This window comes from Yinghuangia sp. YIM S10712 (assembly GCF_051388935.1).
Taxonomy (GTDB): Bacteria; Actinomycetota; Actinomycetes; order Streptomycetales; family Streptomycetaceae; genus Yinghuangia.
In genome coordinates, this window is sequence record NZ_JBPKBI010000020.1 from 38597 (window position 1) to 96267 (window position 57671).

At 69.6% G+C, this 57671-nt stretch carries 34 protein-coding genes and 2 pseudogenes (1 of these 36 cut by a window edge); 19 read left to right on the top strand and 17 right to left on the bottom strand.

The features are described from left to right. Nucleotides 1-522: 522 nt before the first annotated feature. On the bottom strand, nucleotides 523-1170 hold the full coding sequence (locus ACRX5W_RS28285; protein WP_436791184.1) for a GNAT family N-acetyltransferase: 648 nt from the start codon (nucleotides 1168-1170) through the stop codon (nucleotides 523-525). 195 nt (nucleotides 1171-1365) lie between these two features. Here ACRX5W_RS28285 and ACRX5W_RS28290 point away from each other — a divergent pair, with 195 nt between their 5' ends. From ACRX5W_RS28290 to ACRX5W_RS28320, 7 genes are all read left to right on the top strand, one after another. Then, nucleotides 1366-1749, top strand: coding sequence for a BlaI/MecI/CopY family transcriptional regulator (locus tag ACRX5W_RS28290; protein WP_436791185.1), 384 nt, complete (start codon nucleotides 1366-1368; stop codon nucleotides 1747-1749). Nucleotides 1750-2028: 279 nt separating this feature from the next. Continuing rightward, complete coding sequence (locus ACRX5W_RS28295) at nucleotides 2029-3216, top strand: RCC1 domain-containing protein (protein WP_436791186.1); 1188 nt, start codon at nucleotides 2029-2031, stop codon at nucleotides 3214-3216. Between the two features lie 446 nt (nucleotides 3217-3662). Next, complete coding sequence (locus tag ACRX5W_RS28300) at nucleotides 3663-4397, top strand: ribosome-inactivating family protein (protein WP_436791187.1); 735 nt, start codon at nucleotides 3663-3665, stop codon at nucleotides 4395-4397. A gap of 31 nt (nucleotides 4398-4428) precedes the next feature. Further along, the gene (locus ACRX5W_RS28305) at nucleotides 4429-8451 is read left to right on the top strand and encodes a DUF6603 domain-containing protein (RefSeq protein ID WP_436791188.1); all 4023 of its coding nucleotides are present in this window, start codon (nucleotides 4429-4431) and stop codon (nucleotides 8449-8451) included. Between the two features lie 14 nt (nucleotides 8452-8465). Next, the gene (locus ACRX5W_RS28310; protein WP_436791189.1) at nucleotides 8466-10838 is read left to right on the top strand and encodes a hypothetical protein; all 2373 of its coding nucleotides are present in this window, start codon (nucleotides 8466-8468) and stop codon (nucleotides 10836-10838) included. Further along, nucleotides 10835-14614 (top strand): hypothetical protein, encoded by a 3780-nt coding sequence (locus ACRX5W_RS28315; RefSeq protein ID WP_436791190.1) that lies wholly within the window; start codon nucleotides 10835-10837, stop codon nucleotides 14612-14614. The genes ACRX5W_RS28310 and ACRX5W_RS28315 overlap by 4 nt, the downstream gene beginning before the upstream one ends. Before the next feature lie 98 nt (nucleotides 14615-14712). Further along, nucleotides 14713-16107, top strand: a complete 1395-nt coding sequence (locus tag ACRX5W_RS28320; RefSeq protein ID WP_436791191.1) for a hypothetical protein — start codon at nucleotides 14713-14715, stop codon at nucleotides 16105-16107. A 115-nt stretch (nucleotides 16108-16222) separates the two neighbouring features. On the opposite strand, the pseudogene ACRX5W_RS28325 reads toward ACRX5W_RS28320, so the two are convergent. The 4 genes and pseudogenes from ACRX5W_RS28325 to ACRX5W_RS28340 form a co-directional block, all read right to left on the bottom strand. Then, nucleotides 16223-17439 (bottom strand): annotated as a pseudogene (locus ACRX5W_RS28325) (3'-5' exonuclease). Nucleotides 17440-17581: 142 nt separating this feature from the next. Beyond that, entirely contained in the window at nucleotides 17582-18046 is a 465-nt protein-coding gene (locus ACRX5W_RS28330) for an ATP-binding protein (protein WP_436791192.1), read from the bottom strand. A gap of 207 nt (nucleotides 18047-18253) precedes the next feature. Continuing rightward, nucleotides 18254-19189, bottom strand: coding sequence for a Gfo/Idh/MocA family protein (locus ACRX5W_RS28335; RefSeq protein WP_436791193.1), 936 nt, complete (start codon nucleotides 19187-19189; stop codon nucleotides 18254-18256). Next, a complete protein-coding gene (locus ACRX5W_RS28340) occupies nucleotides 19182-22115 on the bottom strand; it encodes a hypothetical protein (RefSeq protein ID WP_436791194.1) in 2934 nt (977 codons plus the stop codon). The genes ACRX5W_RS28335 and ACRX5W_RS28340 overlap by 8 nt, the downstream gene beginning before the upstream one ends. 234 nt (nucleotides 22116-22349) lie before the next feature. Here ACRX5W_RS28340 and ACRX5W_RS28345 point away from each other — a divergent pair, with 234 nt between their 5' ends. From ACRX5W_RS28345 to ACRX5W_RS28355, 3 genes are all read left to right on the top strand, one after another. Then, nucleotides 22350-23084 (top strand): hypothetical protein, encoded by a 735-nt coding sequence (locus ACRX5W_RS28345; RefSeq protein WP_436791195.1) that lies wholly within the window; start codon nucleotides 22350-22352, stop codon nucleotides 23082-23084. A 208-nt stretch (nucleotides 23085-23292) separates the two neighbouring features. Further along, nucleotides 23293-24180, top strand: a complete 888-nt coding sequence (locus tag ACRX5W_RS28350) for a helix-turn-helix domain-containing protein (protein ID WP_436791196.1) — start codon at nucleotides 23293-23295, stop codon at nucleotides 24178-24180. After that, complete coding sequence (locus ACRX5W_RS28355) at nucleotides 24177-24377, top strand: DUF397 domain-containing protein (RefSeq protein ID WP_436791197.1); 201 nt, start codon at nucleotides 24177-24179, stop codon at nucleotides 24375-24377. Before ACRX5W_RS28350 ends, ACRX5W_RS28355 begins: the two co-directional genes overlap by 4 nt. Before the next feature lie 451 nt (nucleotides 24378-24828). Here ACRX5W_RS28355 and ACRX5W_RS28360 read toward each other — a convergent pair whose 3' ends face one another. Further along, a complete protein-coding gene (locus ACRX5W_RS28360) occupies nucleotides 24829-25353 on the bottom strand; it encodes a CGNR zinc finger domain-containing protein (protein ID WP_436791198.1) in 525 nt (174 codons plus the stop codon). A gap of 26 nt (nucleotides 25354-25379) precedes the next feature. Between ACRX5W_RS28360 and ACRX5W_RS28365 the strand changes: the two genes are divergently transcribed. The 3 genes from ACRX5W_RS28365 to ACRX5W_RS28375 all read left to right on the top strand — a co-directional run bounded on the left by ACRX5W_RS28365 (nucleotide 25380) and on the right by ACRX5W_RS28375 (nucleotide 28604). Next, nucleotides 25380-26624, top strand: coding sequence for an MFS transporter (locus tag ACRX5W_RS28365; protein ID WP_436791199.1), 1245 nt, complete (start codon nucleotides 25380-25382; stop codon nucleotides 26622-26624). Between the two features lie 204 nt (nucleotides 26625-26828). Beyond that, nucleotides 26829-27284, top strand: a complete 456-nt coding sequence (locus ACRX5W_RS28370) for a tellurite resistance TerB family protein (RefSeq protein ID WP_436791228.1) — start codon at nucleotides 26829-26831, stop codon at nucleotides 27282-27284. Nucleotides 27285-27680: 396 nt separating this feature from the next. Then, a complete protein-coding gene (locus ACRX5W_RS28375) occupies nucleotides 27681-28604 on the top strand; it encodes an ATP-grasp domain-containing protein (protein ID WP_436791200.1) in 924 nt (307 codons plus the stop codon). Nucleotides 28605-28649: 45 nt separating this feature from the next. Here the strand turns inward: ACRX5W_RS28375 and ACRX5W_RS28380 are convergent, their stop codons facing one another. Together ACRX5W_RS28380 and ACRX5W_RS28385 are read right to left on the bottom strand one after the other, a co-directional pair. Beyond that, nucleotides 28650-29642, bottom strand: coding sequence for an Acg family FMN-binding oxidoreductase (locus tag ACRX5W_RS28380; protein WP_436791201.1), 993 nt, complete (start codon nucleotides 29640-29642; stop codon nucleotides 28650-28652). 601 nt (nucleotides 29643-30243) lie between these two features. Continuing rightward, nucleotides 30244-32718 carry a SpoIIE family protein phosphatase gene (locus ACRX5W_RS28385; protein WP_436791202.1) on the bottom strand — a complete coding sequence of 825 codons (2475 nt, stop codon included), beginning with the start codon at nucleotides 32716-32718 and terminating at the stop codon, nucleotides 30244-30246. Nucleotides 32719-33066: 348 nt separating this feature from the next. On the opposite strand from ACRX5W_RS28385, the gene ACRX5W_RS28390 reads away from it, so the two are divergent. Next, on the top strand, nucleotides 33067-33273 hold the full coding sequence (locus ACRX5W_RS28390; RefSeq protein WP_436791203.1) for a hypothetical protein: 207 nt from the start codon (nucleotides 33067-33069) through the stop codon (nucleotides 33271-33273). A 38-nt stretch (nucleotides 33274-33311) separates the two neighbouring features. Here the strand turns inward: ACRX5W_RS28390 and ACRX5W_RS28395 are convergent, their stop codons facing one another. Further along, entirely contained in the window at nucleotides 33312-34424 is a 1113-nt protein-coding gene (locus ACRX5W_RS28395; protein WP_436791204.1) for a hypothetical protein, read from the bottom strand. Nucleotides 34425-34438: 14 nt separating this feature from the next. Next, nucleotides 34439-34648 carry a hypothetical protein gene (locus tag ACRX5W_RS28400; RefSeq protein WP_436791205.1) on the bottom strand — a complete coding sequence of 70 codons (210 nt, stop codon included), beginning with the start codon at nucleotides 34646-34648 and terminating at the stop codon, nucleotides 34439-34441. A 689-nt stretch (nucleotides 34649-35337) separates the two neighbouring features. Here ACRX5W_RS28400 and ACRX5W_RS28405 point away from each other — a divergent pair. Continuing rightward, the gene (locus ACRX5W_RS28405) at nucleotides 35338-35517 is read left to right on the top strand and encodes a hypothetical protein (protein WP_436791206.1); all 180 of its coding nucleotides are present in this window, start codon (nucleotides 35338-35340) and stop codon (nucleotides 35515-35517) included. A 420-nt stretch (nucleotides 35518-35937) separates the two neighbouring features. On the opposite strand, the gene ACRX5W_RS28410 is transcribed toward ACRX5W_RS28405, so the two are convergent. The 6 genes from ACRX5W_RS28410 to ACRX5W_RS28435 form a co-directional block, all read right to left on the bottom strand. Next, a complete protein-coding gene (locus tag ACRX5W_RS28410; protein WP_436791207.1) occupies nucleotides 35938-43899 on the bottom strand; it encodes a SpvB/TcaC N-terminal domain-containing protein in 7962 nt (2653 codons plus the stop codon). A 1791-nt stretch (nucleotides 43900-45690) separates the two neighbouring features. Continuing rightward, nucleotides 45691-46887: a bifunctional polysaccharide deacetylase/glycosyltransferase family 2 protein gene (locus ACRX5W_RS28415; RefSeq protein WP_436791229.1), complete on the bottom strand. Its 1197-nt coding sequence runs from the start codon at nucleotides 46885-46887 to the stop codon at nucleotides 45691-45693. 457 nt (nucleotides 46888-47344) lie between these two features. Beyond that, on the bottom strand, nucleotides 47345-47875 hold the full coding sequence (locus tag ACRX5W_RS28420; RefSeq protein WP_436791208.1) for a hypothetical protein: 531 nt from the start codon (nucleotides 47873-47875) through the stop codon (nucleotides 47345-47347). A gap of 87 nt (nucleotides 47876-47962) precedes the next feature. Continuing rightward, nucleotides 47963-49489, bottom strand: a complete 1527-nt coding sequence (locus tag ACRX5W_RS28425) for a family 43 glycosylhydrolase (protein ID WP_436791209.1) — start codon at nucleotides 49487-49489, stop codon at nucleotides 47963-47965. 559 nt (nucleotides 49490-50048) lie between these two features. Further along, the gene (locus ACRX5W_RS28430) at nucleotides 50049-51401 is read right to left on the bottom strand and encodes an MFS transporter (protein ID WP_436791210.1); all 1353 of its coding nucleotides are present in this window, start codon (nucleotides 51399-51401) and stop codon (nucleotides 50049-50051) included. Nucleotides 51402-51509: 108 nt separating this feature from the next. Further along, nucleotides 51510-51866, bottom strand: a complete 357-nt coding sequence (locus ACRX5W_RS28435; protein WP_436791211.1) for an ArsR/SmtB family transcription factor — start codon at nucleotides 51864-51866, stop codon at nucleotides 51510-51512. Nucleotides 51867-51956: 90 nt separating this feature from the next. On the opposite strand from ACRX5W_RS28435, the pseudogene ACRX5W_RS28440 reads away from it, so the two are divergent. From ACRX5W_RS28440 to ACRX5W_RS28455, 4 genes and pseudogenes are all read left to right on the top strand, one after another. Then, nucleotides 51957-52343, top strand: a pseudogene (locus tag ACRX5W_RS28440) (RNA-guided endonuclease InsQ/TnpB family protein); the annotation flags it as partial. A gap of 283 nt (nucleotides 52344-52626) precedes the next feature. Continuing rightward, the gene (locus ACRX5W_RS28445) at nucleotides 52627-53994 is read left to right on the top strand and encodes an erythromycin esterase family protein (RefSeq protein WP_436791212.1); all 1368 of its coding nucleotides are present in this window, start codon (nucleotides 52627-52629) and stop codon (nucleotides 53992-53994) included. A 199-nt stretch (nucleotides 53995-54193) separates the two neighbouring features. Then, the gene (locus tag ACRX5W_RS28450; protein WP_436791213.1) at nucleotides 54194-55357 is read left to right on the top strand and encodes a serine hydrolase domain-containing protein; all 1164 of its coding nucleotides are present in this window, start codon (nucleotides 54194-54196) and stop codon (nucleotides 55355-55357) included. A 580-nt stretch (nucleotides 55358-55937) separates the two neighbouring features. Continuing rightward, on the top strand, nucleotides 55938-56309 hold the full coding sequence (locus ACRX5W_RS28455) for a hypothetical protein (RefSeq protein WP_436791214.1): 372 nt from the start codon (nucleotides 55938-55940) through the stop codon (nucleotides 56307-56309). A gap of 131 nt (nucleotides 56310-56440) precedes the next feature. Here ACRX5W_RS28455 and ACRX5W_RS28460 read toward each other — a convergent pair whose 3' ends face one another. Next, a protein-coding gene (locus ACRX5W_RS28460) for a BTAD domain-containing putative transcriptional regulator (protein ID WP_436791215.1) crosses the window boundary here: on the bottom strand, nucleotides 56441-57671 show its 3' end. Its footprint extends 2363 nt past the window's final position; only the last 1231 of its 3594 coding nucleotides appear in the window; its start codon lies off the right edge, out of view; it ends in the stop codon at nucleotides 56441-56443.

The following is a 57671-nucleotide window of genomic DNA, read 5'->3' on the forward strand; positions in this document are numbered from 1 at the left end:
CCGCGGCCGCGGCCACCGAGCGGAAGCCGGACCCCGCCTCCTGACGTACGACACCGTCCACGACAGGCGTTCCACGGGACGGCATTGGGACTCGGATCAACGGTGTCCAAACTGCCTCGACCCACGGCAACACAACCAGGACTGCCGTTCCGCGGCCCGGCCCGCACCGCGTCCGCCGATACTTCGACGCCGCCGGCGACCATCTCCGTCGCGCATACGCGGAACCGGTCTCGGCGGCGGTGTCGAGGAGTCCGGGCCTGGACAGCCGCGCGGCCAGTGCGCTCGGTGACACCTTGAAGTGAGCGACAAGCGCGCTGAGTTCGGCATCGTCCGACAGCGCGTTTGCGGACCATGCGGACGGCGACGAATCGGGGGCAGCCGTACGTGGCCGAAACAGCGCGGACCAGGGGGCGGTTCCCGGCCGTGCCCCGGACGTTCAGATCCTCGAACTGTCAGCCTCTCAACGCGGCGGGAAACACCTCACGATCGAGAGCACCGTCAGGACTCGTGACGCGGATGGCTTCAACCCTTGTCCAGGGGGCGCAACTGCACGGCGCAGTCGTACGTCAGGAGGCGACGCCCGTCGGGAGTGCGGCTCTCGCCTCGCAACTGCCAGCCGCGTTGCTCGTAGTACGCGCCGACGCCGTCCGGCCCGGCGGCAGTCACCAGGGAAACCCGTGTGCAGCCGGCGAGACCTGCGAACTGGTTGAAGCGCTCGATCAAGGCGGCGGCGACGCCGCGGGAGCGAGCGTTCTCGGAGACGGCGACGTGGCTCAGAAACGCGACGCGGCCGACAGGCGGCACGAGTTGCTTGTCCCGCGCCGTGCTGCGGGCGGACTCCAGCTTGCGGTAGTAACGGCCCAGCCGAGTCCGCACGAAGTGCACGCCCAGTCCGGGGCGAACCGCGAGAGCCGCCGCGCCCCGGACGACGAGCCGCCCTCCTTCCCAGCGCAACAGGTGCCGGCGGTGCAGTGCCGGGTCCAGCACACCCACCAGGTAGCCGAGTGGAGCTCCGTCCGCGCCTTCGGCCACGAGCGCTGTGGCGTGCGGGCTGGTCAGGTACGTCCGGGTGTAGGTCGTCAGGAATCTCGGCCCCAACCGCGTGAACAGCCCGTCGGGGAAAAGCCGGCGGTGCTCGGCCACCACGTACCGGAGGTGGCCGGTGTCCATCACGCGCACCGTGAAGTCCGCGCACCGGTCGGCATCGGCTTCAGGGCCGGGCTCGGGCTGGGCCGGAGAGCGGGCAGCGTTCAGCGGCTCAGAAGCGCGGGGGTCGGCGTCCACAACCCCCAAACTACTACGCTGTGTAGAAACAATCAGTGATGCAGACCTGAGCCCGGCATTGCGGCGGGGACCGGAGGGCACATGACCGTGAAGACGTTCGGGGAGTTGGAGGCGGCGATCATGCGGGTGGTGTGGAATGCCCCGAAGCCGGTCTCCATACAAGTGGTCCTCGATTCGCTGGCGCGAGAACGTCCGCCGGCCTACACCACCGTGATGACCGTCACCGAGCGGTTGCGCGAAAAAGGCTGGCTGACGCGGGTGCGACACGGCCGCTCCTACCGCTACTCGGCCACCCGGTCGGCCGACGACTACACCGCACAACTCATGGGCCAGGCCCTGGATGCGTCGGTCGACCGCGCCCGAGCCCTGGCGCGTTTCGCGCGGCAGCTAGGTCCTGCCGAGGCCGAAGCACTGCGCACCGCCCTGGGCCGGCGTACCGACGACGCCGCTCCGGGCGAGGGCTGACAGTGCCGACGACAGGCTTCACCACTCCCCCTGTCCGGACGCCCGAGTTACCACGGCGTCGTCGCCGCGGTCAGTCTTTCGCCGCAATACGGCCCCGGCGCCGGTGTCGCACCCGCCCTGACGCCACTCGCTGAACAAGGATCGTGACTCCACGTGATAGCCCGCCAACATGGCGCGCGCCCCCGCACTCCGAGGTGACACATGCACACGGTCCCGACAATGCAGCCGGTCCAAGCAAGACGCCGCATCCCCAGGCCCTCCCTGTCGAAGGGACTGGTCGTGCTGCTGGCCTCCCTGGCGGCTTGCGCGGTGCCCGCCGCGCCGCAGGCCGCCGCGCAGGCGCAACGCGTCGAGTCCTGGGGCGCCAACGACTTCGGAGAGCTCGGCGACGGCACCACCGATGAGCGGCACACCCCGGTCACTGCGGCCGGCCTGACCGCCGCCGGCGTCACGCGCCTCGCCGCAGGCGGGAACCACGGCCTGGCCGTGCTGTCCAACGGCACCGTAAAGGCCTGGGGCGCCAACGACTTCGGCCAACTCGGTGACGGCACCACCTCCAGTTTGAGCGACCCCGACCACCTCACCCCCGGCACCGTCCGCGAGCTGAGCGGCGTGACCGCGGTCGCCGCCGGCTGCACGTTCAGCCTCGCTCTGCTGTCCGACGGCACGGTCAAAGCCTGGGGCAACAACTTCTCCGGGCAGCTGGGCAACGGCACCAGCGGCTCCATCAGCAACAACACACCCGTCACAGTCATCGACCCCGCCAACCCCAGTGCCCCCCTCAGGGGCGTGACCGCGATCGCAGCCGGCTGCGACCATTCCCTCGCCCTCCTGTCCAACGGCACCGTCAAGGCCTGGGGTGCCAACGACCACGGGCAGCTCGGCAACGGCACCGTCGGCGGCGACACCGGCACACCCGTCACCGTCGTCGACCCCGGCAATCCGGGTGCCCCGCTCACCGGCGTACGCGACATCGACGGGGGGCTCTCGCACAGCCTTGCCCTGCGTTTCGACGGCACTGTCAGGGCCTGGGGTGACAACAGCGACGGACAGGTCGGCAACGGCAGCATCGGCGGCGACACCGGCACCCCGGTCACCGTCGTCAACCTCACCGGCATCGTGGACGTCGACGCGGGAGACTCGCACAGCCTCGCGCGGCGTCTCGACGGCATCGTCCGCGCGTGGGGCGACAACAGCGACGGACAGCTCGGCAACGGCAGCATCGGCGGTGCGAGCGGCACCCCCGCCAACGTCGTCAACCTCACCGGCGTCCGGGACATCTCCGCAGGCGGCGTCCACAACCTGGCGCGCCGGTCCGACGGCAGTCTGCGAGCCTGGGGCGGCAACGACTCCGGGCAGTTGGGCAACGGCAGCACCGCCGACAGCGGTGCCCCGGTCACCGTGCGCACGGGCATCGGCACCATCACCCGCATCGCCGCGGGCGGTAACAGCAGCCTGGCGGCCTGAGCCCCACACGCACACCAGACGCGCAGTAACCCGGCGTACCGCTCGACGAATTGCGGCATGCAGATAGGGGCCGGGGCAGCCGACTGAGAGCGAGCAACAGACCTGGCTCTCAGTCGGCCTGGCGCGAGCGCTCCGTGAGTGCGTACACCTCGGATCGTCGCGGGGCGCCACAATCGGTCGGATCATCGGTGTCCGATTTCGCGTTCCCACGGCCCTGACCGTCCGCGGCGGTCGTTCCTCTCGGCAATGCGCGTCCAAGCGCGCCCGTCGGACCGGGTGCCCGACGCGATGACGTGCAGCACGCCGGTGGCGATATTCGCCCCATGTCGCAGATCGCCTGGCTGTCCGAAAACTCCCGCCTGCCCGAGTAGTGGGCTTGTCTTCTCCGCCGGACGACTGCAAGCCTGTGAACCACAGCGGCGGTGATCCAAGGGGGAGATTGCATAGTGGCTGTTGTGCCGGACGGGGACGGGTGCGTCTACGACGACCTGGCAGACGGGACAGTCGACGAGGATTTCCGGGTGATGACGGGATTCCTGCGCAATCGATACCGGAATCCGGCTTCCGGTGGGCCGTTCTTCTGGGTGGATTTCACGATGGACGACCTGCTGATTCGGATCTATTTCCGGAAGAGCGATCTTTATCTCATAGGCTGGGCGATTCGCTCCGAAGGTACGTTTCCGTACTTCGCCGTCGCCAGAGGGCAGGGGACGACCCCTCCGGATACGCAATTGACCGGGACGGCGCACACCATGTCGCTCTCCTACAAGCCGAGTACCGAGCGGGCCGGCTTGGGACATCGTCGGCTGGTCGAGGACCTGAGGACCCTCCACGGTTATCTGAACAAGTGGGTGAGGGCGGGCCGGGGCCAGGGCAAGCTCCCGACCGAAGACGATCGGGAGAAAGCCGAGCAGGCGTACCACCTTGTCATCAGAACGACGTCGGAAATGGCTCGGCTCGATGGATTTTGCGAGAGCTTTCTGGCCGGCTGGAACGGCGAGTGGTCCCAGTCGACCGTCATAGGGGGCTTGCCCTTCAATGAAGCGGTCAAAGACTGGGCGAATCTGTCGAAGCTGGCTCGCGGAGAGAATGCCACCGTCAGATATCGCGGGTACGTCCTGACTCAGGCGGATGCCAACCAGATCATCAGGAACGGCGCTCAGTACGAGCCTCGCACATAGGCAGGGCACCACCCGACGGGGGAAAACTGCGATGGATCTCGACGCCCTGAAAGCGCACCTGACAAGTCTCGGTGCCCCGCCCACGCTGCGCACCACCGACACCGCGCTGCCACCCCTGCTCCTCGACCTGCTCACCACCTTCCCGGACGGCACCTGTCAGGGCACGGCCGGCTCGGGGGCGCCGCAGATCGACAGCGGCAACACCCACCTCACGCTCGCGCTCACCTGCGCCTCCACCACGTGGCCGGTCGGCGGCAAGGTGACGCTGGCGGTGACCGGGGTGACCCTGACGGTGTCGGCGGAGGGCTCCGTCAGCCTCGTACTCAGCGGCGTGTTCGACTCGGTCGAGGTTGTGTGCACCCTGACCGAGGGCGACGACGGACGGCTGACCGCCGCAGTACGGCCCCGGCAGGCCGGCGCGTTCGCGGACGCCCTCGACCGGCTCGGCGGACGGCTCGCCGACGCGGACGTGTGGCGAACCGCGGTCGAGGGCCTGCACGCGCTCGACTTCGCGGCCCGCGACGTCGCCGGATTCGACTACCGGCTCACCCGCAAGGAATCCGCTGCACCGGCCGTCTACGAGGTCACGTCCATGGCGGTCGTCGCCGCACTGGACCTGGGGGCGCTGCAACTGGACATCGCGGTGTGGCTGCCCGATCTGCGGGTCACGGGAGAACTCCGCGGCGGCACGCCCGTCAACGCCCGGTCCCTGCTCGCGTCGTTCGGGCTGCCCTCGGACGAGTTGCCCGCATCACTGGCCGTCACCGAAGTGGCCTTCGGGGCCCGGCTCGGCAAGGCGTACCTGGCCCGGATGACGGTCACCGGAGACTGGGACGTCGGCTTCGTGACGCTCACCTCCTTGTCCATCGCCCTGTACTACGACCCTGTACGGAAGTTCACGGTCCACGTCGCGGGCACGGTTGCCCTCAGCCGGAAGATCAGCATCGACGTCAGCGCGGTGCAGAACGGCGGCGCACAGGGCGGCTGGACGTTCAGCGGCGGGCTCGCGGCGGGTGAGATCGGCGTCGGTGACGTCATCGAGGCCCTGTGTCTGCCCGCGCCACCCCAGCCGCTCGCCTCGCTGGAGTTGACCGGCCTGTGGCTGTCCCACACCACCGGGACCGAGATCTTCACGTTCCTGTGCCAGGGCGAGATGACCATCGCCGACGGGGTCACCGCCGCGCTGGAGCTGACCGTCACCCGGGACGGCTCCGCGACCCACTACGGCGGCACCCTGTCCGTGGACGGCTTCGGCTTCGAGGTCGCCCTCGACGCGGAGAAGTCCGGCGCCGATGTGCTGGCCGCCACTTACCACGCACCCGAGGACGGGGCGCAGATCACGCTGCGGGATTGGGTGGCCCACTTCTCCGAGCAGTTGGCGGCCGACATCCCCGACAGTCTGCGGATCGGCCTGAAGGACGCCAAGTTCGTGCGCGTCAAACCGCGGAGCGGTCCGGCGGTGTTCGCCCTCGGGGTCGATCTGTCGGCGGGGATCGATCTGGCGCAACTCCCGCTCGTCGGCGGCTTCCTGTCGAGCGCGGGCACCCTCGGCGTGGACGATCTGCAAGTCCTCTACTCCTCCGGGGTGTTCGACGCCGACGCCGCCGCATCGGCCAACGCGTTGCTCGGACAGGCCGGGGTGGTGGCGCTTCCGGCGGGCGGGCTCAAGGCGGGACCTGCGGCGCTGGCCGCGCTGCGGATCGGGCCGGAGAGTGTGCCGGTGGCCCTGGGGCTGCCCGCCGCGGCCGGAAGCGCAGGGTCCGACACCCCGGCCCCTTCACCCGCGCCCTCCCCCGCGCCCTCCCCCGCGCCCGCGCCTGCGACCGCCCCTGCCAAGAGCGGCGGTTCCCCCTCCTCCGCCGGTGTCTGGATCACCGTCCAGAAGCAGCTCGGCGTGGTGCAGATCAACCGAATAGGGGTCGTCTACCAGAACAACGCGCTGCTGTTCGGGTTGGACGCCGGGGTGCAACTGGGGCCGCTGGCCCTGTCCCTGGACGGTCTGGCGGTCGGCTCGGCACTGGACAAATTCGCGCCCGCCTTCCAACTCGACGGCGTCGGCGTGGGATACGTGGCTCCCCCGGTGGAGATCGCCGGGGCGCTGCTGCGCATCCCGCCGAGCCAACTCGACCAGGGGGTGCTCTTCCAGTTCGACGGTACGGCGACCATCGCCGTGCCCGACTTCTCCCTGGCCGCGATCGGCTCGTACGCCCAACTTGCGGACGGACGGCCGTCGTTGTTCCTGTTCGGCCAGCTTGAGGCGCCGCTCGGAGGGCCGCCGCCGCTCCTGGTGACGGGGCTGATGGCCGGGTTCGGCTTCAACCGGGAGCTGACCCTGCCGACCGCCCGGGAGGTGACCGGGTTCCCGCTGTTGACCCTGAACAAGCAGGGGCCCGACGCCGCGAAACGGCCCTCCGATGTGCTGGACGTCCTGGAAGGGCGCGAACCCGCCGTGCCGGGCGGGACGTCGCGCAAGTGGATCGCCCCGAAGGAAGGGTCCTATTGGCTGGCCCTGGGGATCGAGTTCACGGTCGCCGAAGTGGTGAACTCCAAGGTGCTGCTGGCCGCCGAGTTCGGTCGGGAACTGGCGCTGGCCGTCCTCGGCATCGCCACCCTCCAGCTGCCGATGCCGGCCGAGTCGGCGACCCGTACGTACGTGTACGCCGAGCTGGGCCTGGAGGCGGAAGTCCGGCCGCTCGCCGGGAGTTTCGAGCTGGCCGCGCAGCTCGCGCCCGTGTCGTACGTGCTGACCCCGGACTGCCATCTCACCGGCGGGTTCGCCGCCGCCATGTGGTTCGGGCCGCACCCGAGCGCCGGCCAGTTCGTGGTCACCCTCGGCGGCTACCACCCCTCTTTCCAGCGGCCCTCCTCCTACCCCGACGTGCCGCGGCTCGGCATCGACTGGGCGGTCAGCGGCAACCTGACGATCACCGCGCAGGCGTACCTCGCGGTGACCCCGTCCTGCGCGATGGCCGGCGGCAGGCTGAGCATCACCTTCCACGCGGGCGACTTCCGGGCGTGGTTCACCGCCCAGGCCGATCTGCTGCTGTCGTGGCGGCCGTTCTTCTTCGACGCCCGGATCTCGGTGAGCATCGGCGCGTCCTACACGGTCAACATCGGGATCATCCACAAGACGATCAGCGCGTCCGTGGGCGCCGATCTGGAGCTGTGGGGGCCGCCCACGGGCGGCTCGGTCACCGCGCACTTCATCGGCTTCTCCAAGACCATCAGCTTCGGCCCCGGCCGATCCGGCACCGACGCCAAGGCGCTGGGCTGGAGCGAGTTCGCCGACCTGCTGCCGAAACCGGCCGACGTCGTCACCATCGGGCCCGTCAACGGCATCGACAAGGCCGCCCGGGACACCGCCGCCCAGGACCGGGGCAACAGCGGCAAGAGGTGGTACGCCCGCGCCCGTGACCTGCGCTTCTTCACCCAATCCGCAGTGCCCGCCAGCCACTTGCGAATCGGTGGGGACCCGCTGTCCGCGCCCCGCGCCGAAGACGGCCCCGGCGTCGACGTACGGCCCATGAACCGCTCCGGGCTGGTCGGTGAGCACCGGCTGACGCTGTACTACAACGACGCGCCCGCCCCGATGGACGGCTGGACGACGACCTCCCGCACCCACCACTTGCCCGCCTCGCTTTGGGGCACCCCGCCGACGCCCTTCAGCCACACCCCGGGCGCCCCCAGCGCCGAGGTCCTCGCGGACCGCCCGGTCGGTTACGACGTGCGGGCCCCCCGGCCCGAACTGGCCGACTCACGCGGGGTGTTCCCGCTCAGCGAGTACTCCGCCGACGAGATCCCGCCCGGCCTCGCCCCGCTGCCGTCCGTGCCCGTCGCCGACCGCGACTACGTCTTCGTCCCCGACGACACGTCCGTGCAGCGAATCGGACAGACCGACCGGGGTACGGCACGGACCGGGCGCGACCAGGTGTGCGCGGCGCTGGTCGACGCGGGGCTGCTCGACGGCCCGTCCGACGCACTGACCGCGCTGGCGGCCGGGGCGGGCCATTTCTACAGCCAGGCGCCGATGGTGCAGAACCCAGACCGGATGTGAGGGAGCAGGACCACGTGAGTGCGAGCCCGCCGCACCCCGCCCGCGACACCATCCCCATCGGGGACATCGAACTGCACGACCACTATCTGCCCGCCCTGCCCGCCGGCGACTACCGGATCGAGGCCACCCACACCCTGCGCACCGGGACGGACCAGGGCGCGGGAACCGTCGGCGGGCCGTTCCGGGCCGTCCAGCGGTTCACCGTGCGCGCACCGCAGGTGGCGATCGACGCCTCGACCGCGGTGGTCGCCAAGCAGCCGCCGGACACCTCCGGCGGGCAGTTCGCCGAAGTGCTGCCGCATGTGGTGCTCGGTGACCCGCTGCTGCCGTGGGAGCGGCCGTTGCGCGGCGCGGGGCGGAACACCCCGTGGCTGGCGCTGCTGGTCCTGACCGACGATCAGCTCGTCGGCGGAGACACCTCCCCGAACCGGACCGAGACGACCACGGTGGGCGGCTTCCTCGCCACCGACCCCGCCGTGCTCAAGCCCGCGCTGCGCCTGGAGTCCGACATCGGGCCGAACGATCCGTGCGACATCATCCGCGTCCCCGCGTCCGCGTTCCCGGCGGTGGCACCCCGCCTGGCGGAGCTGCCGTATCTCGCGCACTGCCGGGGAGCCAACACCGGGGACCGGCCCGTTCTGGGTCTCCAGGAGGACGGGCTGTTCTCCGTCGTCGTCGCCAACCGTTTCCCTGCCGCCGCCCCGCCCGGCTCACCGCCGGACGCCCGCACCAAGAACATCGTCCACCTGGTGTCCCTGGAGGGCCACGAGCAACTCCTCGGCCCCGACCCGGACTTCCAGGGCCGCACGTCCGTCGCCCTGCTGTCGCTGTGCAGTTGGTCGTTCTGGGCTCACCCGGACGGCAAGGCGCACTTCCGTGATCTCGCCGAAGGGCTCACCCGCACACCGGACGGCTCGCGGGCCGCGACCCGTGAGGAGATGTGGCTGCGGCTGCCCTCCCCGTACCAGGACGCCGACGGCACCCCGCCCGCCCGGCGGGAGGTGGCCCGGCGGATCGGCGACGGCCACGTGCCGCTGCCGTACCTGACCCGCTCCGGCGAGCGCGCCTTCGGCTGGTACCGGGGCCCGCTCACCCCCGTACCACCCCAGCCCGTCGACCGGGTGGCGACCGCCACCGGCGCGGACGCCCTGCTCGGCTACGACCCCGCCTGGGGCAGCTTCGACGTGTCCCTGGCCACCGCGTTCGAGACCGGGCGCGCGCTCGCACTGGCCGATTCGGCGTACGTACAGCAACTGACCGCCTTCAAACGCGCCACCCACGAGCTGGCGGACACCCTGTATCACCAAAAGACCAGCACGCACCTTCCGGAGGATGACAAAGGAGCGGCACGCACCGCTCGGGCGGCCTTCGCGGCGCTGCTGGACGGGCCGTTGCTCACCGCCGTGGGCGCGACCCCGGCGCGACCGGGTGACCCCTGGTCGCCGCCCGCACCCGCGCCCGCGCCGAGCGACCCCAGCGCCGACCTGGACGCCTTCCTGCGCTCCGACGCCGCCCGCGCGGCCGTCACCGAGGCACTGGAAACGGACGACGGCCTCCAAGCACACCTCGCGCCGGTCGTGGACTGGCTGGGCCGGCTGCTGCTGCTCACACCGGTGCCGTTCACCCATCTCGTGCCGGACGCGCGGATGCTGCCGCCGGAGTCGCTGCGCTTCTTCCACACCGACCCGAACTGGCTGGACGCGCTGATCGGCGGGGCGCTGGGGATCGGCGCGCAGTCGAGCCGGGACACGCTCCAGGACGCGGTGGTGGCCGCCGCCGTAAGAGCCGAGGCCGCCAAGGCCGCGGCCCGGCACCGCGACCGGCAGCGCGACGCCGAGCCCGGCGATCCGGACGCCTCCCTCGGCAGGGTCTGCGGGCTGCTGCTGCGCTCCGCGCTGGTCTCCGGCTGGCCCCACCTCGCCGTACGAGCCGTCGACGCGGCCGGGGCGGCGCTGCCGGTGCTGCGGATGGACCATCTCTCCCCGACCGTGCTGCTGTGCCTGTTCAACGGTGTGCCCGCCACCGTCGAACTCGCCGAACCCCAGGAAGGGTTCCGCTTCGGCGTCGAGGACGACGGGCTGATACCGCTGCGCAGCCTGGTGCCGGACGCCGGCCCACGGCTGCCGCTGGGCGAACAGCTCGGCGCGGACGTCACGTTCGACGTCCTGCGCCATCTCCGCCCGTGCGCCGACCCCGCCGTACGCGTCCTGGACCTCACCTCGCTCGTACCCGCACTGGCCGCCGCCCTGGACACCGCGCACGGGACGAGCGTCGGCGCGATCGGTCCCGCCGATCTCGCGCTGCAACTGGTCAAAGTGCCGGAGGCGATTCGTTTCGACGGTCCGGATGGGGACCGCTTCCCGGCGACCGGAGGAACCCGACGATGAGTACGCGCCCCGCCCTCGTCGTGCCGGTCGCGCTCGACGCGCTCGTGGTGAACCGGGCCCTGCTGGGCAGGGACGGCTTCCGGACCTGGCGGCAGAACTACCTGGCCCTGGACAACTTCATCAGCCCCGAACCCGAGGAGGGGGACCGGGAGACCGACGACCCCCAGTTCCGGCAGACCGGGGTCCATCTGCACTGGACACTCCCCCGGGGACTGCGCCACGGCGTACAGGACCCGGCGACCGAGGAGGTCGACTACCCGCTGGTGCCCAACCGCTGGCTCGTCACCCGGTTCAGCGGCACCGGCACCCGGCGGATCAGGGCGTGGGTGATCGAGAGCGACTGCCCGCACACGCCCTACGCCCTGGAGCAGGGCCACCCCCTGGAAAACTCCAGCCCCTACATGGTCGCCAAGGACACGCTGAACGCCTGGCAGGCCAGCCCGGACCCCTACCGCAGCGCCCTCACCGACCCGGCCCCCCAGGTCCTGCTCGGGCTCGCCTTCCCCGTCACCGACGGCACGCCCTGGACGGAACGGGCCGCGAGGGACCCGCTGTTCCTCACCGCCATGGACACCGGCGACCCGCACTTCACCACGTACGTCCCACACAACACCAACGTCTTCTCCTTCATCGACGACCTGTCCGACGTCACCGCGACGGACACGCTGGGATACCAGGTCATCGGCTGGTACTCCGACCCGGCCGCCGACGTCCTCGCCACGCTCCCGCCCGGCACCTCCTACGCCGACCTGCTCACCCGGCTGGACTGGCGGGACCCGAGGCTCACCGGCAATCCCGTCCTGGACGGCGCCGTCACCCCCGCCGTACGCAGCCTCTACCAGGGCCTGGCCCTGACCGTGCCCTGGGACCCGGCCGACAACGCCGCCGCCCCCTCTCCCGACCCGCTGCACACCGTGCAGGACAACGGAACCCTCAACGTCGCCATCGGCACCACCACCGAAGACGCCTTCACCGCGCTCGCCGGACACGCCCTCCAGGCGACCGGGGCCCGGCCCGCCGCCGCGGACATGCAGCTGCTCCGGGCGTTCCTGCACGACCTGCTCTCCGTCGCCGACGAGAAAGGCGGGGACGAACGGGTGCGGCGCGAAGTGCACGCGGCCTCGTTCGCGCCGTCATCGGGCGGATACCGGTGGACGGTGACACCACCGCCGGCCGACCCGGCGCCGGACGGCACACCCGCGGCGCCCTTCACCCCGCCCGCCTGGCTCACCACCCTCAACGACGACCAGGACCGGCTGGACGCGCTGCTCGGCGAGGTGCACGCGCTCCAGTGGCGGCTCAACTCCCTGTGGTTGAAGAACGGCATCCTGGAGTTCATCCCTCCGCCGCCGCCCGGAGATGCCCCGGACCAGGACGACATCCAGGCCGAGCTGGACCCCGCCCGGCAGGGTTCCCTCGCGCACACCCTGCGCGAAAAGACCGCCCGGGCACGCGCGTTGGCGGTCCTGGTGCCCCAGCCCGACTGGTCCGGCCCATGTGCCACCGCCCAAGAGGCGCTCCAAGCCGGGATCAGCGCCTTCGCGCGGGCCAAGGGGCTGACCGGCGGCGCCACGCTCAAGGCCGTGCCCCGGCCCGCCTATTGGCGCAGCGCCAACCCTGTGGTGAGCGTCTCGGGCATCCAGCCCCCGGCCGACGCCGTGGTCTCCGACGAGCCTGTGCCCGTCCGTCCGTTCGCCGACGACACCCCGACCCCGCCGGTCAGCGCCGTCTCGGTCGGCGGCCGGGCCGTCACGGTGACGCCGGGACAGGGCGGGCTGCCCACACTGCCGGGGCTCGGCGCGCTGCCGGGCGAGGTCGCCACCCTGCTCACGGAGTACTACCTGCTGGACCCGGGCAACGCGCACGCCCTCGCCGCCGCCACCGGCGTGGCCGAGTCCGACCTCACCGCCACGCTCACCGCACACCGCCCGTCCGACTACACCGGCACCCTGCCCGCGCTGGGCCTGGAACCCTGGAGCCAGCCCTGGGAGCCGCTGTTCATGGAGTGGAACGTCTCCTACCGGCACATCCCGCACTCCGTGGACGGCCGGAGCTGCTGGGCCTTCGACGGCACCGACTACCAATACACCCCGGGCGCCCGCCTCGACGAGGACCCGGTCGCCGTCACGGGCATCTCCGCCCTCGGCCCGCACCCCCGCAGCCTGTTCGCCTCCCGGCTGAACGAGTTCGTCTCGCGGCACGGCTCCACCGCCCAGCGCGACCAACTCGCCGCCTGGCTCGGGGCGGTCGGCGACTGGGGCATCCTCGCCCAGGAGCTGACCGGTTTCAACGACCGCCTCGCCGCCCGCGACACCCGCGCCTTCCGCCGCCCCACCACCGGGGACGACAGCTTCCCGCAGATCGCGGGCCTGGTCGGCTACCCCGACGCCGAGACCCAGGACGCGCTGCCGGCCCGCTACCGGGGCCGGGTCACCAGCGTCCCCTACCTCCCCGGCGGCGAGAGCGCGGACTTCCACGAGACCCGCCAAGGCCAGATCCATGTGCAAGAACTCTTCCTCTACGACAAGTTCGGCCGCGTCCTCGACGTCGTCAGCCCGAACCTCCAGCAGGGCGGTCTGCACGAGTTCCGCAGCTTCCCCCTGGTCGTCGACACAGCCCTGACCACGCAGTCCTCGCTCACCCCGACGGTCGCCGCCGTCGCCCAGCTGCCCCCGCGCCCGCTCCAGCCCGCCCGGCTCGACTTCGAACTGCTGGACGCGGCCACCGGCACCCGAGTGGTGGCGACAGCCGCCGACCCAAGTCCCGTCACCGGCTGGCTGCTGCCCAACCACCTCGACCGCAGCCTGCTGCTGTACGACCCGGCGGGCCGTTTCCTGGGCACCTACCGGCTGCTCACCGACAACTCCGGCACCCGCACCGGCCAGTGGGAGCCCCCACCCGACGGCACGGTCACCACCCTCGCCCAGGTCGAGGCACTCGCCCCCACCGTCGCCGGTCTGCTGCGCTCCCGGGGCCTGGCCGCCGAGGCCAACCTCAGCGCGTTCCTGGACGTCATCGACTCGACGCTGTGGACCACCGACCCGCTCGGGCGCCGCGCCGACCAGACACTGTCCGCCCTCGTCGGACGACCCCTGGCCCTGGTCCAGGCCCGGCTGCGGCTGGCCCTGGACGGGCCGCCCCTGACCGACACCGGCTGGGCGGCCACCCTCGATCCGCCGGCTCCCGCCTTCACCTCCGACCCGTTCGCCGTCCGGCTGGGCGACCAGCCCGCCCGCGACGACGGACTCATCGGCTTCTTCCGGACCGCGCCCGGCGGCGGGTACGACTACGAGCGATTCGACAGCGTCACCGCCCCCGACGACGGCCAGAGCCTCATCGTCCCGATCGGCCCGCCCGGCACCCTCGCAGACCCGCCGCCCAACTACCTGACTCTGACCTTCGGCGATCCCACGCCTACCCGGCTGCTCCTGCTCGTCGACCCACGCGCGAGTGTCCACGCCGTCACCGGCATCACCCCCACGACGGCCGTGACCATCCAACCACCGCATGTCGACGGGGCGTTGCGCCACCTCCAGGCCCAGTTCCGGTTCGGGCCCGTCATGGGTGGCGGCCAGGACGGGACAATCCCGTTCCCCCGACCCTCCACCCGGCACGGCACCTGGTCCTGGATGCGTCCGGAGCAGCCGGGCGGCCCCTGGACGTCGTACGACCTGGCCCCGGCACCGGCGAACGCGCAGTTCCCGGACCATCCTCCGACGCTCGAAGACGGCCTGCTCCAACTCCGCACCGAGCCCGAGCCCGAGCCCGAGTCCTAGCCCGAGTCCTAGCCCGGTCCCAGCCCGAGTCGCAGCCCGAGCCCGAGTCGCAGCCCGGCTCCGGGCAGTCACCCGCATACGCACCAGGAGGCCTCGCCATGCCCGACAAGCCCCCGCTGCTCACCTACCGCCCCTCCACCAGCCCGGCCCCGCTCCAGGCGAGCACGCCCGGGACCGCGACCGAGGGCCGGGTCAACCTGGCCGTCAGCGCCGGCCAGGCCACCGTGTACTGCGACCAGATCCTGCTGAGCGTCCCGAAGAACGCGGAGAGCGGCGGCGCGTACTTCGCCACGAAGCCGCACATCTCCACCAGTAGCGACCGCTGGAACGTGGCGTCACTGGTCGAGGTGACCGCGCAGGAGATCGGCGCGAAGGGCAGCGCCGAGTACTGGCGGGCCACCCTCAAGTCCGCGGGCGAGGCGTACGACAAGGTCGAAGGCACCCTGGACTTCGGCATCACCGGCGAGCTCAGCGTCAGCGCAGGCACGATGGACTGCTACATCACGGAGTACTCCGCCACCACGCCCGGCCGCACGAACTACACCCACGAAACCTTCATCCTGCCCCTGCCCGTCACGGGCCCCGTCTTCTACCTGCACACCTTCCTCGCCCGCGGCAGCGCCAGTGCCACCGCCCCGAAGACGAAGTTCACGGCGAACGAGTCCGTGTACCTCTCCTGGGAGAGCAACGGCGCCTACTTCCGGGTGTACGACGGCGACGGCAGCCTCGTCTACGAGGGCCCCGACACCTTCTGCTCGCTCAGCGGCGGCCACCTCACCATGGACACCACCTTCACGCTGGAGGCGTCGATGTCGTCGACGACCGAGGGCGACTCCTTCAAGCCGGTCTACCAATACGCCACGCTCGCCCTCAGCGTGAAGGACCCGACCCTGGCCGCACTGACCGTCCAAGGGGAGATCTCGGGCCAGTCCGGTCTTGACGTGGCCGGGAGCACGTCGGTGGGGAACTACCTCACGGTGCATGGCTCGGCCAGCGTCGACAGCAGCCTGTTGGTCGGCGGCAGCGCAACCGTGCAGAGCAGCCTCAGCGTGAACGGCTCCCTGAGTGTCGAGAGCACCGTGTATGCCGAGAGCGACCTGCGTGTCAACGGCACCCTGGACGCCAACGGCGACCTCAACGCCAACAGCGACCTGAACGCGAACAGCACCTTGAACGCCAACGGCCAAGTCAACGCGATCAGCGACGACCACTACGTCCGGATCCGCGAACTGCGCGGCCCGATCTACGAGAAGCTCTCCATCAACAGCAATACCGAGCTGATCGAGGGATGCAATCTGAACGTGACCGGGGACAGCACGATCAAGGGCTACGGGGTGCTCTCCGACGGAGACAATATCGGCCTGCACAACACGTACTACGGCGGCTATCTCTACGCCAGCACCTACGAAAACGGCAGCGACCGCCGAATCCCCTACGTGTGGACGCCGGGCGACCGGGTCCTGGAGTCGCACTGGCGCATCTCCCGCGACTGACACCGCCCGAGGGCCGCACTCCGGCAGATCGGAGATGCGGCCCTCAGGGTGCCCGAGGTCGGACAAGGCAGTACGCCCCACAATGTCCCAGTCCCTCCAGAGTCTTCTCCCCGCCTCATGGTCGTGACGGCAGAAACGGGCTCGGCGTACCGCTCCAGGAAACGTGCAGCGCTTCCCGTGCCCGGGTGCAGGCGACGAACAAGACACACCGCTCACGCAGCATGTCGCTCTCGTGCTGGAGACGGTCCGCCTCAACCGGCGTGATCTCACGCGCGAACGGCAACGCGCTCGCGTTCACGCCCAGCACCGCGACGCAGCGGAACTCCAAGCCCTTCATCGCGTGCATCGTGGCCAGTCGTACGCCGTCCGTGCCGGGGCGAGGGTTGTCCTTGACCCGGACGACCGGCACATCGGCCGCCATCAACCGGTCGTAGACCTTGTCCAGCAGCACATTGAACCGGGCGCAGACGGCGATCTCACTCGGACGCACCCCCTGCCGCAGCCACTCCTCGACGCGCTCCACCAGCGCGGCGGCCTCCGCGCTCTCGGAGGCGTAGCCGCCGGTGAACGGGCGCTTGCCGCGCAACAGCGAGCGGTATCCGACGAGCGTGTCGTACCCGTCCCCGCCGAGGTCGTCGACGCCGACGCCGTTCATGATCCCGGTCGACCACACCAGGATCTCCTCGGTGCTGCGGTAGTTGATGCGCAGTCGCCGTGTGCGCCCGGCGACCGAGATGCCGAGCGAACTGAGCGTGACCTTGGAGTCATAGATCCGCTGGTGCGGGTCGCCGGTGACGAACAGGTCGTCGGGGCCGGGCGCGACCACCGCGCGCAGCACACGCCATTGATCGTGCGTACGGCGCGCAGGACTTGGGCGTCGATGCCGAGGTCGCGAAGGACCGTGTCGGAGTGCTTGGCGAAAAGCAGTTCGGGCGCCGCGGCGGCGGCCTCCGCCATCGCGGGCGCCAGTTGCTCGATCGCGTCCACGTTTCGCACTTCCAGGCCACCGGTCACGGAGTTGACCGTGTAGAGCCGACGCGCCGCCCAGGTGTACGCGTCGTCGTGCGGCACGACATTCAGCAGCAGGAAGGTGTCCGAGCCATCGTCGGGCGCGAGCACCACGCCACGCCAGAAGTCGTTGATCCGGATCGTGCGCATGCGGTGGTCGCGGGCGTTCTCCACCGACTCCAGGTGCAGCCCCTTGTCGGCGTGCAGCTCGGCGACGGACAGTTGCTGGAACTTGGCCATCGCCTTCTTGACCCCGGCCTTGACCGGCTTCTCCAGCGCGTCATATCCCTGCCAGAAGGTACTGGCGAACGCGAGCTGCGGCACGAGCGATCCCCCCGGTGATCTGCGAGCGACCCGAGTGTCGACGATATCCGTACCACCGCTCCCGGACGAGGGGCGCGCTCCGAGGTGGTCGGTCGGGTGGGCTGTGAGGCGTCGGCCGGCGGCAAGTCAGCGGTCCTGACGATCAGTTCGCGTCGGTGCCAAGGGCAAGCTCAGCCCAGACGGTCTTCGAGGAGTGGTCGCGACTCACGGCCCAGCCCCAGCGGTCCGATAACGCGGCGACGAGAAGAAGCCCTCGGCCGGAAACCGCGTCAGGAACGTGCGGCGTCGGTTGGGGCACGCACGCGCCGCACGCATCGGTGACCTCGATGCGGAGCCTCCGGTGCTCCGACACGCCCGGCAGCACGGCGAGACACAGACGGAACCCGTTGCGGTCGCTGCTCCCGTGGATGACGGCGTTCGCGGTCAGCTCGGCAACGATCAGGGCTGCTGTCCGGGAGACCTCGGAGTCGAGCGGCCACCCCCAGTCGGCGAGTTCGCGCAAAGCCGCGTGGCGTGCCCGGCGCGCGGCCTGCGGGGTCGATTCCAGGACACCGACGAAGCGGAGGATGGGCAGGGAAGTCGGCGGAGGAGATACCGGAGCGTTCATGTGCCCAGCGTCGCGGCGCGGAGCGGCTGCCTGCCAGCCAGGCATTCGGTACGGCGCGTATCCGTACTGTCGCGGTCAGTGCCGACGCGGTTCTGTACCGGACGGCGCTTCGTCAGCCACGGGAATGGCGGGAAACGCACGCCCTGTCCGCTCAGGACTTCGGATTGCGGAGCGTCCTCGACTGATGTCCGCCGGCGGAACGTCTTACTACAGCACCCCGCGATGTAGTCGTGTCAGGTGTTCCGCGGCGTCGAACCTCAAGAGCCGGTGGGGGTGGTCGGACAACAAGCTGTCGTACAGCCGCTCGTAGTGCGCGACTTTGCGCGGTGTGCGGCCGTCGTTTCCGTACGTGGCGAGCAATTCGGTTCCCTGCGCCGCGAATCCCGTCATCGCCGTGTGGTCGATCCACAGTTCGACGCCCGATTCGTCAAAAACGGCCACGGTTTCCTTGCTGCTCGCCCCCGTCCGCCAACTTGTCCGCAATCGGGCTGTTCCCGTACGCCCACGCGAGGTGAACGCGAACGTGCACCACGCGCTCGCACCGTCGTCCAGTTCCGTTCCCGCCGTCATACGGATCGGCTCCACCAGTCGGGCGACAACGCTGAGTTGGTTGATCCCCGAGTCCGTCCAACTCGACCCGTACGACGTGAACGCCTGTCGCCCGCGCAGGACATACGGGTCGTGGAACGCGGCCGTCACTTCGGTGACCGGCCCCCACTCCTCGTGTTCCCCGACCATCAGCGCCGCCCATTCCACCTCCGGCGAGAACGCGAAGTGATGGGCGGTGAAGACGCGTCCGCGCACATCGGCCATCGCGCAGAGCCGGTCCAGCGACGCGACGTCATGCACGAGCGGCTTTTCGACCAATACACGCGCCGTACTGCGCGTCAACGCCTCCGCAACGAGGTCCATGTGCGAGTCCGTGGGGGTCGCGATCACGATCAGCTCGGGTTGATGCTTGGTGAGGGCGTCTTTCAGGGAGTGATAGTGCGGCGCCCGCGCCTCGCGGAAGAGCGGTGCGTCGGCCACGTTCGGGTCGACGGTGAAGTCCAACGCCACCCGCTTGTCGGCCGCGAGCACTTGGAGATGTGTCTGCGCGATATGTCCGAGTCCCAACAACCCGACACGTACGACCTCATCCATGTGCACCCGCCGCTGCCTCGGGCTCGTCGTCACTGTCCGCCGTCCCGTGCCGCGCGGCGCCACAAAGGCCCTCCCAACGACGCAGCGCCGCGTCCGCCCCGTCGATCCAATCCACAGCCGGTCGGCAGTCCGCCGCTGCTTCCGTGCCGTCGATCCAGGTCGTCACCACCGGCACCCAGTATGTGTTGCCCCCTGAAGCGGCCGTTCGGGCGTCGAGTTCGGTCCGCGTACGACGGGCCGACTCCCGGTCCCCTGTCCGCACGCTCACCAGGATCTCGGCAACATCGGCGAGATTGTGGCCTCCTCGGTAACCGATTCCGTCGGTCAGGCTCCGGGTGTCCGCGACCGCGATCCGTGCTGCCGTGGCGTCGCCCGCCATGGCCGCCGCCACTGCTTCCGCCGACCTCACTTTGACCAACTCGACCGGGTTCGGGACAAGGTCAAGCAACTCGCGGGCGCGAGTGGCTGCCAGTGAGACCGCCTCGGTATCGCCCGACCAGCACAATGTCTGTGCGAGATTCGCCAACGCCTTGGCTTCGGCGGCGGCCAATCCCGAATCCCTCGCCAAAGAGATCGCTGCTTCGTACGCCTCGACCGCCTCGGCAAACCGCGCATTGACCCGCCAGATGTGGCCGACCAGCCGCAGCCGCTCGCCCTCCTCGGCGTCGTCGCCGCCTCTCTGCGCCCGCAAGATGTCCATCGCCGACGAGAAGCGACCGTTCAAATAGTCGTAGTCACACAGCCAATACCGCGCCGCGGCGTCGAATTCGCCGCCCAGCAGCTCGCCATAGATGGCGGCGGCACGGTTGTAGTCGCCGGCATTCCGGAGCGCGTGAGCCAGATGCAGACGGACCAGCCGCCCGGCCAACCCGGCCGAGGCCACATCGATGGCGTCGAGAACGGCAACCGCTTCGGGCGCTCGGCCGGTACGCCGCAACCGGATGCCCTCGATGGCGCCCTGCACCGCGCGCAATTCGCTGCCGGACGGCTCACGTGGCGCCTCGTCACTGTTGTCGACACCGATTGCCATCCACTGCCCGGCCTCGACCAGGCGTTGCGCGGCGCGCACCATCCAGTCGTCGAAGACACCGCATGTGGCAGACAGCCGCAGCCCCGATTCAAGAGCCTGAGCGACGGCCGCGCGGCCGACGGACATGTCCGTGCGACTGCCCAGCCAACTCAGCAGCCGCTCTGCGACATCTCTGCGATCTTGATCCGACCAGCCGTCCGGCAGTCCCCGGTCCGCCTCGCGGACCGCGTGGCGCAAGGCGGCGTGCAGGGCGTAAGGCCGTTGGTAGGTGTCGTCGTGGGTGAGGAACGGCCGACGCAGGAAGCGCGCGACACGGCCGTCGGAAAGCATCGGCTGCCCGGCACGCAGCAGTGCGGCGTCGAACCTGTCGACCAAGGCCGCCGTACGGACCAAGTCGCGTTCCGCTTGGGAGAGATCCCGTAGCGACCGTGTCGCAACCGCGGTGAACGAGCCGCCGAAATGGTCCACGGTGGGTTCCGTGCCCCGCGCGAGCAGTTCCACGAAATGTGAGACCGAGAGGTCCAGGTAAAGCGGCAGCCCGCGGCCGCCGGAGACGATGCGCTCACGAACCGTGCTGGGCATCGCGGGTTCACCGTTGCGTACCAGCGCTTCGCGCAGGAAATGGTCGGCGTCGGAGTCCGAGAGATAGCCGACCAGATGCTGGCGCGGCTCGTCGTTCTCGTTGCCGAAATGCAGACCAGGCCAGAAGTGCGGGCCGGCGAAGTCCATTTCGCCGTTCGCGTCGCCATCAGCCCAGTCGAGTCGGTTGCGCCCGGTGATCACGAACAGGACATTCGGCATCAAGTAGACAGATCGTTGAACGAAGCGCTCCGCCGTCCGATCCGCGCGCCCTCCGAGCGCCTCGAACGTGTCCAGAAAGACGCATACGTGCGGTCGCGGGCTGCTTCGGCTGATCCGGTCCAAATCCCAGGCCAACAGGTAGGGAAAGTACGACAGGGTGTCGTAGTCCGCTTCGGCTTCGACGAGTTCGGCGAACAACTCGCAATCGGCGAGGAGTCGGCCCTCCCGAACGCGATCACGGATCGCCCGGTACACGCCGAAGGCGGCGCGCTGAGCAAGACCGGTGAGTCCTCCGAGGGCTCCCGGCAGAACCTCCCCGACGTTCGCGGCGATCTGCTCCCCCAGATTGGCGCCGCGAGAGGCGCGACGCATGCCTGGGGAGGAGTCCAGAAACTCCTGCAAGGGCTCGCCGGGATGCGCCCGTGCCCAATATGACGTCAGCGCCAGGTCGAACGCACTCCAGCGGTTGCCCAGTTGACCCAACCCGGCGCGCAGCCGCAACACGAGGCTTTCGATGTCTGCGGCACCCTCCTCCGAAACGTCGACGCGTACGGACACCGCGTCAGTCCGCCCGTCCGCTTCCGCGTCGGCGTGAAACACTCGCTCCAGTTCATGGGAGAGCGTCGTTTTCCCGATGCCGCCGACCCCGTAGAAGGCAAGGACATTTCGGCGCCCTTGCGCCCGGTCGGCGACGGGGGAGATCTCCGCCGTGTCAAGCCGCCGGTGCAGTTCGGTAAGCGATCTGCGGAACGCGGCGACCTCGTTCACCCGGTCCGTGAACACTTGCTGGGCGGCGACGTTGGAGGACACACCGCTCATGAACGCGGCGCGTAAGTTCAACCGTGCCATCGGACCCCCTCGTAGACGCTGCGGCCAACTCGACCGTAGCGTGGATCGGACGTGAGTACACCGGGACTCCGGCTCTTCGGCTGGTGCGCCGACAATCCGACCGTCAGAACCGGCCGGTCGGCTGTCTCTTGTCGGATCTCGCTCCGAGAGCCTATGCGGAACGACATCAACTACCCCGGCCGGGCGGGGACTTCTTCCTCTTGCCGGAGCTCCAGGGGATGAGCCGACGTCGGCGATCGATGTCATCGGCGGTTACGGTCGGGCGCGGGCCGCCGGAGGCTCTCGGGGAGTTCCGGCGAAACGCACTCTGCGGGAGGGGGACGCGGCTGCGACGTCGGACCAGCCGATCGCGGCGACGATCCTCAACCTGGTGGGAGGGTCGTTCGTCTCCGCGTCGGTTGTGACGCTCATCCTCGGCGCGATGACCGCGAGGAGGCGAGCGCGCAGGTCGACAGCGCGGTTTTGCGCGGGTTGCAAGACGTGCTGACGCCGATTCGGGATCCGTTGTACGGCAGCGCGCTCGCGGCGTATCGGTATGACTGTCACTTGTTGTGCCCGCCTGCGGGCGATCCCGAGCCGGACTACTTGTACCAGTGCATTCGAATTTCGTACCGGGTCGAGGAACTGCCCGCCGTGTTGCGGGTCGTGTGTGCGGCGTCGCGTGACGATCGGGCGCTGGAGGGGTTGGAGGCCGAGGACTACGTCCTGCGGTGGATGGTCGATGACAACCTCGATGTGGCGGATCACCGGATCTTCTCTTTCGGCGGGATCCGGATCGACGGCGTCGAAATCGCTGCGGGCAACGTGGAGTTCCAACCGATCGCGGGAGGGCGGGCGAGGATCGAGCGCTTCCCGGTTCCTCGCGGGCTGCGCGGCACGGTCGGCCACAAGCTGGAATTCTCTTTCATCGCGCGGAAGTACATCGGGAACGACAGGCGTATCCGGATCCAGGCGCAGTTGTTCCGGCACGTGACCGATGCGGAGTACCGGCTCACGGTCGATCCGGCGCTGCGGTTGTCCCGGTTGTACGTGAGCGCGTCGGAGGTCAGTGCGCTCGGGGTCGCGCAGGGGGCGAGTGTACGGGCGCTGTACCCGGAGCCGTTCGACCGCTTCGCAGCCATCGCGCAGTTGCCGTTCCCGTTGCAGCCCGGAAGTACGATCGCGTTTCAGTTGGACCGCGACACCATCCCGGCGCAGGCGACCGCGACGCCGTAGCGAGGGTGGACGCGCGGTACACAGTCCGGCGGCTGTCGGGGGCAATGAGGGAATTCAAGCCAACGAGTTCGGACGATCGGGTGTGCGAGGGCGGCGGAGGGACGTACGCTTGCCACAGATCGGGCACCCTTCGTGTTCATGTGCTTGCTTGGCGTGAACATGGTTGCTCGGCTTGGGGCTTGGTTCGGGACGTGGGGCGGTGGTACGAGTGGCGGAAATCGTACGGCGGGATGGTGGGGATGAGGAACGCTCGGCCTTGTTGCTGCCGGAAGACACCGACGGCGCACAGGAGTTGTTCCGGACGCTGGGCAGGCAGGTCAGGATCCTGAGGGAGCGGGCCGGGCTGTCGCGGAAGGAGCTGGGGCAGAGGCTGGGGTACAGCGAGGAGACGATCTCGTCGCTGGAGCGAGGGCGCAGGACGCCGCAGCCGGAATTCCTCGAAGCGGTGGACGAGGTGCTGGACGCGGGCGGGTTGTTGGCCACGGCCGGCGAGGATGTGAAGCGGGCGAAAACCAAGGCGCGGGTGAAGCATCCGGCGTGGTTCCGCGACTACGCGCGACTTGAAAGCGAGGCGGTTGAACTCCACTTCTACGCCACGCTGACCATTCCCGGGCTGTTTCAGACCGAGGGCTACGCACGAGCGATCTTCACGGCCCACCAGCCGCTCCTGGACGAAGCAGCGATCGAGGAACGGATCGCCTCACGGCTGGGCCGACAGGAGATCTTTGAACGTTGGCCTCCCCCGATGGTGAGCCTGGTCATCGAGGAAACCGTCTTGCGACGCTGCATCGGTGGCCGGGCGGTTCAGCAAGAGCAGCTTCAGCACCTCCTGCAGCTCGGCCGTATGCGGAACATTAACGTGCAGGTCCTGCCGCTGGATTGCCAAGGACATGCGGGGATGGAAGGCCCGTTCATCCTGCTCACCCCGAAGGGCCGCCCACCCGTCGGCTACATGGAAGTACAGGACGAGAGCAGGCTGGTGACCGACCAGGAGGAAGTTCGTATCCTGGCAGCGCGTTTCGGGACCATCCGTGCGCAGGCCCTCACTCCCGTCGAGTCTTTGACGCTGATCGAGAAGGTGTTGAGAGAACTATGAGCACCGAACGGCTGACCACCCGAGCGGTCAACCTTGACTGGCGCAAGAGCAGCTACAGCGGCGGAAACGGAGGCGAGTGCGTAGAGGTCGCACCCGCTCCTGCGGCCGTGTTCATCCGAGACTCCAAGAACCCGAGCGGGACTCGGTTGAACGTGACGACGAGCGTGTGGAGCACGTTCGTGCAACAGACGAAGTAGATATGCACGTCTCGTGCGCCCGGCCGCGATCGCGGCCGGGCGTACAGACATGTACGGAGATCTTCAGCTCGCTTCCAGCCGCTCAGGATGGCGCGACCCCTGCCCAGGCGGCGGGCTGAGCGTGGATGTGTAGTTCACACCGTCGACCAGCGGGCTATCGAGACTCAGGCCAGCAGCTGCCATCCGGTCGTACTCGGCAAGGATCAGTTCCTTGGTTTGATGCGCGCCACAAATATTCTCTTCTTGGCGCTTGATGATTGAGAATTTAACTAAAACGTAACTGACTTCGTCTCGCGACAGCCCGTAAAGATGGAAGAGAAGCGTATCCAGTTCAACGCGTATCTGCGACCGCCGAGAATCATCCCATCAAGAGGGGGTTCCCGAGCAGCCGAAATCCTCGGAAAAAGATCGCAAATCATGAGATGTGTAAGTGAGCTCCAGACGGGACTGCTCACGTGAGCGCGGCTCGCGCCCGGTGTCTGCGGACGGCGTCGCGGTTGGCGCAGCGCTGGGAGCAGTAGCGCTGTCGTCCGGTGCGCGAGGTGTCGGCGAAAGCGGTGTCGCATTCAGTCGTCTCGCAGCGCCGCAGCCGATGCATGCCCCGACCCGCCAGATGCAATGCGGTACCGACCGCGAAAAGCGTGAACAGCACGGAGCCGAGCGGCTGTTCCGCATCCCGGTAGTGCAGATGCCAGCCGGTACCGGGGTGAGAGGTCAGCCGCGGATAGGCGGCGGCCTCGGCCAGCATCCGGTTCAGCAGGTCGGCGCGCTCCTGGTCCCCGGCGGCGTCGACAACCCTCTCCCAGGCGTCGATTGCCGCCTGGGCGCGGCGGAAATCGTCCGCTGTCACCGGGCACTCCAGCACGAGCCCCGCAGCGCGGCAGCGGTCTGCCAGCTCATCCAAGCTCTCAGGTCGGCGGTTGGCCAGATCCGCGGCCAGGTTCACCGCATCCTCGCCGTAAGGGTTGAGAAGCATAAGACCATTACAACAGTGTGGTCGACATGACACAACAGACCGCCGGACACGCCGGATCCCGGGCCCGCGACCCGTGGCGCCATCGCTGGATCGTGCTGGGCATTGCCACCTTCACCCAGGCCGCATCCGGCTTCTTCGTAGGCGGCATCGGAGCGCTCGGCGTCCACCTTCAGAGCGCCCTGGACCTGAGCACGGCGCAGCTGGGTCTGCTGGTCTCGGCGGCCCAGCTCGTGCCATTGGCCGGGCTGCTGGTGGCCGGCGAGCTACTGGACCGCTACGGCGAGCGCTGGGTGGTCGGGATCGGGGCCGGCGTAGTCGGGCTGGCTCTGGGCGCGGGGAGCCTGGCCCCGGGATACACGGCCCTGCTGGTCGCCATGTTGGTGGTCGGCATGGGATACAGCACCGTGCAGCCAGGTGGGAGCAAGTCGGTGGCATCCTGGTTCGGCGCGTCACAGCGCGGCCTCGCCATGGGAATCCGGCAGGCCGGGTTGCCACTGGGGGCGGCGCTCGCCTCAGCCGTACTCCCCCTCGTGGCTGAGGAGTTCGGCTGGCGGGCGACGCTGCTGACCGGTGGCTTCGTCGCGCTGCTCGGAGCCGGCCTCTTCATGGGCTGCTACCGTCCGCCACCCATACCGCCCGCCCCGCAGAACAATGAACCGTCGGACCCGCTCACGGCGCAGCTCCGCGCCCGGCTGCGCATGCTCCGTGAACCGTCCACCGTGAAAATCATGCTGTCGGGAACCAGTTTGATCTCGGTGCAGTACGGCGTGGGCATCCTGACAGTGCTCCACCTCCACCAGGCGTCATCGGTCGGCGCCGGGAAGGCGGCCCTGGTCCTGGTGGCTTCCCAGGGGGCGGGCGTTGCGGGCCGGATCTGCCTGGCTGCATGGAGCGACCGGAACAGGTCCGGGCGCTATGCCATCGTGCTGGTCTGCATGGTCGCCGTGATCGCCGGGCTGGCAGTGCTGATGACACCGGCCGGGAGGGCACCGGTCGTCGCTTCCGGCGTCTTCGTCTGGCTCGGCTTTTTCGGCTTCGGCTGGTACGGCCCGTGGGTCGCCTACGTCACCGAAGCGGCCCCACCGGGCAAGACCGGCTTCGCCCTGGGGCTGGCCATGTCCGTCAACCAGATCGCCATCGTCACCATTCCGCCCATGCTCGGCCTGCTCGTCGACCTCACCGACAGCTTCACCCCGGCCTGGGCACTGCTGTCCCTGCTGACCGTCGTCGCCCTGGCGGTTACGGCCAAGGCAGAACTCCGCATCCGCTGACGCGTCGGGGACCATTGACCTGTCACCTCACGCTCAGCCCCGAGGCGCGGGACGACTGCTTCGCCCGCTTCGAGCCCCGGGCTCCGGCTTCCGGCTCCCAGTCGGCCTGCGCCGGATCGGCACTTTGCTCGTCCGTGTTTCGTTGCACCGGATACGCCTGGGCGGTGACGCGCGGGGTCGGCGGCGCGGGAACCGTGAGAGGACATCGACGTGTGGGACAAGTTCAAGCAGACCGTGGAGCAGATGCAGGCACAGCTGACCGCGAAGAAGAACGTGCTGAACAGTGCCGCGTTCCGGGACGCGAGCATGGCCATGTGCGCGCTGGTCGCGGCTGCCGACGGCACCGTCGACCCGTCGGAGACCCGGAGGGTCGCGGAGCTCATCGCCGACAACGAGGCCCTGCGCGACCTCGACAAGAACGACCTGCAGCGCCGCTTCCACGACTACATCGACGTGCTGCGGACCGGGGGGCATGTCGGGAAGGCGACCGTCCTGAGCGACATCGCCAAGGTGCGAGGCAACGAGGACGAGGCACGCGCAGTTGTCCGGATCGGCGTGGTCATCGGCGGCGCGGACGGCCGATTCGACCCGACGGAACGTACGGCCGTCCGCGAGGTGTGCAGGATGCTGGGCCTTGCCCGCGCCGACTTCGGCCTTTGAGTGACCGTCGGAACGTAGCCCGGTCAAGCAAAGTCAACCTGAACCAACCAGGGCGTTCTTGGCCTGACGAGCAGGGACAGTGACGTGGAGCGGAGCGCCCAGCCCGTTTTTGCCGCTCACCGGCTGAACCGATTGCCCGGCGCACATGCGGGTACGGTCGGGGCCGCGATGTCCGGGCCGTTCTCACTCCTCCGGGGCGGGAGCACCCGTGGCGAAGCCGTCACGGGCGACTTCGGCAAGCTGACGACTCAGCTCATCGGCCTTGCGCGTTTCTTCCTCGAAGGCGGACAGGGCACGGAACGCGGAACCCGGGGGTAGTTGCCTTTTGACGGTGCGGCGCGGGAGTGGGCGCGGTTTTCGGATATCGCGGCGACGTAGGGTCGTAGGGTGCGGCCCATGCCCGGACAGCAAACTGCGTCGGCCCGCGTTGCGTTCGCCACCTGCGCGGCGCTTCCCGATCTCGACGACGACGAAGCCGCGCCGATCGCGCCGCTGGCCGTGCGTGGTGTCAGGGCCGAGCCTGCGGTCTGGAATGAACCGGGCGTCGACTGGGGCGCGTTCGACTTGGTGGTCATCCGGGCGACGTGGGATTTCGTCGATCACCGCCCGGAGTTCGTGGCCTGGGCACAGTCAGTGCCCCGGCTCGCCAACTCCGCAGACATCGTGCGGTGGGGCACCGACAAGACCTACCTGCGGGACGTCGCGGCTGCGGGTGTACCGGTGGCGGACACGACCTGGCTGACCCCCGGGACCAGGCCGATGCTGCCGGCCGACGGGGTGTACGTCGTCAAACCGTCCGTCGGTTGCGGTTCCCGGGACACCGGCCGCTACGACCTCCGGGACGCCGCGCACCGCCGCCTCGCGGTCGACCTCGTCGACCGCCTGCTGGCCGCCGAACGCACGGTCATGGTCCAGCCCTACCTCCACGCCGTCGACACCGTCGGCGAAACCGGGCTGGTGTTCATCGGCGGACGCTTCAGCCACGCGATCCGCAAAGGAGCGATGCTCGACGGACCGGCGGCCGACATCGTCGGCCTGTACAAACCCGAGAAGATCACGCGTCGTGTCCCCAGCGACGCCGAACTGCGCACCGCACGCAGGGTGCTCGCGGCCGTGCCCGGCGGCCCGGAAGCCCTCCTGTACGCGCGCGTCGACCTCATACCCGACGCCGACGGCACGCCCACACTGCTCGAACTCGAAGCGGTCGACCCCACACTCTTCCTGTCCCACGACGACGGCGCAGCCGAACGATTCGCCGACGCAATCGTCGCCCACGCATCGCGGACGTACAGCGGACGGCGCGCAGGCGGTACCCGGTGAGCGTGGACAGGGCGCGGTCGCGCTGGTGCGCGGCGATGGGATTGCTCACATCGGCGGTGGCCCCAGGACGTCGGTGAGCGGGCGGCGCGCAGTGGGCGGCACTTCGGTGCGACACAAGCCGAGCCGCAGGATCATCTGCGCGGACCCGTAGTGCGCGTAATCGGACGGCCCGGCAAAGCGGCTCGCTTCGAAACGAAGGTCGGAGTCTTCCAGGGGCTGGTTCGCGAACGACGCGGCGACCCCGCGCCGGGTGGCGGTCACCAGAATGTACTGGAGCGCTTGCCCTGCGGCGAGCCAGTCGTAGCGGGTGTCCGTGCACGTCGCGAGGACCGCGATCGTCGGCTGTTGTTCGAAAGCCGCGTGGTCCCGGCCGGGGATGTCGCGCCCGACTGCGAGGTCTCGGACCGATCCCGTGGGCTGTTCGGGCAGCGGGCCGAGGCTTTCGGCCGCAATCCCTTCGTGGCGGTGTTCGGCGCCGGGGGCGTCGACCCAGGCGGCCCGTTCGTCGCGCAGTTCGTCCTCTTCAAGTCCGGTGGCCTCGCGGATCAGGGTGAGCAAGCGCTCGTAGAAGGGCTCCCAGGTGACGATGTGCAGCCGGGTCTCCTCGGCGCGCGCAGCCGCTCGCAGCTCGTCGACGACCTGGGGCGGGATCGGCGTGTCGCGGAAAGGCGCGCGGTTGGTGCGGCGCCGAGGCAGGTACGGGTGCAGCAGCGCGAAGCGCGGATCCGGGGCGTCCGAAACGACTCGGACGCGCGCCGCGAACAGCGGGTCGACCTGCTCCGGGAGACGCTCGACCGTGGTGCCTATGTCGAACGCGCCGTAGCCGAGCCGTGCCGAGAACGCCGCCGCGCCGCAGGCGATGTGCGCTTCGCGGCCGGTCGGGTCGCTGTGTGGCAGCGAGCGTGTCCGGTCGATGTGGACTTCGAGGTCGTCCTCGTCCCAGCGGAACCACCATGGCTGGGTGTTGTACTTGGACGGGGCCGAGGTCGCCGCACGCAGGATGGTTTCCCGCTGCTTCGGGGTGAGTGTCGTGGTCATGGCGCGGTATCTCCTGTCCGGTGTGTCGGCGCGATCCGCCGACCCGCCACATGGCCAGTGGGAATACGCGTCCACACCGGCCGGTCGCCGCCGCCCCGACGCGGCGTCGGAACTACTCCTCATGTCGACGATTCCCGCCCCGGCGATCTCCAGACCAAGCAGCCCGGACCCTGCACGGGGTCGGAACGGCCCTGGGCGACTCTCGCATCGCATGTCGGGTTTGGAGGCACGACCGGTACCTGAAGGAGGCGGCGGTGTTGGTTCTTGTCGCCTACGCGACATGCCACGGCTCGACCAGGTCCATCGCCGAGCGTGTCGCCGCTCTGCTTGGCACCGCCCAATCCCCCCGCATGCGTATCGGCGCCTGCCCGTGGCCGGGAACCCGCCACGCGGCGCCAAGAGGCGGCGTACGACGAAAGGAAGACCCGGTCGGAGCGTCGAAACGCCGTCCGGATGGGAAAGGGCCCCGGCGCTGCTGGTTGTCGAGTTCGGCGGCGGAGACCTCACCGTCGCGTTGCTCGGCATGGCCACCGCGCGCTTCCCCATCGCGCCGGAACAGCCCGCTTACGCGCAGCGCCGCCATGGCGCAATGAGACGCCCCTCAGCGATCGAACAGGTCGAGGGTGTCGTCGAAGGGGTGGCCCGCGGCTGGAGAGCGGTCCGCAGGGGCGAGGGATTGCTCGGTCCAGATGGTTTTGCCGGTGTGGCGGTAGCGGCTGCCCCACCGGGTGGTGAGCTGGGCGACCAGGAAGAGGCCGCGTCCGCCCTCGTCGGTACTGTGCGCGCGGCGCATCCGGGGCTGCGTGTTGCTGGGGTCCGAGACTTCGCACACCAGCATGCGGTCGCGGATCAGGCGTAGTGCGATCGGGCCTCCGGCGTACCGGATCGCGTTGGTGACCAGTTCGCTGACCACGAGTTCGGTGCTGAACGCCAGGCTCTCCAAGCCCCACGCGGCGAGTTGCCGCGTGGCCGTGTCCCGCGCTGCCGCCACGGCTGCGGGGTCCGCGGGGAATTCCCAGGTGACCACGTCACGTGGGGAGACATGCCGGACCCGGGCGAGGAGGACGGCGATGTCGTCGGTGGCGGGCGGGGACTCCGGGCTGCCGGAGACCAGACGGGCGACTGAGTCCTGGACTGCGGCGCCGGGCCGAATGGCCATGGCGAGGCGCCTGCGCAGGCGTGCCATCCCGCGCCCGAGGTCGTCGCCCTCGCCGGCGACGAGCCCGTCCGTGTAGAGCGCGAGGACGCTGCCTTCCGGCAGGTCCAGCTCGGTCACCTCGAACGGCATCGCGCCCACACCCAGCGGCGGGCCGGGCTCGATGTCGACGAACTCGACGGATCCGTCGGGCCACACCACGGCAGGCGGCGGATGCCCGGCGCTGGCCAGGGTGCAGCGCCGCGTCACCGGGTCGTACACCGCGTACAGGCAGGTCGCACCGATTCCGTCCCCGTCGACCCGGCCGCCCTCCGACGCGAACCGCTGCACTTGGTCGTCCAAGTGGCTCAGCAGTTCGTCGGGGCTCGGGTCCAGGTCGGCGAGCGTCTGCACCGCGGCGCGCAGCCGTCCCATCGTCGCCGACGCCCGCAGACCGCGCCCCACCACGTCGCCGACGACGAACGCCTCGCGCAGCGACGACAGTGGGATGACGTCGAACCAGTCGCCTGCGACGCCGGCGCCCGTCGTGGACGGCAGGTAGGCGCCCGCGGTCTCCGCCGTGGAGGAGTCGGTGGACGCGCGCGGCAGCAGGCTGCGCTGCAGTGTGACGGCCGCGCGGTGCTCACGGGTGTAGCGGCGCGCGTTGTCCACGCTCAACGCGGCGCGGGACGCTATCTCACGCAGAATGAGCGCGTCTTCGTCGTCGAACGACGGGGACTGCCCGAGGCGCCAGACGGCGAGGATGCCGAGCAGCAACCCGCGGGCGTACAACGGCGCGCTCATCACCGTGTGGCCGTCAGGCGGTACGAGCAGACGTCGCAGCTTCGAGCGGCCGAACAGATCGCTCGTCTCCTGCACGTCAAAGGTCCACAGCGACCCGCCGCGCTGCAGCATGCGCATCTCCGGGATGTCCGGCATCCTCGGGCACGCCTGACCCGGCTGCAGCATGTCCTCCGGGTACCGCCCCCCGGCGCGGGCGACCGCGGCACGCCGCAGCCCGCCCATTTCGCCGCCCAACACTCCGACGTGCCGCGGCGGTTCCTCACCGACGAAGACCGCGTCGGCGAGGTCGACGGTGGCCAGGTCCCCGAGACCCGGCACCAGCACGTCCACGAGGCCCTGGGCGGTACGCCCGACGTCCAGGGAACCGCCGATGCGCACCGCCGCATCGTGCATCAGCGCCAGCCGACGGCGTGCCTGGAGCTCGCCGGCCACGTCGGCGACCACCACGGCCACCCCGTGCGGCGGTCCCTGGCCGGAGTCCAGTTGCAGGGCGGAGAGCGACACCGCGCTCTCCGCGGCAGTCGGGTCGCGCGGCCGCAGAATCCTGTCGACCCGGAGCATCGGGACCCCCGTGTCCGCCACGGCGCGGAGCTGCTCCTCAAGCAGCCGGGCGTCCTCCGGAGCCAGGAGATCCGCGAGTCGCGCGCCGCGACGGGCTGCCGGACCACCGAGGACGCCAAGCGCGATGTTGGTGCGGACGATCCGCATCTCCGGATCGAAGAACGCGACGCCGAGGAACCGCTGCGCGAACAGTGCCCGGGTGAACGCCTTCTCCTGCCGGTCGGCACGGGCCTGCTCGGCGGGAACGGCCAACACCAGCGTCTGGGCCCGCTTCCCGACCTCAATGGCTCGGAAAGCCACTTCGACGTCGCCGCCGATGCGGCGGTGGGCCTGCGCCCGGCCCGTCCGCGGAAGCGCTGAGCCCTTCGCCGACCCTGAGCGACGGGGGCCGAGCACCGTCAGCAGATCGACGAAATGCCTGCCGGCCACATCGGCGACAGTGCTGCACAGCAGGTCTGTAGCCGCACGCGAGCACTGCTCGACGACGCCGTCGCGGTCGAGCAAAAACACCGCGAGGTCGTCGCCATCGAGTGCTCGCCCTGCGGCGAACTCGTGCGGGCCGTCTGATTCGTCCATAGCGACCTTTGGGCTTGCTGGGGGGATTCCTCGCCTGCCGACTCCCCCTTGATCCGCACCGCGGACCTGCTTGGAGTGTAGGTACGCCGACATCGGGCGTCCATGGGAAGGAAACGGGCCCGGTGGGTGAGCGCGCGTGCCGCACGCAGGGATGTTCCGACTGAGGTGAACGGGCACCTCGCCGGGGCGGCGTCGCTCCGGTTTCCCGTCACCGTTTGCCGAGGCCGGTTGATCGCCGACGGCAACGCATGGCAAACGCTTGCCGTCCGCAGTGGAATGCCCGAATATATTTCTAGTAACTATAGAAGTTCTGGTCGGCTGCATTTGCCAACGCCTGGGCATGTATGAATGTGGGCGGACACAGCCCCGCCCCGCGGGTTCGTCCTCGTCGCGATCGCCGCGCTGCTCGCGGAATCGGCGTACCACTGCTGGCACCGCGTCGAACGCGCCATGCGCCTTGGCCAAGCACTCCCCGGAACGTCGATGCCGTTGATGCTGTCCTCCGGCGTCGCCACCGTCGTCATGCCGAGTACCGCGCTGATGGCAGTCGGTTGAACGCCCGCGCCCCGGCCGTGCGAAAGGGGCCGATCGACCTATGCGTCTTCGTCCGCGTACCGCAGGAGCGCGCCCACGCCGTCGCGCAGTGACAAGCGGTCTTCAGGAACCACGACGAGTTCCGCGCCGGTGCCGACCACCGCGCGGATCAGCGCGGCGTCCGGCGCGGACTCCTCCCAGCACGACTCCACCCCGAGGGCGTGCAATTCCGCAGCGCTCACAGCGAGTTGCCTAGGAGCGACGCCGACGTAAAGCGGCGGGCGGGGCGCGGGCGGGTCGGTGACCAGGAGCGCTTCGACTTGGCCGCGACGCAGTGCGGCGACGGTGGGTGCCAGCCCCTCGGCCGCGCCGCTGCCGTGTGCTCGGCACGACAGGTATCTGTCCAGCCGCGCCTGGTCTCGTGAAGACATACGCCCGTCGAACAGGCGTGCGAGATCTGCTTCGAGGATGGCGCGCCCTGGCGGCTCGGGCCATTCCTCAAGTAGGTCGGCGTCCTTGGTGACGCGGATGACGCGGCCCGTGAGGCGTCGGGGCAGCCGACCCGCCAAAGACGCCGTCATCAGAGGTTGTCCGCACAATACGACCGCCTCCGGGTCCGCGTCGTACGCCCATTCGGAGATTTGTCTCGCGACTTCGGTGGCGGTATGCGGCCATTGCTCGTGGGTTACGCGGTGGCGGCTCAGCGGGCCGGGCGCCACACGGGCGATGGGCCAGCGCCCGTACTGAACGTCGATCTCCCACGTATCGTCCAGGGCGCCCTCGGGCTCGTGGGTGCGGTGCACGGCCACCACCGCGTAGGGGAGGTCCGGCGCATGTTGGCGGACCAAGGGCATGGCGTCCGGCACGGTGGTGAACACGGCCGTGTCCCGAACCGGTGGCCGGGGCAGTTCCTCGATCAAGGACAGGTGACCCCGCGCGGCGAAGATCGCCTGTCCGTGGCGCCCCGATATGTCGTGGTCGGCGCCCATCGCGTGGGTGACGGCCCCGGTCGTGGCCATGTCCGCGCCTTGCTCGGCCAGTGCGTCCCCGACATGCCTGCGACGCAGGTCGATTGCGCGATCGGGGTCCTCGACGTCGCGCGAGGTGTCCAAATAGGCGCAGGCGTACGGTCCGGGCCGCGCGTACAACGGCCCGAGGAAGGCGAGCTTCACAACCTACCTCTCCTTCACAGGCCTTCGGCCAGCAGAAGCTCGTGCGCCAGCCGCGCTCCGCGCGCCACAGGGTCGGGTTGGGATCCGGGCTCTTCGGTGGGATTGTGCTCGAGACCCTCAGCAAGCGCGCGAAGCGCCTGGGCCAGGGCATGCACGTGCGCTTCGACCGTGTCGAGGCGTTCGGACGTGACCCGTCCGGTGGGTTCGGGGGCGTTCTCGGTCATGGTGACCTCACCTGGTCGTGGGCTTGCTGCGGCGGCCCGTCCGGCGGGGGGCGGGTGAGTCACAAGCGTTGCCGTGCGGTCAGTACGGGAGCAGCCGGCCTGACGGGGTGCGCAAGTCCAACGGCGGCGCAGTACGCGGGCGCTTCCTGACGATCCGGATGCGTTGCACGGTGTCCACCTCCTGGGATTCACCCATCCCACGCTTTCGAGCCGGGAAGGGAGTTCCCGCATCGCCCCGATCTCGACGAACACAACATGCCCCGGCACATGGCCCGGAAACAGACCGCAGGCCCCGGCCGTCGGAGCAGCACGGTCTTGGGAAGTAACACGGCGCCGCCGACGGCACCCCGGTGCCGACGTCCCCGAAGGCATGATCGTGGGTGTCTGCGTCGGCCGGGACCGCTGCGCGTTCGCTGTTGCCGTGCGCGGGTGCGGGCCACGAGCGGGACTCGCGCGGTATGGAGTGCGTCCTGCCAGCGTAGCGCGGAACAGCCTGCGCCCCGTACCTCAGAGGGAGCCGAGTTGAAACCAGCGCGAGACACCGAGCCGAGTCATCCGCGCATGGGGGGCGGCAACCGGCTGCACTCTGTTGACTGCAGGATGTCGAACAGGTGGGATGGCGTGCGCGGGCCGCTGCGCACGCGCCTGCGGCGCCGATTCGTCCACCGGTCCGGAGCAGAGACTCAGCCATGCCCGCCGTGTACCCGTACGAGGACTCGTCGCTGTCGCCGAGGGTCCGGGTGGAGGACCTCTTGCCCCCGCTGGAGATCGAGGACAAGGTCGGCCTGCTCTACCACGGGCACGCCGGGACCGTGGATCCCGAGTCGCGCGACCGGTACGGCCGCGGGCCGGTGGCGCCGCTGGTGTGACCGGCGGTCACGACGACGCACTCAAGCTGCGGCGACCCCGAAACGCTGAAGGACCGCCCAGAGGGTTCTCCGACGGAGAAGACCTCAAGCCCGGTTGCGAGCACAAGCCGCTGACGCCGAGCGCCGCGGAACTGATGCGGCAACGGATCAGCGAAGGCTTCGACATCGCCTACATCTACTACCGCAACCCCCCGCATACCGACATAAGGAGTGGTCGGGGAGCGACCCGGTCGCGGAACGCCCAGGAACGAGTGGTCGGATCCGGGGCGGGCAGCCCGAGGATCGGGCCGATACGGGCCGGGCCGAGTTTGCGCTCGGCCCGGAGCCGGCAGACCGGACCTCGATGGCGACGGCTGCCGTCTTCGCCGAGCCGCTGTGACCGGTTTCAGGTTTCACCTGGCACGGTTCACAACCGTTCATCTACGGCTTCCAAGGCTTCGGCAGCTTATTCTTGCGTTGATAATAGTCGATCAAGTCTTTGATGCCCGCATCAAAATACTGTGCATTTTGATGCTTGCTCAAGCCGATATTGCGCAGGTCCCTGATATCACTCCTCAGCACCTCTTCGAATTTACGTTTCGCATCTTTGATCTTCGTTGCCGGGCCACGGCCACCATAGGTCCGGGTGAGTTTGTGGTCCTCTTCCTTCATGACGATCGCACCGCCTTCGCGCCTTTTCATGTGATGCAGTGCGTCCTGTGGCATATGGTGCGCAGTGAGATTGTCCCCGGGGGGTCCTGGACTCAGTTCACCGAAAGCTCCGGCCTGGTTCTCCTTCACCTGTTTGACGAGGCCGGTCGGGTCGACCAGCCGGACCGGGTTGTTGTCGGCGTAGGTGTAGAGGGCGAGGTTGGCCGGGTCGAAGACGCCGTTGCCCGGGGTGCCGTCCAGGTAGGTCTTGATGGCCGGGTCGGGGCTCTGCCAGACCTGAAGTCTCGGGTCGTAGTAGCGGGCGCCGTAATAGTAGAGGCCGGTTTCCGGGTCGAGTTCCTTGCCGGTGTACCGGTACGGGACGGGTTGCGACGGGTATTCGCTGACCCAGGTTTCGCCGCCGGGGAAGTACTGGAGGTGCTCCGCGAGCCGGCCTTGGCTGTCGGTGACGAATTCGGTGGATCCGATGTGGTCCCCGTGGGCGTAGTACTGCCGGTCCTCGGTGCGGTGTTCCGGTTCGACGGCTTTGGTGGCGAGCCGATCGTCGCCGATGTAGATGTTTTTGAAGGACTGATTGCCGTCGGTGGTGTAGTACCGGTTGGGATAGATGTGGAACCGGGAGGCGTCCTTGACGACGCGGTTGCCTTGGTCGTCGTAGCGGTGTCGGGCGGCGTTGGGGGTTCCGCCGGCGTTGTCGCATGACTGGGGGGTCTGCGGCAGGGTGTGGCTCTGGACGTTCTCGTGGGTGCAGGCGAGGCGGTTTTCCTCGTCCCAGATCAGTTGCCGCCTGGGCCCCGGCTGCTGGGTGCGGCTGGTCTGGTTGCCGTTTGCGTCGAAGTCGAGTCGCTGGTCGCCGATCGTGGTGGGGGCGTGGGGGCGGGTCGGGGCGTAGGAGTAGGGGTTGTCGTAGGTGAGTGGCTTGTCGACCCTGGTGCCGCCCTCGCTGATGAATTCGCGGATCTGGGTCTTGCGGGTGATGTTGTGCACGGTGTCGTAGCGAAGGTCGAGGTGGTACGTGTCGGCCTGAGGTGTCCGGGGTTGGTGGAAGCCTTCGGCGTGGGTGAGGCGATCGAGGTCGTCGTACTGGAAGGTCTGCGTGGTGGGGCCGCCGACCTGCCGGCCTACGTCGGGTCCGGGAGGAGGAAGCGTGGCGTTGCTGATGGACGTGATGTTTCCGGTGTTGTCGTACCGGTACTGGATGTTTTGGAAGAAGTGGCCTTGTGCGAGGCGGGCGTTGAGGTTGGTCAGGCGCCGGTTGGCGGGGTCGTGGGTGTAGGTGGTGCGGGTGCCGTTGCCGGTGTCGAGCAGGGCACGTTGCTCGAACTTGTCGTATTCCAGGCGGGTCAGGTAGGGGTACGTGAAGCTTCCTTTGATCCCCGTCACCTGGTCGACGCGGCCTCCGCTGTCGTAGCGGTAGGTGAGTGACTCCCCGTCCGGGTAGGTCAGTTCGAGCAGCCGGTTCCAGGTGTCGCGGCGGTAGCCGGTGGTGAAGCTACTGGCGCCGTTTCCAGAGGTGGTGACGGTGCGCGTTTCCTGGGTGACTTCGCCGAGTGGTCCGTAGGCGCGGGTGAGGGTGCCGGCGCCATCGGTCTGCGCGGTGACGCGCCCGGCGCCGTTGTGGGGTGCGCCGGGCGGTCCGTAGGTGTAGTGGACGTCGTTGGCGTCGAAGACGGGGTAGTCGATGTCGGTCAGGCGGTTGAAGTCGTAGACGTACTCGACCGCCTTGCCGATGGCTGCGAGGTTGGCGGTGCTTGTCCGGATGGGGTTCCCGGCAAGGTCGTAGACGGTTCGAGTGGGTCCGGTGTCGGGATTGGTGACATGGGTACGGCGGCCGAGCAGGTCGTAGCCGGCGGTGGTCGTGTTGTGGTGGTCGTCGGTGACCGCGGTGAGCCGGCCGAGTGGGTCGTAGGTGTAGCTGGTCCAAATGGTCGGCTGACCACCGGTGGGGTTGAAGTCCTCGACGGCGATGGTGCGTTGGCGGATGTCCTGATAGGTGCGGGTCGGGTGCCCGTTGGCGTCGGTGTCGGTTGTCCGGAACCGGGTGTCTCCGGCACGGTCGGGTCCGAAGGCGTAGGCGGTTTCGGTGTGCGTGGCGTCCGGCAGGTCGGTCCGGGTGATCCGGTCGAGGACGTCGTAGTGGGAGACGGTGGGGGCGACTGTGTCGACGGCCGTGTCGAAGGTGGTGTTCGTCGCGGACTTGGGTTCGCTGACCGGGTGGTACTGCCGAATCGGGCGGCCGAGGAAGTCGAAGACGACGGAGCCTGAGACAGTCATCGCGTCGGCGGGGGCCGTGTCCGGTCCGGTGTGGAGGGCGGTGTCCTTCTTGGTCTGGACGATACGTCCGAGCCCGTCGGCGAAGGCAATGGTGTCGAGGGTGTCGTCGCGGACGGTGTTGTCGGCCTGCCGGTCGATGTGGCGGGTGACGGCGTAGGGGACCGGCGCGTCGGGGTGGTACTCGAAGGCGATGGTCGGGCGGCCGGTGCCGGATTCATAGGGGCCGGTGACATCGGAGGGCCGACCGGCCGCGTCGTAGGCGGTGTGGGTGCTCTGGCCGTTGGTGTCGGTGACGGTGCCGGGCCGGCCGAACCTGAGGTCGGTGGTGGTCTGTGACCGCAGGGCGAAGCTGTCGGTGACCGTGGCGATGTGGGTGTGGACGACCGGGTCGTAGGTGTAATCGAGCCGGTAGCGCCGGCCCTGGTGGTTGGGCGGGTCCGTAACGGTGCGGAGGTTGCCGTCGGGGAAGTAAGCGAGGTCGGTGACCGCGGCGGTTGCGTCGGCGAGGTCCGCGCGGACCTGGGTGGTGTCGCCGTTGGCGCAGTCCACCGTCGAGGATCGCCGGCGCATCAGGGTGCCGTTGCCGTAGGTGTCCGCCGCGGTCGGGACATCGGTGATGTGTGTGGCCCGGCAGGCGGGATCGTCGGCTGAGTAGCGCGTGCGGGTGTCGACGTCGTCGGCGGGGCCGATGTCGCCGGCGTCGAACACCCTGATGGGATTTCCGAGTTCGTCGTACTCCGTCGTGGTGTATGTGGACTTGACGGCTGTCGCGGCCCCCTCGTGGAAGTGACTGTCGGTGCGCACCAGGTGGGGGAAGATCGTCGCGGTGGTGTCGGCGGGGTCGGCGGGGATGCCGGGTGCGTCGATGTCGCGGAGGGCGTACGTGTAGTCGGTTTCCAGGTACGGACGGTCGTTGGCGTCGACGGTGCGCTCGCGGGTCATCAGGCCGCGCGTGTAGTGGCCGTCGGTGCGGTAGTCGCGGATGATGCTGCGGTAGACGGCGTCGTCGTGACCGTGGTCGCGGTGGCGCTCGGTGACCTGCCCGTATCCGTCGAATTCGCGCTCAAGGCGGTTGAAGACACCGTTGCCGTACTCGTAGGTCGTGAGCCGGAGATCCTGGCCGTCACCGGGGTGGCCGTCGTCGACAGCCACCCTGGACAGGTCCCAACGAGAGTGCGGCTGCTGGTGGATGTTCCCGTTGCGGGTGTAGTCGAAGTCGATCCGCCCTCCCAGCGGCCGGGTGACGCCGCGGAGCAGGTTGGTGCGGCCGGTGGTGTTCAGGTGGGCGGTGAGCTGGTCGTCGCCGGTGGATTCGAGCTGGTCGGTGTAGCCGTCGCCGTCGATGTCCGCCAACATCTGCGCAGTGCGCCCGAGGCCGGTGGAGGCGTTGGCTCCGGGGTTGATGATGACGCAGAAAACGCCGGGGATGCAGATGGGGATGGTGGCGTAGGCGCCGCCGCCGAATTGGGCGTTCTGGTCGCGGTTGATGTGCGGCAGGCCGCCGGTGAACGGAATGGGGTCATCGAATCCGTTGCCGGTGTTGAAGGCGACTTTGAGCGGGGTGTCGTTGTCACCGGCGAAGACGCGGTCGGGCAGGGCGTCGGCGTTGACGTCCTGGAGGGTGGCTGTGGCCGAGGCGGTGCTCTGTGCGTACGAGGCGCCGCCGGCGAAGCCGTAGAAGTCGGTCTGGAAGCCGAGGTTGACACCCCAGTTGGTGATTTCGCCGGCGTTGAGTGCCGCCGGGTTGCGCCAGGGTTCTGCGGCGGCGAACCGGTAGCCGAGGTTGAGGGCGATGTTTCCGTCGCGGTAGACGCGATCGGGCAGCCCGTCGCCGTTGACATCGAGAAGGTCGGACTCGGCATCGGAGGTGTCGGCGCCGAGGTCTCCGCCGACGCCCAGGGGTGGCAGTTCGTTGCCGGACTGGGCGGTGTCGGCGGTTCTGCCGCCGGTCGGGGCGGCGTCGCCTCTGCCGGTGCCGAGAGTGCGGGCCGCGCTGCCGGCGCTGACGTTGCCGGCGATGTCCCAGTTGGCGCGGACCACGTCGTCAGGGAGCACGTTGCGGGTTTCGCCGAGGCCGCCGTCGGGGTTGGAGAACTGGATGCCGGCCGGGGATACGACGTCGGGGAATTGGTCGCCGTTCATGTCGATAAAGTCGATCAGCCCGATGGCGCGTCCGGCGGCGACGCTGCCGCCGAGGGTCGCGGCCGAGCCGACCGAGCCGCTCAGGGACAGCTGGTTGGTGTAGGCCAGTCTGGGCACCGCGGTGCTCCCGCCCCACTGGCTCGGGTCCGGTACGCCGGAGCTGTCCGTCCCCGGAACGTCCAGGTCGCGCTCATTGGCCGTGACCCCGCTCAGGCGGGAACTGCTCGCGCCGTCCGGCGCGGCCCACGAATCCCGGCCGCCGCTCCACCGGTTGCGCGCGGGGTCGGGAGCGAAGGGCACGGCTTTGGGCGGGTGGATGCGCGGGTCCGCGCTGAAGACGTCCTTGTCCGCCTGGGGGTCGACGCTCTGGGGGAACTGGTCGCGGTAGGAGGCGTCGACGACCAGGTCGGCCTGAGCGATGGGTGCGGTCGCACGGTCGCGGTTGCCGTTGTAGCCGATGGCTCCCCACCCGCGGTACGGCTGGGGGAACGCGCCGTCCTTCACGGAGTTGTGGAAGACACTGAGCACAGGCACGGTGACGGCGTCCTGGCCGCTTCCGGTGGTGACAGTCGCCGACTGGCCGGTCAGCGTTTCGCGTAGTTGTGTACTGGTCGTGCTGAAGTCGAAGAAGAGGTCATCTCCTGCTCGTGCCTCGACGGTGAAGGGCGCCGGCGAGTCAAGCACCCCCTCCTGCACGGTGAAGTAACGTTTGGCGAGCAGTTCTCCGCGACGCTTGACGGTGAACGCGATCCGCGCGTTCGGCGCCTGTGGTGTGAACGACAGGCGCGGGGATACGGTGACCGGCCCGTCGGCGGTGACGTGATGGAACTCCTGCGGTGCCGTGAGCCCGTCCTGCGGGTACATGTCGGTCTCGTAGGGCGGGTTGAGGACGATCAGGGGGTCGCCGTTGCCGTCGGTGACTCGTTCGACGCCTTGCGCGCTGGTGTAGGTGGCTCGCGGTTTCCACGAGACCTGGGTGAGGTCGATGGGGGAATCGGTGGCGATCCGCCATTGGAGCACCTGTCCTTGTCGGACCTCGACGTCGAGGTCGACCGGGACCGTGCCCGTGGCCGTCCCGGCCAGGGTCCGCTCCAGCACCGGGGTCCCGTCACGTGTGATGACCACGGTGATGTCGTCGGTGGTGGTCGCGTGCTTGGTGACGTCGCCGCCGAGACGCATGACCCCGGTGTACGGGGCCTTCGTCTGCGAGGCGCGGCCGCCCAGCACGAAGTCGCGGGACGCCTGGTAGCGGTAGGCCGGAAGCCCGTTGACGTCGACGCTGTCGGCCAGGCCCGGATAGGTGATGACGGGGTCCCAGGAGGTCTGGTCCAGCGCGCCGTCGGAGACCGACTGGACCCGGAAGTACACGCAGTCGCCGCGGGCGACCGTGATCCGGTCGACTCCCGTGGGGATGTGCTCGCTGTTGTCCCTGGGCCCGATGCGGTCCGCCCACAGTTCGGTGTCTTTGTGCTGGACCGCGACCCGCACCCCGTCGGCGGTCTGCGAGCGGGCGCGGGCGTCTGCGGTGTCCTGGGCGAGTCTGACCGCACCAGCGATACTGATCGTGCCGGAGAAGGGGGCCACCCAGCGGCGCACGGTGTCCAGCAGCGGGTCGGAGTACTCCAGCCGCTCGCGCTGCGCGGCGAAACCCGGAAAGCCTCCGGCGTCCACACTGCCGGGACCGACCGGGACGGGTGTGCCCTGGCTGGAGGAGTCGTAGACCGGTGTGCCGTCGGATCCGATGCGGCCGAACAGCACATCCAGGCCGTCGACCAGGTCGAGGATGCCGTCGCCGTTGACGTCGGTGAAGTACCGGCTGGTGAGAGAGAAGGTGTTGACGTCGTCGAGTTGTGCGGCCACCGGGGCCGGATAGCCTTCGAGGCCGACAGTGAAGGACGCCGTCTGCTCCTCCATGAAGCCCGGCAGGTCCAACGTCTTGGCATCGTCGGCGAAGGCCGGCCGGCCGTTCGGACCGGAGAGGTTCTTGCGGTACTTGATGGTGCCGTCGTCGCGGAAGACCTTGTCCGACAGCCCGTCGCCGTCGACGTCGACCAGCGCCACAAGGCCGGTGTTGCTGACGTAGCCGAGGCCCAGCTTGCCGCCGACCGAGCCGGACTTCTCCGGGTTCTCCCCGATGCCGACGTAGTTGTGGCCGCCGACACTGGTGCTCGTGGTGGCGTTCAGGGCGGCGGCGCGGCCGACATGGTCGGGCGGCAGATCGAGCTCGCCGTGGCCGAGGCCGTCCGGCGGCGACGTCCACGGCACTGGCCTGAATGCCTTGTAGTCGCCTTGTGTGTCGCGGATGTCGTCGTAGTAGTCGAAGCCGTGCCGGTGGAACAGGGCGCCGTCGGCGTCGTACTGATCAATGGCTTTCAGGAGCGTCTTGCCGAACGCGCCGATGCTGTACGTGAGTTCGTATCGGCGGATCAGGTTGCCGTCGAGTCTGACCTCGATGCGGCGGAGCCGGTCGGCGGTGACGCGTTTGAAACCGCCGCGCGCGTCGATGGTCTTGTCGGCGCGCAGCGGCTCGCCCAGTTCCCGGTCCCGGGTGAAGGTGACGGAGTAGCGGCCTTCCGTGTTGTCGGTGCCGGTATAGGTGATCTTCCGCAGGTACAGGTTGCTGCCCGGTTCGGTGCCGCCCTCGACGCCCGGGTCCTCGACGCGGGTGTAGTGGTAGCGCATGACATTCCCGTGGGCGTCGCGGACCCCGGTCAGCGCCCAGGCGAAGACGTTGCCGAACCCGTCGGTGAGGGTGGCATCGGGCTGCGGAGCCTGACCGCCGACCGGGGCACCGTAGAACCAGTGAGTCCCGGACTTGTCCGTGACCTCCCATGAGTAGGTCGCGGGGCCGTTTCCGTGGCGGATGATCCGGGCGAACGATCCCTCGGTGCGGGCGTGGAAGACTTTCTCCTCAGTCCGCGGGCGCGGCAGGCCCCGGTGCGCCAGAGGCGTCAACTGCTCGCCGTCGAGCAGATAGGTCTCGGTCTCCAGGCTCCCGTCATAGCGCGGGACACCCCACCTGGTCTCCACCGTGATCGCGGGTGCGGCCAGGTCCCAGCCGAGTCCGAGCCAGCCGTTGCCGCCGTCGGAGTTGTAACCGACACTCAGGTCCGGCTGCAGATCCTGCCGGCCCGGCGGCACGTCGATCGGATAGGCCAGCCGGTTCTCCCCCTGGTTGTTGGCCTGGGGCGGTGTGATGAGGTTGATCCCGGTTCCCGGATCGGCCGCCCTGATACCTGTCAGCCGGTCCCCCTGGAAGGAGACAGCCCCAGGGTGGTCGGGCACAACCAGGGCAGGCTGATCGGAAACAGCCACGGAGCCGTTGCCGGCGCGAACACCCGTGGAATTCACCGAGGCGTCGAGAGAAATAGGAATCGCCAGGACGGCGGTTACCGACGCCGCGAAGAATTTGGTCGAAAAACGGTTCCGGAACGCTGAACCATGGCTGTTCACAAGGGATTTGCCCATCGCCAGCCCCATACTTTGAGCCGCCATTATTTGCGGTGGGAATACCCCCGCCGTAAAGTCTGACTCCCGGCCTGCGCATGATCAGCCCATTGGAACGAATAAAAATGATAAACGTGACGCCAGGTCCCGGCTGCACGTCGTCGAGGTGCCGGCCGAGAGCCGTGGACGGCTCGACCGCCTCCTGCGGTGGTCGCCGCATCCGCGCCTCACGCGGCGCCACCGTTGGAGCCCCGGCGACCTCGGTCATCCGGGACGACACCGGCATTCGGATACCCGACGGGGCACCCGCCGTCGACTCGTGCGGCCGGCGCCGATTTCACCTCCGCGCCGGCATGTGACGGCGCGCCCTCACATGCCGATGTCCGGCCCCGGATACCCCCGGGGCCGGACCTTGCCGCGCTGCCGCGCCAATGCGCGCGACGGTGCAGCAGGAGGGCTGCAGCGGTGAGCATAGCGAGCGTGCTTGTCCCACACCGAACCGTGCGTCGCCATCTGCCTATCGTCGATGCGCCTTCGCCCGCCGGCCGTCGCGTCCCGACAGAGGCACACCTCGCATCGATATTCTCGCGCTTACCCCCGGGAAGTCCCTTTGATTGCACGCAAGTTGGCGACTCAAGTCGGCACGGCGCGGGGTACGGTCATCGGCATCGAAGAGGATGCATGCTATAGCGCTTCGATATAACCGGGCGCCGAAGGTTGTATTGGTCGCGCGTGTGACCGTCGGCCTAGCATGCTTGGCAGGGAGGCAGTGCGGTGCTGTCCCCCGGGACTGTCGTGCAGCCGCATTGGTCCACCGGAACGGCCGGCGAGGCTGTGGCCGACTCATCGTCCTGATGTGCGCAGGAGCAAGCTGAACCAGGACAACGGGTGTGCCCGAGTTCTTGGCGGTCCGCAGACGGACGTCCCTTCGACCACCGTGCGTGTCGACCGAGGAATGCCAGCGTGCACGTCGTCTCCGGCGTGCCTTTCGTGGGAGCACTCGTATGTCCTTCTCCGCGGCGGACCGACCCCGCCTGGCCACCCCCGCACAGCAGGTCGCGGAGCACACGCTGATACGCCTGCTCCGCGACCCCGAACTGCGGCGCGTCAAAACGGCGATCCGCGACGGCCTCGCCGCAACTCCGCGCGGCACGACGCCGTCCGGCGCGGCAACCCTGGACCGTGCCGTGGACCTGTGGACGAACTCCCTCACGCTGGCGGAGATCTCCGTGCACCAGCCGGTCCCGGCGTTCACCTGGGGCACCGACAACACACCCCGGAACTGGCTCGGATACACCCTCCCGGGCGTCGGCACCTCCGGTCCACGTGGTCAAGCTCACCGAACTCGCCGACCTGGACCTCCCACGGGTCACACCGGAACAACGCGCGGCCCAGATGACCGCACGCATCGCGGGATACGAGGTCCGCACGTCCTGACGACATACACCGCGCCGGTGAACGCCCGGGACAGGCACAGGCGTCGGATTCGGACGGCTGCGGCCTTCGAAGTAGGCCAAACCAAGGGCCTGTTCGTCTCCTGCCGGTCGTGATTCGGCGCGACTGCGGACACTTGGCCGGGCGGACCGGCGTGGCCGGGGTGTGCCGGAGGGCAGGTGGGATCCCCGGTCGAGGGACTCCCACTTGCCCTCCGGTGTGGCGTCACTGTGCCGGTGTGCCGGCACGCGCGAGTTGTTCACCCGCGGTGCCGGTGCGCTGCATGCGCTGCCAGCGCAGCCGGTTGCCGAGGACGGCGGTGACGACGGACTGGATGACGACGAGGTACATGAGTTGCCGGTACACGAACTGCTGCAGCGGGAGTGTCCAGATCGGTCCCAGGCGCTCCTTGTCCAGGCGCAGCGCGTACACGGCGGTGAGCATCTGGGTGGCGAGGAACGCGAGCCAGATTCCGAGCATCCGCCACGGGTCCAGGAACACCAGCCCGTACAGGGCGAATACGTCGACGACCGGGGCCAGCAGCGGCAGCAGCACCTGGAACAGGAACAGGTACGGCAGACCGCGCCGGCCCAGGTGCCCGGCGGGCCCGCGGTCGAACACCGCCCGGCGGTGCTTCCACATCGCCTGGAGGGTGCCGTAGCACAAGCGGTACCGTTGCCGCCAAAGTTGTTGCAGCGACTCGGGTGCCTCCGTCCACGCCAGCGCGCGCTCCTCGGCGAGCGCGAAGGCGTGCGCGCCTTGCTGGGCCCAGATGAGCGCGGTACCGCGCCACTCCGCCTGCGTATCGACGGTCGGCGTCGGGGGCAGGCCGATGCCTTCGGAGATAGTGGTGAACCGGTAGTCCTGTTTGGCCAGTTCGGTGAGCAACAGGTCGAGGCCCTCGACGGTTTGGGCGCGGTCGCCGCCGCCGTCGTGGAACATCACCACGGCACCGCGTCCGTCCTGCGGCGTCGACGCGGCGGCGATGGCAGCGGCACCCGGCCGGGCCCAGTCCTTGGAGTCGAGGTCGGTGGCGACGATGAGGTAGCCGGCATGTGCCGTTCGGCGGACGGCGTCCCAGGTGGCGCCGCACAGCGCCGCGGGCACGGACGAGTAGGGCGGGCGCAGGAGTCTGGGGCGGATGCCGGCCGCCCCGGCGAGGGCGTTGTCAGTGAGGGACATTTCGAGATCGGTGCGCCACGCGGGGAGGGCTCCGATGTCGGCGTGGGTGTAGGTGTGCGATCCGATCTCGTGGCCGGCGTCCCGGACGCGTCGGACCAGTTGCGGGTTGGCTGCGGCTTCCGCGCCCACCATGAAGAACGTCGCGTTGACATTGTGCTTGGCGAGCACGTCGAGTATGCGCGGCGTCCACGTGGGGTCGGGGCCGTCGTCGAACGTGAGGGCGACCGTGCGCGGCGGCATGGAGGTCGATTGGGTGCCGGCGGCTGTGTCGCGGATGATCGGGCCGCCCGTGCGGACGGTTTCGGGCGCCGGTTCGCACGCCGCGTCGGCGTCGCGCGCGGTGCCGGAGCGTCCGACGGTGTGGTGCGCGTAACCGTCGAGGAGCAGCGCCGCGGCCACGGCGACGAGTACGAGGAGCAGCCAGTGCGCCTTCGGTTCCCGCGGTCGGCCGGCCTTCCGTGCGGCCGTCGCGTTGCGGCGGAAGGCCGCGCGGGAGGCCGGGGGAACCGTGGGCTGGGCGGTCGTGGGCTGGGGGGCCGTGTCCGGGTCGGCGGCACTCGCATAGCCGTCGGTCCCGCCGTCGGTGGAGACGATGGGCCCGGGCGCAGAAGCGTACGCGCCTGGGTGCGATGTCTGGGGTGTACTCGTCTGGGGTGCGGCGTCGGGCGTGTCCCGTCCCCTGCGTCGACGGCCCACTTCAGGGTCTGCCGGGGTTCGAGTTGGCAGCGGTCGGACGCCGTGTCTGTCCGGGCGGGGTGGGGGCGTTGCCGGGCTTGGCTGTCGCGTCAGTCTGCGGCGCGTTGCTCGACGGGACGCCGGCCGAGGGGGCGGGGGGTTCGGCGACCGGGGTGCCACTTGCGGCCGACGCGGTCGTGACGGTGGTCACCGCGACGGGTATCGCGGTGGGCGATTTGCCGGGCACGCGTGTTGGCGCCTTCTTGGTCGCGGAGGGAGACCCGGAGGCCCCTGTGGGGTTGTCGTCGGTACCGCCCGCGGGCGTGCCGTCCTCCTTGGGCTGCGGCACCCACGGCGGGGTGCCCAACGGCGACGACGACACCGCGCCGGTGGCGACCAGCGCCAGAAAGCCGATCAGTCCGACGCCCGCCAGAGTCGCCGCGCGGCGCAGCCGACGCCTTCGGCGTCCGCCGGGGTCGACGAATATCTGTGTTCCGCTGTCGGCTTGCGGAACACCTGCGCGCCGGTCCCCCGGGGAATCCGCGTCTGTCATGGCGCGGAAGTGCAACCAGCCGCAGGACGCCTGCCGCATTTCCCCCTGCTTGGGTTCCCTGGGGCGGGGGGGTCCCGGGCGCACGGATCAGCCGGGGGGCTCGTGGGTTGTGGCTGGGCGTGGTGTGTAGGTGAAGCGGGTGAGGACTGCGTCGGCGCCGAGGGCTTCGACGCCGACGACCCGGCCGGTGAAGCCGCCGGCGACTTCGGTGGACAGGTAGCGGCCGTCGATGTCGGCGAGAGCGTGGAAGGTTCCGTCGTCGAGGTAGCCGAGTTCGAGGCGGTCGGGGCCGTTGTGGAGGCTGAGGCGTCCGGAGGTGTCGACGGCGCGGATGGCGAGCGGGCGGTCGGGGGTGACGCCGGTGATGGTGGCGAACTTCTGGTCGAAGGGGCCGACGACGGCGCGTGCTGTCAGGGTGTCGCCGCATCGCTCGATGGCTGCCCAGTGCGCGTCGTCGATTTGCACCACGAGGGCGGCGTCGCCGGTGGCGATGGCGGCCTCGGCCTGCCATTCGAGGTCGCGGGTACGCGTCGCGAGCAGGTGGACGGTCTCGCGGGATTCGGGGGTGCGGCCGGCGGCGAGGGTGATGCCGGTGCGGTTGTCGGGGCTCGATCGCCGGACGAACGTCCGCGGGTCGGTGCCCGGGGAGACCCACCGCGGATGCAGTCCGCCGCCGGCGGACCCGCCGGTGAACTCGTCGGTGAACTCGTCGGTGAACGCGGTGTGTTGCGGTGGCACGTCGAAGGCGTCCTCGACCAGGACCGGCCAATCGTCGGCCCATTCGACGCCGGCGAGGAAGGTCTCGCGGCCGTTGACGTGGAACCGGGGGCTGCTGCCGCGGGGGCGTACGCCGAGATAGACCGCCGCCCAGCGGCCGTCCGCAAGTTCGATCAGGTCCGCGTGGCCGGTGCTCTGTACCGGGTGGGCGGTGCTGCGGCGGCTGAAGATCGGGTTCGCGGGGTGGGACTCGAACGGTCCGCTGATCGACCGGGAGCGGGCGACCGAGACGGCGTGGCCGCGTTCGGTGCCGCCCTCGGCGACGACGAGGTACCACCAGCCGTTGCGTTTGTAGAGGTGCGGCGCTTCGACGTACGCCAGACCGGAGCCGGCCCACACGACCTTCGGCTCGGACGTCACCCGGCCGGTGAGGGGGTCGACAGCGACCTGAGTGATGCGGTGCGACTGCGTCCAGGTCAGGTGGCAGGTCCCGTCCTCGTCCCAGGCCAGGTCCGGGTCGATGCCGCCCGGACCGCCCGCGCCCTTGGTGTGGACCGGGTCGCTCCAGCCCTGGGCCGGGTCGGTGGACCACACGATCATGTGGCCGTCGGCGCGGTCGACGGCGTTGGTGGTCACCAGCCAGAACACCCCGTCGCGGTGGCGCAGCGTCGGAGCGTAGATGCCCGCGCTGCCGGCCTCCAGGCCGCGGTGAACCTTCAGTTGCCCGGGGCGGTCGAGGGCGTTGCCGATCTGTTCCCACCGGAGCAGGTCGGTGCTGCGGAAGATGGGGACGCCGGGGAAGTACTCGAAGCTGGACGTGGCCAGGTAGTACGCGTCGCCGGCCCGGCAGATGGAGGGATCCGGGTGGAAGCCCGGAATGATGGGGTTGACGGTCATATCCTGATTGCTCCGTCCTTCGCCGGATCGCCCCGGCCGATCCAAGTGGTCTTCGTCGTGGATCCCGGCGGCCACGCGGGGCACGGGCGGGCGTGTGTGGTCCGGGCGTTCAGTTGACGACCTCCAGTTGCCAGGACCACCGGCCGGGCCTCCGGCGTCGCGGCGCCGCGACGCGTGGCCGCGCCGTGAGCTCCGGAGGCTCCCAGGGCCCAATCGGCGGGAAGGCACTTGTCATCAGACGGCGCACCTTCGTTTTCGTTGACGGACGGGCCGAACGGCTCGAAGCCGCCGACCTGCTGGAGCAGGTCGGGCTTCCCAGTGCCTGGGTTCGGAGACGTTACGTCGTCGCGTCACCCCCGCGACAAGCGATTGCCGTGCTTTGCCCTGGACCACTGCGCCGATGCGGATCGAGGAGCGGCGGGGCGTGTCACCGCAAGTGATCGCTCTTCGGCTCGAACATCGGGCCCCGGTGCCTGGAGGACGACCCCGGCCACGGACAGCCCCCGCGCCCGCGAGCGCCGCGAGCAGCACGCGCGGGACGCGGTGGCGCCGGGCGGTCTCAGACAGCCTTCCGCCCAGGCCATGCCGAATGCCTGGCATCGATGACGTAGTCGTGCCGGTGGCGCCATCCGCCCGACGAGTGCACAGCGCCGACGAGGTGCGGGTGGTCCGGCGGCAGATCGGCGTGGATGTGTTCGAGGCGGAACGGGTCGCGCACGGGCCAGATCATGGTGGCCGCCGCGGCGGAGGCCAGGGCGATGCCGCTCAACACGCCCGCTGTGACCGGGAGTCCGGCGCCCGCGGCGAGCCAGCCTGCCAGCGGGTACGTCACCAGCCAGCAGGCGTGTGACAGCGAGAACTGTGCGGCGTAGGCGGCCGGCAGGTCCTCGTCCGCGGCCGAGCGGCGGATCAGCCGTCCGCCCGGCGTCAGCACCGCCGAACTCGCGGCGCCGATGGCCGCCCACGCCCCGAGCAGCACAAGCCACGTGCCCGTGCCCGCAGGCGCCGCCGTGACGGCCGCGACGACGGCGAGGACGATCGGGAAGCCGTAGGACGCGGCCAGCATCACCTGTCGGTCGCCTAGCCGCGCCAACAAGGACGGAAGCACCAAGGCGACGGCGATCGAGCCCACCCCGTACGCGCCGAGCGCGACCGAGACCGCGCCCGCCGAGCGTCCGAAGTGGTCGCGGACCACGACGACCGTGTTCACGAAGACGACGGCGCCCGCGGCGGCGACGGCCAGGTCGAGGGCGAGCAGCGCACGCAGGCGCGGAGTGGCCCAGAACAAACGCGCACCGAACGCGGCCTTCGCGTAGACCCCGCCCGCGCGTTCGACCGGCACCGGCTTGGGGAGCACCGCCGAGACGACGAGCGCCGCGGACGCCGCGAACCCGACCACCGTCCCGGCGAACAGCCAGTTGTACGAGACCAGTGCGAGCAGCCCGGTCGCCAACGCGGGACTGAACAGGCTCTCCAGGTCGTACGCCAGCCGCGACATCGACAAGGCCCGCGTGTAGTCACGTTCGTCGGGCAGAACCTCCGGGATCGTCGCCTGGAACGTCGGCGTGAACGCCGCGGACGCCGCCTGGAGCAGGAAAATCAGCACATGGATCTGCCAGACCTGCGTCACGAACGGCAGCGCGAGGGCGACGCCGGCCCGGACCAGGTCCATCGCGACCAGCAGCGCCCGGCGCGGGACACGATCGGCGACCGCGCCGATCCACGGGGCGATCGTCACGTACGCGATCATCTTGATCGCCAGGGCGGTGCCGAGCACCGCCGAGGCGTCCGGCCCGGCGATGTCGTAGGCGAGCAGGCTCAGCGCCACCGTCGCCAGACCGGTGCCGACCAGCGCGATGACCTGCGCGGTGAACAGGTGGCGGTAAGTGCGGTTGCGCAGCACGGTCAGCATGGGCCTCATCCCTGGCGAGAAGGCGATGCACTCAGGACAAGACAATATGTTCGCACGTGCGCACATATTGACCGCAAGAGTGGGCGGCCCCGCGGCAACCCGGATGAGTCAGTCGTGCGGTGGAAGCGACCGGATCTGATGGTCGGCCGCGTTGAGCGCCTCGTCCACCAGGCGGCGCACATGGCCGTGGCGCAGGGCGTAGACGACCCGGCGTCCCTCCTTGCGGGTGACCACGAGTCCGGCCAGGCGCAGCTTCGCCAAGTGCTGGCTCACCGAGGTGCGCGGCGCAGCACTGGCCTCGGTCAGGGTGGTGACGTCGGCCTCCCCTTCGCCGAGCCGCCTCATGATCGCGAGTCGCGTGCGGTCGGCGAGCAGGCTGAGGACGGAAACCGCGGCGTCGAGCCGTTCGCCGTCGGCATGCTCGTGCGAGTCATGCGCAGTTGCGAGATCGCGACTGGGGCTCATGCGCCCAATCGTAGGACCGTGCACACGCGGGCATGGTCGGACCATCTTGGGCCATCGCCGGGCACCGCAGGGAACGGACCTCCACCCGATGGCGAGCAGCGCCGTGTCTCGTACGTGGAGTCGTCGGCCGCGCTGACGGCGTGGAAGAAGACCGGCGAGATCGCGTTCCTGGCCAAGGTGTCGAGCGTCCCGCTCCAGCAGGCGCTGCGGCACCCGCAGACGGCGTTCGCGAACTTCCTCGCCCGCCGGGCGAAGTATCCGAGGTTCAAGTCGCGGAAGAGGTCCCGTGCGTCGGCGGAGTACACCCGCTCCGCGTTCACCTGGCGCAACGGGGAACTCACGTTGGCGAAGATGTCCGGGCCGTTGGACATCCGCTGGTCGCGTCCCCTGCCCGACGGGGTGACGCCCACCACCGTGACGGTGTCCCGCGATCCGGCCGGGCGCTGGTTCGTGTCGCTGCTGTGCGACGACACCATCGCATGCTCCGGGGGGCGGTCCGGTCCTCCTCCGCCGGATCGGCCCGGCGGAAGACGTCGGCGGCGACGGCGGTGACGCGCCGGCGATGCTCGATGCGCGCGCCGAACGCCGCGGTGTAGCGGCTGACGATGGTCGCGGTGCCGTCCGCCGCCTTGGCAGCAGAGCGGTCACCGCGATTTCACGGTGTTGGCCTAACGGACACACGCCCGGCGCGCGGCCCGGTGCCGCCCCGGCTCATGCTGGCCCGGGGGGACGTCCCGACTCCGTGAAGAAGGAACGACCCATGCAGCCCTCTCGTCGTGCGCTGTGCCCCCGCGCGTTCGCCGCGCCCGTACTTGTGCCGGTGCTTCTGTTCGCCTTGATATCCGTGCTGTGGGCACCGCGTGCCCGCGCGGGCGGGCCCGTCACCCCTGTCGTCGCGACCCTGACCGGCGCCGCGGATCCGCTGTTCACGACCGAGCCGGTGGGGGGACAGGCCGACCTCGGGCCGCTGGGCCGTGCGGTCGGCGACTCCGTGATCGTGGGCCTGGGCGAGGCCACGCACGGTACGCACCAGTTCTTCACTCTCCAGCACAGGGTCTTCCGCTATCTGGCGGAACAAAAGGGCTTCACCACATTCGCCCGGGAGGCGGGATGGAACGCCGGGCTGCGCATCAACGCGTGGATTCAGACCGGTGAGGGTGACATCCGGCAGATCATGCGGGAGGTCTTCCAGAGTTCGGACCGCCTCTGGAACAACGAGGAGTACCTGGACCTGTTCTTGTGGATGCGGGCCTTCAACATGCGGCATTCCCCGAAGCTGCAGTTCACCGGCAACGACATCGCGCCCGTCGAACCCGAGCTCTACGACCGGGTGACCGCCTACGTGGCCCACCGGCTTCCCGAGCTGTCCGCGACGATCAACGAGCTTTACCGCGGGCACCCGACCGGGAGCGTGCTCGCCGCGACCCGGGAGTTCACCTCCCGTCCCCAGGATCAGCGCCTGGACTTCGCCGAGCGCGCCCGGCAGGCGTACGAACTGCTGCGTTCCCAGCGGCCCGGAGACGATCTCAAGGCGTTCGAGTGGACCGTGCAGCACGCCCGCGTCATCGCCCAGAACACCCGGTTCTACTCCTTCGACTCGCTCGACGAGGAGCAGCGCATCCAGCAGGACCTCTACCGCGACGCCCAGATGGCCGCCAATCTCACGTGGTGGTACGAGCACACGGGCAGCAAGACGCTGCTGACCGCCCACGACGGCCACGTCGCCTACGTCAGCAACAGCCCGTACTACCCGCGACCGGAGGGCGCTTTCCTGCGTGACCGCTTCGGCAACGGCTACACCAGCATCCGCACGAGCTTCGGCGCGGGTTCTTTCCTCGCCTACGACGCCGACAGCACTCAGGAGCCCTCGCCGCTGGGCGTCTTCACGGTGGGGCCGCCCCTGCCGGACTCCAACGAGTACACGCTCGACAAGGTGCCGTACCGCGACTACCTGCTGGACATGCGGACCGTACGCCCGCCGGCTCGCCAGTGGCTGACCGTGGCACGCCCCACCTTCGAGATCGGTGTGTCGTGGCCGGCCCCGTTGCCCGACACCCCGCTCAGCCCCAGTTCCGATCTGCTGATCCACCTGCACCACGCCGACGCGGCACGCCTCCTGCCGGAGTGAGGCCGCCTCGGGTCGGCTGCGGACGCCCGGTCGGCCGCTCCGATCAGGCTGCCCACCCGCCACCCACCACGACCGGATGGCCGCCCTTCCGTAGGCGAGCCGCCGTCATCAAGCGGCCACTCCTCGGAAGCCACTGAAGGCAGAGCCCCATCAGCCACACCCGGCTGTCCCGGGCCGCCTGACAACGTACGGAGTCTCCATGCACCGAACACCGCTGCTCACCGCCGTTCTCGGAGGCCTCGCCCTCGTACTCTGCGCGGGACCGTTCGCCGCTCCGGCATACGCAGCCGCGGGGCACAGCGCCCCGGAACACCGCCTCGGCGATGACCGGGCGCTCCTCGACGTCCTCGAAACCGCCGTGCGGCAGGGCTCGCCCGGCGCTCTCGCCCAATCGCGCACCGGCGACCGCGCCCGGAACCCGGCTGCCGGGGTCGCCGACATCCGGACCGGGGAACGGCCCGCGGCACAGATGCGGTTCCGCATCGGCAGCGCCACCAAGACATTCGTGGCGACCGCGGTCCTCCAACTCGTCGCCGACCGCCGCCTGCGGCTCGACGACACCGTCGCGGACGTCCTTCCCGGCGTCGTCGGCCGCAACGGCAACGACGGCTCGGCCATCACAATCCGCATGCTTCTCAACGACACCAGCGGCCTGTTCGAGTACACGCAAGACGCCGGAATCCAACAGATCACACAACAGGAGCCGGCGCACTGCTTCACGCCGAGCGAACTCGTCGACGCCGCGATCGACCATCAACCGAATTTCGCCCCCGGCACCTCCTGGGCCTACTCCAACACCAACTACTCGCTGCTCGCGATGGTCGTCGAGGAGGTCACCGGTCAGTCCTACGGCGACCTGATCACCCGCCGGATCCTCCGACCCCTCGGCCTGGCGAACACGTCCTTCCCCGGTTGTTCACCCGTTCTCCCCGCGCCTCGCCTGCACGGCTACACCGAGTCGGAAGCCGGCGGCACCCAGATCCAAGAGGCGACTGATTACAACCCCTCTTTCGCCGCGGGCAACGGCGACATGATCTCCACGGTCGGCGACCTCAACAGCTTCGACTCCGCCCTGCTCGGCGGCCGGCTCCTGCCCGCCCCGTTGCTGCGCATGATGCTGACCCCGACCCCGGGCTCCTTTCCGGGCACCGACGTGTTCAGCTACGGCCTCGGTGTGGTGCTCGCGGAAACACCCTGCGGGGTCACCGTGTACGGCAACGCGGGGGCGGTCCAAGGATACGAGACGTGGATGAGCAGCACCCGCGACGGTCGGCACACCATGTCTTTCGTGCTCAACAACGACTGGCTCGACCCGACCGAAACCATCGTCCAGGCGATCACCGCGGAGTTCTGCCCCCAGTGACCGCCACGGGGCAAAATGGTCACCGCGCCCGCCTCGCCCCCATCGGACGCGGCGTGATCCACGCGCGCGGGGCAGGACTCCCGCGGCTGAGCGGTCAGCCCCCGGGCTGACACCCTGGTCCCAGGGGTTTCTTCAAACCGACGACCGACCGCGACGTCGGCGCCATCAGAGGGTCGCAGCTGCCGTTGTCTCACGGGCTGACCCGTCGGCGGCGTATGCGCGTTGAAGTCCCACACCGAGGGACTCGGCTTGGAGAAGCGGCTCGACTTCCCGGGCCCGATGGACTCTTCCTCGCCGTCGGAGTCCCGAACAGCGCCGTGCAGATCCTCCTGTGGTCGTATGCGGCGGTCGCGGGGCTGCCGGGCGAGGCGGGCGTGCCCGGGCCGCTGATCCTTGAATCCGACGTTCTGTGCAGGAGTCGGGCGGGACGGAGGAGCAACGCGTACACGGTCCGTCGGCCGCGGCGTGTGCGAGTCCTGAGCGAGCCGGGATGTTCAGCGCGACAGGCGGGTTGCCACAACCCGTGAACTCCGGACCCGCGCGGGACGCTGAGGCTAGTCACTGGCTACCATCGATCCTCGTGTCGAACTCTGACGAACTGCTCATCAAGATCGCCGGGCTGGTGGAGTCCGAGCGGAGCAACCAGATGTCTCTCACCGTCGTCACCTCCGGGGCTGTGATCACCGGACGGCTGGCGCCTGAAGCCGTGTGGCGCGAACGCGTGTCGCAAGTCCTCGCGGACTCCGAACACCTCAGTGCGTTCTCCGGCACCTTCGTCGCCGATCAGGAACCGCCCCCGCGCGGAAGGCGTACCCCAACACACCTGCACTTCCACGTCGCCCGCATCCTCCAAGGCACCGTCGGGATCCCCGAGACCGGCGGGATGTACCGCGTTGCGATCAAGGACGTGACGGCGTGGACGGTCGGCGACTTCAGCTACTCCGACCACTGACCGCTGACAAGGCCGACTACGCACCGAAACGAACTCGCAGGGGGCTGCGGGAACTTTCACGACCTCCACCAGGCACAAATCATCAGCCGCGGCCCGACCGGAGGTCCGCGGGCGACGGGCCCGGAATCGCGCTACGAATCCTTGCGCAAACGCGCCAGGCCCTCCTCGCTCCGGGCCAGCCAGACCCGCGCGCCCACGGCCCGGTTCGCCTCGATGGCGTGGCGGAACTCGGTTGCCGCAGCCTCCGGTTGGCCACAGGCCGCCGCACCCACGCCGAGAAAGTGGCGCACCGAGCCGTAGCAGCCGATGGTCCCGAACATCGCGATCGTGTCCGCGTGCGGCCGGATCCGGGCCAGGGCGCGGCGGAGGTCGTCGACGTGGCCCAGGGCCGCGAGGACCTCGACGCGGAGGCAGTCCGCGGCCAGGGACTGCCAGCTCCCCAAGTGCCCTTCGGGCGGGGCGGGGGGCAGCAGTTCGGCGGCCAGGTCGAGCCGCCCCGCGGCCATGGCGGCGCGGGCGACCACGGCGTGGAAGACGGGGTAGGTCGAGCCGTCGACCAACTCGACCAGCCTGGGGATGGTTTCGTCGAGCCGCCCCGTCAGCGTGGCGGCCTCGGCCAAGGCCGTCCCCTCGCACTCGGCGTGACCGACCAGGGTGGTCGCGCGGTGCCGACGGACGGCGGCGGGCAGGCGGGCCAGCACCTCGTCGCCGCGGCCGTCCATGAGCAATCGCGCGATGTGCCACCAGGTGAGCTGGATCGCGGTGCTGCTGCGGCGCAGCCGGGCGGCGATGGCGTCGCACGCCGCCGTCTGCTCGTCGGCGTCGGTGACGCGTCCGAGCTCGACGAGCACGACCGCCCGGAAAAAGCGCGCGGCCAGTTCGATGTCGGCGTGCCCCTCCGCCTCGACCAGCGCGGTGAGTTCCTCGGCGGTGGCGAGCCGGTCGCCGGCGGTCCCGGGCCGCCATGTCGCCAGGTAGCGGCAGCCGAGCGTGTACGCGAGGGTCAGCGGGTCGCCGAGACGCCGCGCTGCCGCGACAGCCTCCGCGGACAGGTCATCGGCCCGCAGCGCGTCCCACGTGTAGACCAGCTCGACCGCGAGGTTCGCCGTCGCGCGGCAGCGCAGCGGCCCGTCCGGCAGAGCAGTCCGCGACTGCTCCAACACCGCGATGACCTCGCGGTCGACGTCCGCATACTCGCGCCAGTTCCACAACTCCGGGCCACCACACGCGACGGCCGCGGCCGCCAGCAGTTCCGCGTCGTCCAACCCCCGGGCCAGTCCGATCGCCTCGCTGAGGGCCTGCCGGGCACCCGCCAGGTCACCGACGCGGCGGCGGGCCGCGCCCAGGCCGTGCATGATGTCG

Bases quoted from the DNA above. Each gene is read 5' to 3' on its own strand.
- ACRX5W_RS28285 (WP_436791184.1), bottom strand. From the start codon at position 1,170: ATGGACACCGGCCACCTCCGGTACGTGGTGGCCGAGCACCGCCGGCTT.
- ACRX5W_RS28290 (WP_436791185.1), top strand. From the start codon at position 1,366: ATGACCGTGAAGACGTTCGGGGAGTTGGAGGCGGCGATCATGCGGGTG.
- ACRX5W_RS28305 (WP_436791188.1), top strand. From the start codon at position 4,429: ATGGATCTCGACGCCCTGAAAGCGCACCTGACAAGTCTCGGTGCCCCG.
- ACRX5W_RS28315 (WP_436791190.1), top strand. From the start codon at position 10,835: ATGAGTACGCGCCCCGCCCTCGTCGTGCCGGTCGCGCTCGACGCGCTC.
- ACRX5W_RS28320 (WP_436791191.1), top strand. From the start codon at position 14,713: ATGCCCGACAAGCCCCCGCTGCTCACCTACCGCCCCTCCACCAGCCCG.
- ACRX5W_RS28330 (WP_436791192.1), bottom strand. From the start codon at position 18,046: ATGAACGCTCCGGTATCTCCTCCGCCGACTTCCCTGCCCATCCTCCGC.
- ACRX5W_RS28335 (WP_436791193.1), bottom strand. From the start codon at position 19,189: ATGGATGAGGTCGTACGTGTCGGGTTGTTGGGACTCGGACATATCGCG.
- ACRX5W_RS28340 (WP_436791194.1), bottom strand. From the start codon at position 22,115: ATGACATCGATCGCCGACGTCGGCTCATCCCCTGGAGCTCCGGCAAGA.
- ACRX5W_RS28355 (WP_436791197.1), top strand. From the start codon at position 24,177: ATGAGCACCGAACGGCTGACCACCCGAGCGGTCAACCTTGACTGGCGC.
- ACRX5W_RS28360 (WP_436791198.1), bottom strand. From the start codon at position 25,353: ATGCTTCTCAACCCTTACGGCGAGGATGCGGTGAACCTGGCCGCGGAT.
- ACRX5W_RS28365 (WP_436791199.1), top strand. From the start codon at position 25,380: ATGACACAACAGACCGCCGGACACGCCGGATCCCGGGCCCGCGACCCG.
- ACRX5W_RS28375 (WP_436791200.1), top strand. From the start codon at position 27,681: ATGCCCGGACAGCAAACTGCGTCGGCCCGCGTTGCGTTCGCCACCTGC.
- ACRX5W_RS28380 (WP_436791201.1), bottom strand. From the start codon at position 29,642: ATGACCACGACACTCACCCCGAAGCAGCGGGAAACCATCCTGCGTGCG.
- ACRX5W_RS28385 (WP_436791202.1), bottom strand. From the start codon at position 32,718: ATGGACGAATCAGACGGCCCGCACGAGTTCGCCGCAGGGCGAGCACTC.
- ACRX5W_RS28390 (WP_436791203.1), top strand. From the start codon at position 33,067: ATGTGGGCGGACACAGCCCCGCCCCGCGGGTTCGTCCTCGTCGCGATC.
- ACRX5W_RS28400 (WP_436791205.1), bottom strand. From the start codon at position 34,648: ATGACCGAGAACGCCCCCGAACCCACCGGACGGGTCACGTCCGAACGC.
- ACRX5W_RS28405 (WP_436791206.1), top strand. From the start codon at position 35,338: ATGCCCGCCGTGTACCCGTACGAGGACTCGTCGCTGTCGCCGAGGGTC.
- ACRX5W_RS28415 (WP_436791229.1), bottom strand. From the start codon at position 46,887: ATGCCGCCGCGCACGGTCGCCCTCACGTTCGACGACGGCCCCGACCCC.
- ACRX5W_RS28420 (WP_436791208.1), bottom strand. From the start codon at position 47,875: ATGACAGACGCGGATTCCCCGGGGGACCGGCGCGCAGGTGTTCCGCAA.
- ACRX5W_RS28425 (WP_436791209.1), bottom strand. From the start codon at position 49,489: ATGACCGTCAACCCCATCATTCCGGGCTTCCACCCGGATCCCTCCATC.
- ACRX5W_RS28430 (WP_436791210.1), bottom strand. From the start codon at position 51,401: ATGCTGACCGTGCTGCGCAACCGCACTTACCGCCACCTGTTCACCGCG.
- ACRX5W_RS28435 (WP_436791211.1), bottom strand. From the start codon at position 51,866: ATGAGCCCCAGTCGCGATCTCGCAACTGCGCATGACTCGCACGAGCAT.
- ACRX5W_RS28445 (WP_436791212.1), top strand. From the start codon at position 52,627: ATGCAGCCCTCTCGTCGTGCGCTGTGCCCCCGCGCGTTCGCCGCGCCC.
- ACRX5W_RS28450 (WP_436791213.1), top strand. From the start codon at position 54,194: ATGCACCGAACACCGCTGCTCACCGCCGTTCTCGGAGGCCTCGCCCTC.